This is a genomic window from Vibrio sp. 2132-1, from assembly GCF_033344315.1.
This window is the reverse complement of sequence record NZ_JAWPON010000008.1, coordinates 57,672-115,342: the sequence shown is the minus strand read 5'-3', so window position 1 is coordinate 115,342 and position 57,671 is coordinate 57,672. Positions and strand designations below refer to the sequence as shown.

Here is a 57,671-nt window from a genome sequence, read left to right as displayed (position 1 = left end):
AATGTCACCCTCTCTGGTAATGGTTTGGTTGCTTCATTTTTGCTGTAGAAGAACAGCAACACAAAGAACATGAAGTAACACAAGCTAAAGATCTGAGATAGTAGTGTGTACGTTGGTGTCGCTGGTAACGCACCTAAAATACCTAGAGCGATAAAGGCGATAGTGAACTGTACAATATTCAATAGATGAAGTTTGCTACGGTAACGGTATGAACGAACTTTACAACGATCCAACCAAGGTAGAACAAACAGCACTGCAATTGACGCACCCATTAGGATAACACCTAATAGTTTGTCTGGAACCGCACGTAGGATTGCGTAGAACGGCGTGAAGTACCATACCGGAGCAATATGCTCTGGTGTCTTCAATGGGTTTGCAGCTTCAAAGTTAGGCGGCTCAAGGAAGTACCCACCCATTTCTGGGTTAAAGAACAGCACGTAACAGAAGAAGAACAAGAAACCAGCAACACCGACCAAGTCCTTAACCGTGCCGTACGGATGGAAAGGAATCGAATCAATGATGTCATATTTCTTCGTGTAGTAATCGTGGAACTTGAATTGCGTTTTGTAATCGTCGCCCATTGAGCCTTTTGGCAGCTTAGTTTCGATACCATCCGGGTTGTTTGAGCCTACTTCGTGCAGCGCCAATACGTGCAGAACAACAAGAAGAAGCAAAACAATAGGCAAGGCAATAACGTGTAGTGCGAAGAAACGGTTTAGCGTTGCACCAGAGATGATGTAGTCACCACGAATCCAAAGTGTTAGGTCATCACCGATAACAGGAATAGCACCAAACAGGGAAATGATTACCTGCGCACCCCAGTATGACATCTGACCCCATGGAAGTAGGTAACCCATGAACGCTTCAGCCATGAGAACTAGGAAGATCAACATACCGAAGATCCACAACAGTTCACGAGGTTTTTGGTATGAACCGTAGATCAAACCACGGAACATGTGAAGATACACAACAACGAAAAACGCTGACGCGCCAGTGGAATGCATGTAACGCAGAAGCCAACCGTACTCTACATCACGCATAATGTATTCGATAGACGCAAATGCACCGTCACCTGAAGGAACATAGTTCATCGTTAGCCAAATACCCGTTAGGATTTGGTTAACAAGAACCAGCATCGCCAGAGAACCGAAAAGGTACCAAAAGTTGAAGTTCTTAGGCATTGGGTATTCAGACAAATGCTTTTTATAAGCATTCATTGCAGGAATACGCTTTTCAACCCAATCTAACATTGCTTGCATTATGCATCTCCCTCATCAACACCCACAATGAGCTTGGTATCGCTCAAATACATGTGCTTAGGAACGACAAGGTTCAACGGAGCAGGTACTCCTTGGAACACTCGACCAGCCATGTCGAACTTAGAACCATGACAAGGACAGAAGAAGCCAGATCTTACGCCCTGCACCTGCTCTGAGAAAGAGTCAGGTAGATAGGTTGGTGAACAACCTAAGTGGGTACAGAAACCAACTGCGACGAAAAACTCTTCCTTAATCGAACGAAACTCATTCTGAGCGTACTCAGGCTGCTGCTCCATTTCAGATTGTGGATCGCGAAGCTTATCACCGATCGATTTTAAGTTATCCAGAACGCTTTGAGTGCGGCGAACAATCCATACAGGTTTTCCCTGCCACTCAACACGAACCAGCTGACCTGGTTCAATTTTACTTATATCCACTTCCACCGGTGCGCCCGCCGCTTTGGCTTTAGCACTCGGATTCCATGATTTGATAAAAGGCACGGCGACGGCGACTGCCCCTAACCCACCAACAACTGCCGTTGTAGCGGTTAGAAAACGCCTGCGACCGTTATTTAAAGGCGCGTTGCTCATCCAAACATTCTCCCATTTGCTCCCTTTGGATCGTTATTATTCCGCTTATAAGAGCATGGCTAACAAATAATGAATTTAGTTCTATTTATTGGAGGGAAATGATAAAGAAAACCCTACTTTTTGACAAGATAAAGCTACCTTTTTGTAACATTTGTGAGGCAAATCGCTCGCGTCGTCACAAAAGCGGCAGAATTATAAAAAATTGATGTGATTTGTAACAAGAAAGCACCACATAGAAGCCCCGCTGAAAGCGGATAAAACCTTTTATCTTGGTAGTTTTCAGTTAATTACACAGAGAAATATTTCGTATTACGCGTTCAGCTTGCTGTGTTTATATTTTCAATTTTGTAGCACGCAGAATGCTCAAAAAGGAGCGTAAGTCATTTTAAAACATATTACAGGAAGAATAAGATACAAAGACATTCTTGCTGATGAATACATCTATGCTGCATCGCAAGAGAAAGCGTGGTGAGTCGCAATTAAATAAGGCACATATAAAACGGCACTGGCAACCTTTCGACGAAGGACGAATAAGAAGGCTTGCTCGGAGTGTGATGATAAGTGAAGGCTGTTCGTTGCTTGAAGACAAGTATGATGTCTTTAAATACAAAAAAGCCCGGCATAGAGCCGAGCTTTTGGTACACAGTTTCCAGAGTAACTCTGAAAAGCATAATTCCCGATAAGAGGAAATTAACGCTTAGAGAACTGTGGACGACGACGTGCTTTACGTAGACCAACTTTCTTACGTTCAACGCAACGAGCGTCACGAGTAACGTAGCCAGCTGCGCGTAGAGCAGGACGTAGAGACTCATCGTATTCCATAAGCGCGCGAGTGATACCGTGACGGATAGCACCAGCTTGACCAGAAATACCGCCGCCTTTAACTGTTACGTAAAGGTCTAGCTTTTCAGTTAGTTCAACTAGCTCTAGAGGTTGTTGTACAACCATACGTGCTGTTGGACGACCGAAGTATTCGTCAAGGTTACGCTTGTTTACTACAATGTTACCGCTGCCTGGTTTAATGAAAACACGTGCAGCTGAGCTTTTGCGACGGCCAGTGCCGTAGTATTGATTCTCTGCCATTTTCGAAATCCCCAATTAGATGTCTAGTACTTGTGGTTGTTGAGCAACATGGTTGTGCTCAGCGCCCGCGTAAACTTTTAGCTTACGGTACATAGCACGGCCTAGAGGACCACGTGGAAGCATGCCTTTAACTGCAAGCTCAAGAGCCATCTCAGGTTTACGATCGATCAACTTTTCAAAAGTGATAGATTTTAGACCACCTGGGAATTCAGAGTGACGGTAGTACACTTTGTTCTTAGCTTTGTTACCAGTTACAGCAACTTTCTCAGCGTTGATAACGATGATGTAATCACCAGTGTCAACGTGAGGAGTGTATTCAGCTTTATGTTTGCCACGTAGGCGAGATGCAATTTCACTTGCTAGACGGCCAAGAGTTTTACCTTCAGCGTCTACAACGTACCAGTCGCGTTTTACAGTTTCTGGTTTAGCAACGAAAGTTTTCATGCTAACAATAACCCGTTAATTAAATTTTAAACTTTAAAGGAACACCCAATAGTGCTCCCACACTGTCTAAGAGCCCAGTCATCACCCCTTCGAGTCGTTGGTACTCTCGACCTTCAATTTCGAAATAACTTCGATAATCAGGTCTGCAGTAACGGTGGGTCGCAGGATTATAGAGAAGAGCGAAGAAAAAATCACCTTTTTTTGCGCCAAATCACTAATTTTTTCTTCACTTTTTTAAGAATCCATTGGATCTAGGCCAAATGTTCACGCGCGAGATACTCATGACTTTGCATCTCAATAAGCCGAGACAAACAGCGCTTAAATTCGAACTCTAACTGCCCGTCAGTATATAAGTCGGCCATTGGCACTTCAGCAGAAATAATCAACTTAACATTGCGCTCGTAAAACTCATCGACTAGCGCGATAAAGCGTCTCGCCGCATCATCTATTTTTCGGTTCATTTGTTGAACATCTGCCAGTAATACAGTGTGGTAAATACGAGACAATTCAATGTAGTCATTTTGACTGCGAGCAGTTTGACACAACTGAGCAAACGACGCATGCAGCACCCCGTCGCTTGCTTCAATCACCGCTAGTTGACGGTGGTTAACTTCGATTTGATGAGCAACAAACTGACGCTCTCCAGTCAGCTGCTGATAATATTTGTTAAGGTTTATGCTAGCCTGCTCATCAAGCGGGTAATGGTATATTTCAGCCTGTTCTAACGTTCTTAAGCGATAATCAACGCCACTATCGACATTCAACACTTCACAACGTGCCAAAATCATATCGATCGCGGGCAAAAAGCGCGCTCTTTGCAAACCGTTACGATATAAGTTCTGCGGCTCGATGTTTGAAGTCGCGACTAGGATCATCTGCCGCTTGAACATTTCTTGAAGTAGCGTTGCAAGGATCATCGCATCAGTAATGTCGGAAACAAAAAATTCATCAAAGCAAACCACATCTGCTTCTTCTTTAAATTTATCCGCCACTTTTGATAGAGGATTTTCGACATCACCTAACAGCTTCAACTCATCATGTACTCGATACATAAATCGATGGAAGTGGACGCGCATTTTTCTTTGGGTCGGTAAAGCATCAAAAAATGCATCCATAAGGTAGGTTTTACCGCGACCTACCCCACCCCAAAAGTAAAGACCTTTTGGTGGTTCAGGCTTGTCGATTTTTTTCCCCATTAGCTTTTGCCATTTGGAAAGCTGAGGAACAGGCGCTGACTGAAATTCAACGATAGCATGGTAAAGCTTGTCTAATGCAACGACCGCTTGATACTGAGCTTCATCACGCTGAAACCCGTGTTCTGCTATGTCTTTTTTATATTGTTGTAGTGGTGTCATCGTATTAAGTCGTATAGAGGTATAGAGAAAAGGGTTACCTCGGGGTCAACTTTGAGAATAGAGAGAAGTAGTTATCAGTCCCCGAAGACATACTGCTATTTTTCTTTATCGGCTGTTCAAGCCATAGTAACATGGACGAGCACCGCGTGTAACTAAGTAGTAAAAGACTTGTTAAAACAACTATAAGGAGCAGTTATGCCTTGGATTTATGCCATTGTGGGTTTGCTGGTCGGTACAATCGTAGGCGTAGTCATTAGTAGACTAACCACCCCTGAATACAAAAAACAAAAGTCTGTGCAGAAAGAACTTGAAGCGGCCAAGTTTGAATTAGAGCAACAACGTCAAGAGCTCGTCGATCACTTTGCACAAACCGCAGAAATGTTGGACACCCTAGGTAAAGATTACACCAAGCTATACCAACATATGGCCAAGACCTCTTCTGAGCTTTTGCCAAACTTACCAGAACAAGACAACCCGTTTGATAAGAAAACGGCAATGTCGTCTGAAACCATTGCAGAAGATCAACCAGAGTTTAACGAACAACCAAAAGACTACGCTAATGGCGCCACCGGTCTTTTGAAGGATCAAGAGAAAGAAATCATTAATGCTCCCGAAGCGGTAACCGCAAAAGCATCATAATCCTCTCTTACTTCTATCTAGGGCCGATACATTTGTATCGGCCCTTTTTTGAACTTTTTCCCCTCACCTTCGCTCTAACTTGGGTGTGCACTGCCTCCCCTTTTGATTGTCCGAACTAGACCCTATATTAGTTATTAACAAAGTGAACTAACCGTTCGGATATTTCTTTTTGGCAGACATGTTTCAAGAGGAGTTATTGGATGAAAAAAACACTGCTTGCGCTCACCGTTCTATCTCTGAGTTTGGGTTCGATTATTGCCCCAGTTCAAGCCACTGCCGCATTACCTTTGAATGTGGATGGCCAACAGTTACCTAGCTTGGCACCAATGCTTGAGAAGGTGACCCCAGCTGTTGTGAGTATTGCTGTAGAAGGTAAACAAGTACAAACCAGCCGCATTCCCGAGCAATTTCAATTTTTCTTTGGCCCAGACTTTCCTATGGAACAAAGGCGAGAGCGCCCGTTCAGAGGTTTAGGGTCTGGTGTCATTATTGATGCGAAGAAAGGCCATATTGTCACTAACTACCACGTGATCAAGGGGGCAGATGAGATTCGAGTTCGCCTCTTTGACGGGCGCGAGTATGACGCTACGCTCGTTGGCGGTGATGAAATGGCCGATGTTGCGTTACTTAAATTAGAGAAAGCGAAAAACTTAACGCAGATTAAAGTCGCGGATTCCGACAAACTGCGTGTCGGTGACTTTACGGTTGCGATTGGTAACCCATTTGGACTCGGTCAAACTGTGACTTCGGGTATTGTTTCAGCCCTTGGTCGTAGTGGCTTAAACGTTGAAAACTTCGAAAACTTCATCCAAACCGATGCCGCAATTAACAGCGGTAACTCTGGTGGTGCATTGGTCAACCTTAATGGTGAGCTGATCGGTATTAATACTGCGATTTTAGGCCCTAACGGCGGTAATGTGGGTATTGGCTTTGCGATTCCATCAAACATGATGAAAAACCTCACTGATCAAATTCTAGAGTTTGGTGAAGTCAAACGCGGCATGTTGGGTGTGCAAGGTGGCGAAGTAACCTCTGAGCTAGCTGATGCATTGGGTTACGAGTCAAGTAAAGGGGCCTTTATTGGTCAAGTCGTACCGGACAGCGCAGCCGATAAAGCAGGGTTAAAAGCCGGTGACGTAATTGTATCGGTGAACGGCAAAGCGATTAATACTTTCTCAGAGCTCCGCGCAAAAGTGGCAACACTGGGCGCAGGTAAAGAAATCACATTAGGTGTGGTTCGAGATGGTAAGAATAAAACCTTTGATGTAACGCTTGGCGAATCTACGAATATGAAAGCTAAAGCGGAGACATTACATGAGGGACTCAAAGGTGCGGAGTTAAGCAATACAACACCAAGTGATGTAATCCAAGGTGTTAAAGTATCGAGCGTTGCAGATAACTCTCCAGCGGCTCAATATCAATTACAACAAGGTGACATTATTATCGGTGTGAACCGTCAACGAGTGAAAAACCTTGCCGAGCTTCGTACAATCGTAGAGAAACACAAAGGTGTACTGGCTCTTAATATTCAACGTGGTGAACGTACTATTTATCTTGTCATTCGTTAACCACTTTCAAAGTGATAGGAAATAAGGTTTTCGATGCATAGTACTGAGTGATAAGGCTCGATCACTTTTCCTTATCGCTCAATAACTAATGAAAAGGGCAGCGCGATGACGTGCTGCCCTTTTGTTATTTTTCAATGTAATGCTATTCTTCATCTTCGATGCCATTTTGGCGCTCACGCATGGAGAGGATATGCTCAGCTTTTTATTACGTTCTGTCTTTTTAGGCTTGGCTACTGCCGCAGTGGTATTACTGGCGGTTCCATCTTTGCGCAACAACGTAATTCCTGCCGCGCTTGATCCTCAACCTGTTAATATCGCATCAGTCGAGTTGACGTTTAATCAAGCGGTCCGAAGAGCAGCGCCTGCAGTGGTAAACATCTACAGCCGTAAGTATGTTGAGAATGATCGCAGTAAACTCTCGACTCAAGGCCTGGGGTCAGGTGTCATTGTTAGTGAGAAGGGCTACATCATTACTAACTATCATGTGGTTGCTCAAGCTGATCAAATTGTTGTGGCATTACAAGACGGCAGAGCCGCAGCGGCTCAGCTCGTAGGGACAGATAAACGTACTGATATAGCCGTGCTGCGTGTCGAAGGTTCGAATTTGCCCGTAATCCCTCTAAACTCTAATTACAAACCACAAGTGGGCGATGTAGTACTAGCCATCGGTAACCCATACAACCTTGGACAAACCACAACGTTCGGCATTATTTCTGCCACAGGTCGTTCATCTATTAGCGATGGTCGTCAAGCATTCATTCAAACCGATGCCGCCATCAATGAAGGTAATTCTGGTGGAGCCCTAGTGAACACACAAGGCGAGCTCGTCGGCATTAACACCGCCTCTTTTCAGCAAGCGACAGACTTAGAAACTTACGGTATTTCTTTTGCGATCCCTGCGCCGCTAGCGAGTAAGATCATGCAGAAAATCATCGCTGATGGCCGCGTGATTCGTGGTTATATTGGAATCGACGGCCAAGACATTAATGCGGTCACTGCTCGCCTACTTGGAAATGAACACATAGGTGGTATTGTCGTACTTGGTATTGATCCAAATGGCCCAGCCAATGCGGCTGGCTTTCAAAAACAAGATATCATTATCAGTATTGATGGCAATAAGGTTCAGGGGCGTCAGAGCGTTATGGATATCGTCACCGATTTACGGCCTGGCACCACCGTGGACGTCGGTATCATTCGCAAAGGAAAAGAGATGACCTTGAAAGTCACCATTGCTGAAGACAAGCAAGAAGCATAAAAAATCCCAGCCATTGGCTGGGATTTTTATTTGTGCGTTACTCGCTATCGCTCGGTGTTTCCGTCGTATCGGAATCATCTAGCTCAACTTCAATGCGAGTGACTCGCTGCAAACCTCTCGGTAATAACCCACCTCGGCGACCACGTTCGCCACGGAAGTTATCAAGGTCAGACGGTTTAAGACCCAACTTTCGCTTACCCGCGTACAGCGTTAACGATGCACCTTTTGGTAAAGACATTAAGTGAGATAGTACTTCTTCTCGCTCTTTTGCTTTAGCTGCAGGAATGTTGATGATCTTATTCCCTTTACCTTTCGCCAGTTGTGGCAAGTCTTTGATTGGGAACAGCAGCATGCGACCTTGGTTAGTGATTGCTAAGATTTCATCAGAGTCTAAATCTTCAATCTCTTTTGGCGTCATGATCTCAGAGTTGGCAGGTAAAGTGACGAGCGCTTTACCGCTGCGGTTTTTAGACAGCAAGTCCGCACCTTTACATACAAAGCCGTAACCTGCATCTGAACCCACCAGCCACAGCTGATCTTCTTCACTCATGATGACTTGGCGAATACTGCTACCAGCCGTAATATTCAAGCGACCGGTAATCGGCTCACCTTGACTACGAGCAGAAGGCAGTGAGTGCGATTCCAGAGAGTAACTTCGACCGTCACTACCTAGGAATACCGCAGGCTGATTACTCTTACCTCGAGCATGCGCTAAATACTTATCACCCGACTTATAGTTTAAGCCTTCGGCATCCACGTCATGGCCTTTCGCGTGACGAATCCAACCTTTCTCAGAAAGCACAACCGTGATTGGCTCACTTGGTACGAGGTCACGTTCAGTCAGCGCTTTTGCTTCTGCACGCTCAACCATTGGAGAGCGACGGTCATCACCGTATTTCTCTGCGTCTGCTTTGATTTCTTTTTTCAGTAGTGTGTTCAGACGACGCTCAGAACCGAGTAGCTGTTCTAGCTTCTCACGCTCTTTCTCTAGCTCGTCTTGCTCACCACGGATCTTCATCTCTTCTAGTTTTGCTAGATGACGAAGTTTGGTATCTAAAATTGCATCCGCTTGGATATCGGTAATACCAAAGCGTTCCATCAGCACCGCTTTTGGATCGTCTTCAGTACGGATGATCTCAATCACTTCATCTAGGTTGAGGTAAGCAACCAACAAACCTTCCAAGATGTGTAGACGAGCCATTACTTTGTCTAGGCGGTGTTGTAGACGACGACGCACAGTCGTACGACGGAACTCGATCCACTCAGATAGAATTTGCACCAGACCTTTAACTTGAGGACGGTTATCCAAACCAATCATGTTCAAGTTAACGCGGTAACTGCGCTCAAGATCCGTTGATGCGAACAAATGGTTCATCAACAAGTCACAATCGACGCGGTTTGACTTAGGCACCACAACAATACGCGTTGGGTTCTCGTGATCCGATTCGTCACGAAGATCGTCAACCATTGGCAGCTTCTTCGCACGCATCTGGTTAGCGATTTGCTCAAGCAGTTTGGCACCCGATACTTGGTGAGGCAAAGAAGTGATAACAATATCAGAACCTTCTTTATGCCAAACCGCGCGCATTTTGATGCTGCCACGACCGTTGCGGTAAATCTTCTCGATATCCGCTTGCGGCGAGATAATTTCTGCTTCTGTTGGGTAATCTGGACCTTTGACATACTGCATCACGTCCGGCAGTTCTGCTTTCGGGTTGTCGATCAAATGAATAGTCGCATCTGCGATTTCACGAACGTTGTGCGGTGGGATGTCTGTTGCCATACCAACGGCAATGCCGGTTACACCGTTGAGCAGGATGTGAGGCAGACGTGCTGGCAACATTTGTGGCTCTTTCATTGTGCCATCAAAGTTAGGTTGCCATTCAACCGTGCCCTGGCCAAGTTCGCCAAGCAATACTTCAGCAAACTTAGACAGTTTTGCTTCGGTATAACGCATTGCCGCAAATGATTTCGGATCATCTGGCGCACCCCAGTTACCTTGACCATCCACTAATGGATAGCGGTAAGAGAATGGCTGAGCCATCAATACCATCGCTTCGTAACACGCTGAATCACCGTGCGGATGGTATTTACCTAGCACGTCACCAACGGTACGTGCAGATTTTTTGTATTTTGCTGATGCAGAGAGACCAAGCTCTGACATCGCATAAATGATGCGTCGTTGAACCGGCTTTAAGCCATCACCAATGTATGGCAAGGCGCGGTCCATGATTACGTACATCGAGTAGTTCAGATAAGCGTCTTCAGTGAACTTGCGCATTGGCAATTGTTCGACGCCATCGTAGGTAATTTCTGTAGACATCCGTTACACCTCTGCCAAGTCGCCGTTGTTTTGTAGCCAAGAACGACGGTCATCTGCACGCTTTTTACCTAGCAGCATGTCCATCATTTCCATGGTCGCCGTAGAGTCGTCAATGGTTAACTGCACTAAGCGACGCGTGTTCGGATCCATGGTGGTTTCACGCAACTGAAGTGGGTTCATCTCACCCAGACCTTTGAATCGTTGCACGTTGATTTTGGCTTTCTTCTTCGACAAGCGCTCTAAAATGCCATCTTTTTCATCATCATCGAGGGCGTAGAACACTTCTTTCCCGCAGTCGATTCGATACAGAGGCGGCATCGCCACATAGATATGACCCGCTTCCACTAGTGCGCGGAAGTGACGAGTAAATAGAGCACAAAGCAGCGTTGCGATGTGAAGACCATCCGAGTCCGCATCGGCAAGGATACAGATCTTACCGTAACGAAGACTCTCGAGGTTGTCGCTATCTGGGTCAATACCCAAAGCAACTGAGATATCGTGTACTTCTTGAGACGCAAGAACTTGATCGGCAGAGACTTCCCACGTGTTCAAGATCTTACCACGCAGTGGCATCACAGCTTGGAATTCACGGTCACGTGCCTGTTTTGCCGAGCCACCCGCAGAGTCACCCTCCACAAAGAAGATTTCAGTGCGACTTAAGTCCTGTGCTGAACAGTCGGTCAACTTGCCTGGCAGTGCCGGACCGGACGCCACTTTCTTACGTACGACTTTTTTCGCCGCTCGCATACGACGGTGCGCGTTAGCGATACAGACTTCTGCCAATTGCTCTGCGAGCTGAGGCTTTTCGTTCAACCAAAGGCTGAACGCATCTTTGACTACGCCAGAGACAAATGCCGCGGTTTGACGAGAAGAGAGACGTTCCTTGGTCTGGCCTGCAAATTGCGGGTCTTGAATCTTAACCGACAGCACGTAAGAACAGCGGTCGAAAACGTCATCACCCGTTAGCTTCACACCACGAGGTAATAGATTACGGAACTCACAGAATTCGCGCATCGCTTCCAACAAGCCTTGGCGTAAACCATTAACGTGCGTACCACCTTGAGCGGTTGGGATCAGGTTAACGTAGCTTTCGGTGATCATCTCACCGCCTTCTGGCTGCCAAATTACCGCCCAGTTTGCCGCTTCAGTATCCGCCAAGAACTCACCAGTAAATGGTTCTTCAGGAATAACTGGATAGCCTTTTACACCTTCCGCAAGATAGTCTTTCAAACCATCTTCGTAGTACCACTTATAGTCTTTGCCATTAACTTTGTCGGTTAATGTGATTTCTAAGCCCGGACACAAAACCGCTTTTGCGCGCAGGTTGTTGACTAAGCGCGTCACAGAGAAGTTAGCCGAATCGAAGTACTTCGCATCAGGCCAGAAATGTACGCTGGTACCGCGATTGCGACGACCACATGTGCCAGTTACGGTCAGATCAGACACTTTCTCGCCGTGTTCAAATGCAATTTCATACACTTGACCATCACGACGAACTGTTACTTCAACGCGTTTTGACAACGCGTTTACTACAGATATACCTACCCCGTGCAAACCACCAGAGAATTGGTAGTTTTTGTTAGAGAACTTACCACCCGCATGTAGCTTACATAGAATTAGCTCTACGCCTGATACTTTCTCTTCTGGGTGGATATCAACAGGCATGCCTCGACCATCATCGATCACTTCGAGTGATTGGTCAGCATGTAGGATGACTTGTACTTTTGAGGCATGTCCGGCTAGCGCTTCATCGACACTGTTGTCGATAACTTCTTGGCCCAAATGGTTTGGGCGCGCTGTATCCGTATACATCCCTGGTCGGCGACGTACTGGCTCTAAGCCATTCAGTACTTCAATGGCACCAGCATTATATTGTTCAGTCATAATACGGAATTATTCTCAAAGTTTACTTGTTGCCTGAGTATCACCAATGGGCGTACCCATACTCAGGAAACGAAAAAGCCACCCTGTTCACATCACTAAGAGTTTGTAAACATGATGCATAACAAAGTAGCCAGGGTCCTCGACCCTTAAGATCTTTTGGCAAAACATAGTCGGAAAGCATACCGCCCATGTCAAGAAACGGTTGGATATATCAATAAAAACTATGAGCCTTTTCCAATCGCTTTCGAATTACAGTTCTAGAAATTCGATAATCTGTGCAGGATAACGCTCAAAGCCTACAAAACTGTGATCACCGCCTTGTTCTACTGTTTGCTTAGCGTCTGCAAACTTATCTACCGCTTGTCGATAGTCTAAAACCTCATCTTCTGTTTGTTGCAATAACCAAAAAGAATGTGGCGACGCGATGCTTTGTACATCAAGAGCTTTTAACTCGTCAATATGACAAGCTTCAAGTGTATAGGTTTCATGCGTATATGGGTTAGTTTGCTTACCCAAATAATCTACTAGCAACTCATAAGGCTTGACTGCGGGGTTGACCACTACCGCTTTAAACCCAAACTTGTCATTTAGCCACGTTGACATAAAACCACCTAATGAGCTGCCCACTAGACCAATTTTATAGTCGTCTTTATATTGCTCGATAATATCCAACAACATTTTCGCCGCTTGCTGAGGATAACAAGGTAACTGGGGAACAATCACCTTAATATCAGGCCTATGTTGCTCGCAGTAGGCTCTCATCACATTCGCTTTAATGGAGAGTGGAGAGCTATTAAAGCCATGGATATAGAGAAGAAGTGAAGGTTTACTCATAGATATCTCGCACAAAAAAGCGAGCCCGAACAGAGAGCTCGGGCGCGTTAGTAGCCGTTAGAAGAGAAGTCTGGTTGGAACTGGCCATCAGGAAGCCGACCTACTTGGGTCGTAATATCGCCACAAGCGTGTAGTTGCAGCTCCCGCCAACCAGGCGAAGTGGTATCAAGGGCAAAATCATCCGAGTTAGGCTTAAACTGAACACAAGTTGAGGGTGTTGCCATCACTCGAATGCCCTTGTGAAGCACATTCATATCTTGATGAACATGACCACAGAGAATGCCTTTCACGTTATCAAAACGCTCGACAACCTGCCAAAACGCTTCGGCATCTTTTAAAGTATGTTGATCAAGCCACGCGCTTCCGACCAGTAACGGGTGATGATGCAACAAAACAAGTGTGTGTCTTTCTGGGTGTTCGGCTAGCTTTTCTTCGAGTAGCGTTAATTGCTGATCACTCAAGCGCCCATGAGGAACGCCAACAACTTGCGAGTCTAAAAGAATTAACTGCCAATGCTCGCCAAGCAACACATGCTCTGCGGCTTTGATTTGTGGCGAAGGCAAAACACTGCCCATATTAGGCTTGTAATCATGATTACCAGGTAGCCAAAAGCAGTCTTTCTCTAGCGGTTCAATGCCGTTGGCAAAGCGCTGATAAGATTCTGCACTATGGTCTTGGGAAATATCGCCTGTCGCCAAGATGTAATCAAACGCCACGTTGCGGCGTAAAACATCAGCAACAACAGCATTGAAGCTATCGACTGTTTTTACGCTTAGCAAACTTCCCTCATCGGCAGCAAACAGATGAGTATCCGTAATTTGTAAAAGTTTGATGCTGTCACTAGATGATTGCAAAATGAAAACCTGATTCGTCCACTATATCGTTATTTGTTATTTTCCTTTAGTGACGTGACGATCAATTGAAGGCAAGTGGTGTTCTACTGATACCACTTCGTAAACAAAACGTCAGCCATTCACCGAGGAATGTGTTTAATTGATGCTTTTCATCTTTCTGCATCAGTTGGTCATTGGGATAATCATACTTAGCTTTTATGCGAGAGAACTCTCCGCTTGAGCATACTTCGGCTACTCTCGCATCATGATAAAGCCTGACAGACATCGTCGGTAAAGGAAACACTGGCGTTTCATCACTCTGACATATCTCAACAACTGTGGTGTATTTTGTGATTTCATTCACGGTCAATTGGTAAACCATGTTCGCCGCTTGGTAGCAACGTACATCCCCAACTTCAGCAGAAGCAGGCAATAAGGCATTCAATTTAGCGTAGTTGGTCTCATACGTTCTCATAAGACCAGCTAAATCAACATGATATCTCTGTTTTTCAGCCAATTGTGCCATTACTCACTCTCCACCGTTTGGGATAGTCCCCATTCTGACTTTAACTCTTGATGGTGTAATTGCAGCCATTGCAACGCAATAATCGACGCACCATTTTCAAATTTTCCGTCCTTCACCCATTGATACGCCGTTTCACGACTCATGACATGAACTCGGATATCTTCATTCTCATAGTCTAAACCATGAATGCCGTGCGCTTTAGACGCATCCACTTCACCAACAAAGACGTCTAGCTTTTCCGAGCAACCACCAGCCGAAGGATAATAGGACGTAACAGGTACAACGCGCCCCACCTGAATCCCCGCTTCTTCGACAGCCTCTCGACGAATTACAGCTTCAGCAGATTCATCGCGGTCAATCATACCGGCGACAATTTCTAGCTGCCAAGGGTGTTCATGTTCCAACGCGCCAATACGAATCTGTTCAATGATTACGACCTGGTCCGTCTTTGGATCATAAGGAAGCATCGCTGCTGCGTGACCACGCTCGAACATTTCTCGTTCGACAACTCCACTCCAACCACCAGCAAATAGCTTATGCTGAAAGCGGTATTTCACCATTTTGAAAAAACCTTCAAATAAGGTTTCTTTCGAGATGACTTTTACATCTCGCGAAGTAAAATCTTGTTGTTGTTTGTCACGCTGTTGCATTCAACACCTCTCTGAGTGAATCCTGTAGTTTACTCATTGTTATTCGCTTGCTCAAAGGACTTGGCTCAACTTTTTGTATAATAGTTACAAATTAATTTAAGTCTTTGCTAAAAATTTATTGCACAAGTGGATAATTACGTGTAAAAAAGTGCAAACTTTAGAGTAAATATCGTGCAAATTGAGTTAAACTACTGAGAATTAACCAATCTATGGACCGCGGGAATAGAAAATGAAAAAATTGCTTCCACTATTTATCAGTGCAGCGCTAGGTAGCATGAGTACGTCTGCGTTCGCAGACTCTTTGGCTGAAATCTACGACTTGGCAAAACAAAATGATCCACAATTGCTCAGTGTAGCAGCACAACGTGACCAAGCTTTCGAAGCAATCACCTCAAGCCGTAGTGCTCTATTACCACAGATCAACCTTACTGCGGGTTACAATTTAACTCGTGGTGATACTGAATACGATTCAAATTTAATTAGTGACGTATCAAACGATGGCAACGCGCTAACCGCTGGCGTTAGCTTTTCACAAGCACTTTACAACCGCGCATCTTGGATCTCTCTAGATACTGCTGAGAAAAGTGCTCGCCAAGCAGACGCAACTTACGCAGCGACGCAACAGGCACTGATTCTTCGCGTGTCACAAGCGTATTTTGAAGTTCTACGCGCACAAGATAATCTTGTTTTCGTACGTGCAGAAAAAGCCGCGGTTGGCCGTCAACTTGAGCAAACTAAACAGCGTTTTGAAGTAGGTTTGTCTGCAATCACTGACGTGCATGACGCACAAGCTCAGTACGACCAAGTGCTAGCGGACGAAGTGTTGGCAGAAAACGCGCTCACTAATAGCTACGAGTCACTGCGTGAAATTACAGGCCAAGAGCACAAAGATCTCAACATTTTGGACACTGGCCGCTTCACTGCTAGCCCATCGACCGTACCAGCTGAATCGCTCATTGATGAAGCAAAAACCAAAAACCTGACCTTGCTATCATCACGTATTCTTCAAGACATTGCGCGTGACAATATTTCACTAGCAAGCTCTGGCCACCTACCAACACTCTCTCTAGACGGTGGTTACAACTACGGTGATACTTCTCATAGCTCTCGTGACAACACGACAGACAACTTCAATATTGGTGTGAACCTTGCTGTACCGCTATACACAGGTGGTAACGTAACCTCTCAAACCAAACAAGCTGAATACGCGTACGTGGCAGCAAGCGAAGATCTTGAAGCACAGTACCGTAGCGTAGTCAAAGATGTTCGCGCACAAAACAACAACATTAACGCCTCTATCGGCGCATTACGTGCGTATGAGCAAGCGGTTATTTCTGCACGCTCTGCACTAGAAGCAACAGAAGCTGGCTTTGATGTAGGTACTCGTACTATCGTTGATGTACTGGACGCGACTCGTCGTCTATACGATGCGAACAAAAACCTATCGAACGCTCGTTACGACTACATTTTAAGTGTTCTTCAGCTACGCCAAGCAGTTGGTACGCTAAGCGAACAAGACATCTTGGACGTTGATGCAGGTTTGAAAGCGGCAAAATAACCGCTAACTGAATACTTCAGGTCTTAATAAATAAAAAACGCCAGTTGAGTTATCAGCTGGCGTTTTTTATTACTTGTAGTTCAGAGCCTAAAAGTGCCTCTGAACTAAAAGTATCAAAAAGGCCGCACTTAGCGACCTTTATGAGCAAATAGCATTTCAATGCTAACAAACAGCAGGCTTAGCCCTTACCGCCTTTGATTGCATTAATGATTTCACTGGTCGAGCAGCCATCTTCAAAGTTCAATACACGAACTTCACCACCCGCCGCAATGACTTCTTTACCACCAGCAATCTCTTCTGGTTTGTAGTCACCGCCTTTTACTAGCAAGCTTGGTAGAACTTCTGAGATCAAACGCTGCGGCGTATCTTCACTAAATGGTACAACCCAATCCACAGCGCCCAAACCTGCCAACACCGCCATGCGGCGATCGGTTGGGTTTACCGGACGACCAGGGCCTTTAAGGCGTTTTACTGACTCATCGGTATTTACCGCAACGATTAGGCGATCGCCCAGTTCAGCAGCATGGTTTAAGTAAGACACATGCCCAGCGTGCAGAATATCAAAGCAGCCATTTGTCATAACGACTTTCTCGCCACGAGCTCGTGCTTTTTTCACCGCTTCGATCAGTGCTTTTTCTGAAATCACACCGTAATCCGTGTCTTGGCTGCCATGTACCGCTTCTGCTAGTTCAATCTCAGAAAGCGTTGACGTGCCTAGTTTACCAACTACAACACCTGCCGCTGCGTTTGCTAGTGCACACGCTTCTTCAAATGATTTGCCTGCGGCAACAGACGCTGCCAATACAGAGATAACCGTGTCGCCCGCACCTGTCACGTCGTACACTTCTTTCGCTTGAGTTGGAAGGTGGAACGGTTCCTGACCACGACGAATCAAGGTCATTCCGTTTTCGCTGCGTGTCACTAAAAGCGCTTCAAATTCAAACTCTTCAACCAAAGCCAGTGCTTTCTCTACTAGCTCTTGGTCAGATTTCACTTTACCTACAACGTCTTCGAACTCTTTCATGTTTGGCGTAAGAAGTGTTGCGCCACGGTAGCGTTCAAAATCCGCACCTTTCGGGTCAATGAAAACCGGAATATTTGCTGCGCGCGCTTTTTGAATGTATGCCTGAACATGCTCTAACGAACCTTTTGCGTAATCAGACATAATCACGGCTTTAACGTTTGGCAGTGCGGCATCCATTCGAGATAACACTGGCGCAGAATCTGTGTTTTCAAACTTGTCTTCGAAGTCGAGACGAATAAGCTGTTGTCCACGGCTCATTACACGAAGCTTCGTAATCGTTGGGTAATCAGGCAGTGCAACGAAATCGCACTTCACATTGAGTGAGCTCAGCGTCTCCGTCAGCACTTTTGCAGGCTCATCTTTCCCAGTCAGACCAACAATGTGAGCATGGCCACCTAGTGATGCGATGTTCATCGCAACGTTCGCAGCACCACCAGGACGCTCTTCATTGTTTTCTACTTTTACAACAGGAACCGGCGCTTCAGGAGAAATGCGCCCGGTTGGGCCATACCAGTAACGATCTAGCATGACATCACCGATGATGAGCACACCAGCGCTGTTGTAATCAGGTAGAATTGGTTTCATTGTTGGTCTCCAAAAATTAAATCGAAGTGAGTTTATCACAGCCCTTATCGAGGCTAAATATATGGTCTTAACTGAACCACTGATTCCAAGCCTGTTTTACCCACTCCCTTTCGGCAACAAACTTATCTTCCACCACATCAGCGTCTAAATTGAGTAGATTTCGGCGGTGTATTTCGTTGCGCATTGTCGTGTAAGCACGTATCAACTGCATTGCTTGGTCTTCGTCCATAACATCTTGCGCAATGAGCGTTTCAAAGATGCGCACATTATCACACCAACGCGTCAATTTCGGCTTATCGTGACTATAGTTGAGCACTAGGTACTGAGCGAGAAATTCGATATCGGTAATCCCACCTACATCTTGCTTGAGCATAAAGCGGCCTGGCTTTTTACCCCCAAGATGACCGCGCATTTTTTCTCTCATTTCGACAACGTCTTTTTTCAGTTCAGCTTGATCGCGTGCTTTGCACAGCACATCATGCCGCGTATTGTGAAATGCAATTGCCAGTGGTTCATCACCATAAATCATGCGCGCGCGGACAAGTGCTTGATGCTCCCATGTCCACGCGTCTTGATGTTGATAGTCGTCGAACGCGTCCGTTGGACTAACCAACAAACCCGATGCACCGGACGGACGCAATCGGGTATCGACCTCGTATAAAATACCGGAAGCGGTGCGAGTGGAGAAAATATGAATGATACGCTGTGCTAAACGAAGGTAGAACTGACGACCATCAATCTCTTTTTTGCCGTCAGTGTAGACATTGACTGGGCAGTCATGCATGAAGACAATATCCAAGTCGGAGTTATAGCCGAGCTCCCACCCTCCGACTTTACCATAGCCAATTACAGCAAAGCCTTTACCTTCACGATCTTTCACATGCGTTGGCTCGCCGTACTTTTCAGACACTTGCAACCAAGCCTGACTGATCACCGCATCAACGATAGCTTCCGCTAAATAAGTTAAATGGTCACTCACTTTCATCACTGGCAATGCGCCAGCAATATCTGCCGCTGCAATACGCAAAATACAAATTTGCTTAAACTGACGCAACGCTTCCATTTGCTGTTCCATATCATCTTCAGGAATACGCGCCAAATAATCACGTAGCTCTGTACGGTAACTGTCTAATGGAATGGGATTGTACAGCTGCGCAGGGTCGATCAACTCATCAAGCAAGATAGGATAACGAGACAGCTGCTCTGAAATCATTGGGCTTGCGGTACACAAACGTACGAGCTGCACCAGAGCCGCTGGATGCTCATCCAATAATTCCAAGTAAGTCGTGCGAGTGCAGATGTTGTGTAGCAAGTGAAGTACACGAGATAAACCAAACTGTGCATCAGGATGGGCAAAGACCGCATCAAACACTTTCGGCATCAAACGATTGAGCACTTCGCGTCCACGTGGGCCTAACGTTTTTTTGGCCAGATCGGTTTTAAAGTTGATGATGGTTTTCGCGCATGAAGCAAAGTCTTCAATCTGAATATCCTGCTGCAAGATATGCTCAAGAACATCTTGTTTGTCGGCCATATCCCATAGCTCATGAAAATGACGAGCAACGGTAGTCCCCTCGTCTTCTTCATCATCACCAATTAGTGATTCAAAAACTTGGTGAACATTTGCCATATGCTGCTGGGTTTGCTCAATCAATTGATCCCAACAGCTCATTTTCATCGCGGTGGCGAGCTTTAAGCGTTCGGTTTCGCAATCAGGCAGCGTCTGGGTTTGCTTATCCGCCATTGCTTGCAACAAGTTTTCTAATTGACGCAAGTACTTGTATGCGGCTTCTAGATCGCTGACTTCTTGTGGAGTAAGCAATGCCAGTTCTTCAATGCCTTGCAGTGTTTCCAACAGCCCTCGATTACGTAAAGAAGGTTCTCGACCACCTCGAATCAATTGAAAAACTTGAGCGATAAATTCAATTTCTCGAATGCCACCCGCACCTAGCTTAATGTTGTTATTCAACCCTCGGCGGCGAACCTCGCTACTGATCATCGACTTCATTCGACGCAAAGATTGAATCGCACTGAAATCAATATAACGACGAAAAACAAAAGGGCGCAGCATTTGGCGTAGCTCTTGATACTGCGGGTACATCTCACATCCCATCACCCGAGCTTTGATCATCGCGTAACGTTCCCAATCTCGCCCCTGTTCTTGGTAATAATCTTCAAGTGCGGCATAGCTCATTACCAAGGGGCCACTTTCTCCAAATGGGCGAAGTCGCATGTCGACGCGGTAGCAAAAACCATCGAAGGTTTGTTGGTCGAGCGCTTTGATGATGCGTTGACCAAGACGAGTAAAGAACTGGGCATTGGCAATGCTTCGGCGTGCGCCTTGGGTTTCGCCATTCTCTGGGTACGTGAAAATTAGATCAATATCGGAAGAAAAGTTTAGCTCGCCACCACCCAGTTTCCCCATGCCGATAATTAACATCGGCTGCACTTCACCGTCCTCACTTGTTGGCGTGCCCCACTCCTGACAACACACTTGATATTGCCATTGATAGGTTTCAAAAATCATCGCTTCTGCCAACTCAGATAAGTGGCTTAAAGACGTCTCTAGAGACCATGCATGCGTGAAATCCTTCCACGCAATGTACACCATTTCTCGGTTGCGAAACTGACGCAACACGCGATGACCAGACATCTCATCAGGACATTGTTCCAACAGTTCAGCAAGACGTGAGCGGTAAGACTCCTGACGACTTGGCTGCGCTAACATACTTGGCAACTCACGGGCTAGGACTTCATCGCGATGAATGGCTTCGGTTATAAATTGGCTTAAGCCCGCCACATAACGAAATTGCTGCGCAACCTCATCGGGCCAAAGGGGAAAATAACCTGCGTCTTGGGCGTTTTGTACGGCAGATTCAGCGATAGAAATCAGTGGCGAAGGCAGCTGCATTTTTCTTCCTTGTTTGAAAAGCACGGTAACTCATTCTTTATACCAGACTGAAAGCAAATAAAAACGCCCACAAAAGGTTTGTGGGCGTTTTATCAAAAGTTCGGGATCGAATATTAAACTTGGAAAGATTTGATCTTCTTGTCTAGCTCACCTGCATTATTTTGCATCATTTCAGAGGTTTCTAGCAGCTCGGTAACAACAACAACTGAGGCTTCAACCAACTCACGTACATTGGTGAGGTTTTGGCTCATCTCTTCTGCAACACTGCTTTGCTGACCAGACGCCGTCGCGATCTGGAAGTTCATGTCATTGATTTGCGTCACTTGCCCAACAATACCATCGAGCTCAGATCCAGCATTAGAAACCAGCTCGTTTCCATCTGCCGCTTCCACAACGCTTTTTTCCATGAGTTCTACCGCAGATTCAGCACTGGTTTGCAGCTGTGCGATCATCTCTTGAATTTCTACCGTCGCTTGTTGTGTACATTGGGCTAGGTTACGAACTTCATCTGCAACCACAGCAAAACCCCGCCCAGCCTCGCCAGCTCGCGCCGCTTCAATCGCCGCATTCAGTGCAAGCAGGTTGGTTTGCTCAGAAATGCCTTGAATCGTCCCTACAACGCTACCAATGGCTTCAACACGTTCTTCAACTTGGTTAACCGCTTGTGCCGATGAAGCGATATCCGACGAAAGTTCACTCATTTTCGCCATTGTACTTTGCAAGAACTGCTGACCAGAAATTGCTTGTGCGGAAGCTTGCTCTGTCAGAGAAGATGCCGTCTGGGCATGTTCCGCAACCGTTTGGACCGTCGACGACATTTCACTCATCGCCGTAGCAAGTTGATCAATTTCGTTAAACTCTTCTTGCGCCGATTCCTTCGTTTCCGACATGCTCAGTGTCATGACTTCGGTGAGCGTTGATAATTCATCAGACGCATTAATTTGCATTTGAATCACATCGTGCAATTGTCGACGTGTCTTTTCTAATTCACGTGCCACGTCTCCGTATTCATCTTTACAATCCATACCAAATGGAACAGAGAGGTTCTTGCTCGCCATCAGTTTGATCGCGTCGCTCAGATACTGTGTTTGACGCAACATCACTCTAGCCGCCGCTAATAAGAGCACGACAAAAACCACTATCAATAAGGCGGTTTGCCAAGCAACTTGCTTTAAGTATGCTTCATAATGCTGTTGGGCAACTTGCGCGTTTTGTGTCGCCGCTAAAAGTGAGTCGTAAAAAGTGTTTGCGTCCCACAGTTGTTTTGCCACGATCAGGACAGTACTGAAGACCATCAACATGACCATTTTAGGCACCAGTCGAATGTCGGATATGACCCTTTCCCATGGCTTAAATGCCAGCTTTTCCATTGTCAGTTCTCCACCGAGTCTTATATAGTCTTTATCTATAATCTTTATATTACTTATAGTTATGTTCGCGCTTTGCGTGGTTACGCGATTTATTTTGAGCTTCGTATGAAAAACAATGATATCAAAGACAGCACACGACCGATGGGCCTGTTGTCACTAATATTGTCTTTTATGGCACTATTTGTGATCTCTGGCTTGTTGTTTTTCCCGATCGATCACGAAACCCGTCAAGTTCTTATCGGTCTGGATTTCATAATCTGTAGTATTTTTCTACTACAGCTCACCATTGATTTGATCCGGTCCACAGATCGCTGGTTATTCCTTAAACGTCATTGGATAGATTTCGTGGCGAGCATCCCATTGATAGAGCCCCTGCGCTTTGCTCGTATTTTTCATATTATGCGAGTGGTATTAGTACTGCGTTCGTCAAAGTTCATTTTGCATCAGCTCAAAGAAAACCGCCGCGAAACCACGGTCGCCTCTATACTGCTATTGATGGTTATCCTCATAACACTCGGTTCTAGTGCAATGCTGTTTATCGAAGCGAAAAACCCAGAAGCGAATATTCGTACTGGCGCCGATGCTTTGTGGTGGGTATTTGTAACAATCTCAACGGTTGGTTACGGCGATCATTATCCAGTGACCTCCATAGGAAAGTTTTTGGCTGTCATCATCATTGTTTGCGGGGTGGGTATCTTTGGTATGATCTCGGGTCTTATCACCTCTATCCTTACTGCCCCAACGAAACAACAGACGCACAGTTCAATCAATAAAGAACGTATGCTCGAGCAGCTCCTAAGCCAACAAGCGCAAATACTAGAACGACTCGATTTCATGGAAAAAGAGCTACAACAACGTAAAACAGAGACAAAAAAATAGGACCATGCGGTCCTATTTTTTTGTTCTTATCACCAGAACGATCATTCACGCCAATAAGGCTGAACTTCCACACTGATCGCTCGGGTTTGATCCATTGCATGCAAAATTGAGCGCTCTTGACGGTGCAACCAGCGTTCTAACTGCTCTTTTTCTGCGTCTTCCAGCATATCAACCAACGGGAGTAAGTGGTTCAGCATTAGCAGATCATCGATACCATGCACTAGATCCGCCCATGGTAAACGGAAGCTGTTACGCTCATCCGAGTTATACAAACTCGCGAAACCAATACCAGTATAGAGGTTACGCAATAAGCGATAACGCTGATCAACGTACTCTTGCGCCGTCAAATCGCGCTCTGCTGGGAAAGCTTCCATTAGCTCAGCCCAAGTGCGATCGAGCTGAGTAACTGAAAACGGCATGATGTTACTTGCCATTTTTTCACGTGCTTTTTCATCAAGAAATGGCTGCCAACCGCGCGCTAAGATCCAGCGGCTTAGATCCAGCAGTAACCCTGTGTAACGCGCGGAATTGAGCAACCCTAGCACTTCTTCACGGCTTGGCAACTCTTGTAACTGCTGAGTCAACTCAGATACTAAGAACTTACGCGCATCCAACTTGCGCAGCACATTGCCTTTGTCATCTAAAAGCTCTTCAAGGTGTGCATGCTCATCCAACCAACTCAGTTCTTCTTCCAACCATTTAAGCTCTTGGCGCAGAATCGCGCTCGCGCGACGAGGGACAATCCCGCCAAAAATAGTCAATGTTTGACGAATGAAACGAATGGCATTACTGATTTCACGCAGTGCTTCCACGCTGTCACGCTCAGCATAAATTTGCTCGTGATAATGCCAATGAGACAAAGCGTGCTCTAAAGAGTTGATCAAGCAAAATTCAACGGTATCCGTCGGACTACTGTCCACAAGTGCCAATGATTTTACTTCATCACCCGCATAACCGCTTGCAAGTCGATAACCTTTCGCCGCTTTGCTCAAGTTACCCAAACGCATACCACCTTGCTCGCAAAAGCTGCGTGCCAGCGTGAATAAAGCTTCGGTTTGGCCAGACTTAAGTTCCAGTTCAACTTCGCAAATCGGCTCTTGCTTATCTTCTTCGTCTTCACCTTTGGCTACAACTAAACCTTGGTCAAAGGCAACTTCAATCTGACTGCCATCGGGCATGCCAATCAGCCATTGTTCACGTGTGAAGTTGGTCGAGAATAATGGCATAAGCTCGGATTGCAGCGTTTCTGCATCTTTACCTGGAGGCCAAATATCTAGAGGATGAAGCGACAGATCAGGCTCGTCGCTAGTGTGCTCAGCATTGTATTCTGGTCTTTGATGTAAGCCTGCGACGACGCGTCCTGCTGTCTTTACGGTTTGGACGAATACATCATCAAAACGGCGAATTCTTAAACCAATGTCGTGCTTTCTAAGCCATTTATCGGCAGTATCAAAATAGGTGTTACCCAAGTCACGACAACTATGCTGAAGTACTTTTGTCTCAGAAATTTTTTCTTTTAAAGTTTCTGAAAATTCAGGAGAAACAAAAAACTTCAGTTCTATTTCGGTTTCCATAGCTATACCTTTCAAAGCAGATAGAAACAGGATATTGCGTAATTTCTCACACGGCAAGAGAGAAATATCGCCGGAATGATGATCTAAAACAGTTTTAATGAGCGATTTAATGCGTTACCATGCGCGCCTTTATAGCCATCGTTCAACATTTCGCCAAGCACTCAGAAATGGTGTATGTTTTTTTAAGGTTATAGTTATTAGGTTGAATGACCATGCCAGTAAATACAATTATGGGGTTATTTGCAAAGTCCCCAATTAAGCCTTTGCAACGCCACGTTGTGTGTGTCAACGAATGTTGTTCACACTTGGTGAAATTCTTTGAAGTATCTTCAAAGGGTGATTGGGAAAAAGCAGCAGAAATCCGTGCACAAATTTCTCACCTAGAGAAAGAAGCGGATGTGCTGAAACGTGAAATCCGTCTAAAACTGCCTCGCGGTTTGTTCATGCCAGTCGACCGTACTGACATGCTTGAGCTTTTGACTCAACAGGACAAACTTGCAAACCTGGCAAAAGACATTGCTGGCCGTGTATATGGTCGTCAACTTGTCATCCCTGAGGCTCTCCAACCAAACTTCCTCGCTTACGTTCAACGTTGTCTTGATGCTGCCGATCAGGCGCAAAAGGTAATCAATGAACTTGATGAATTGCTAGAAACCGGCTTCAAAGGCCGTGAAGTGACGCTCGTCGCTGAAATGATTCATCAATTAGACGTTATCGAAGATGATACCGATGCCATGCAGATTGAACTTCGCCAACAGTTGATGGTGATTGAAGCTGACATGAACCCTATCGATGTCATGTTCCTGTACAAGATTCTTGAATGGGTAGGTGGTATTGCCGACCAAGCGCAGCGCGTAGGTGCTCGTTTGGAAGTCATGCTATCTCGATCTTAAAACATAAAGTTAACGACATAACGAAGAGCATAATTAACACGTGTCATAGGGACGATGACTATTTTCATCGTCTTATGGTTTGGCGCGCGTAAAATTTTGTTCCGCTTGTTATAAAACAACTAGGTATTACGATGGATATCCTTGCGAACTACGGCACTGTCCTGATTATTGTTGCAGCGATTTTTGGTTTCATGATGGCGATTGGTATTGGCGCGAACGACGTTGCTAATGCGATGGGTACATCTGTAGGTTCAAAAGCGCTAACTGTAAAACAAGCTATCATCATTGCGATGATCTTCGAATTTGCAGGTGCTTACCTTGCAGGCGGTGAAGTAACCGACACTATCCGTAAAGGTGTAATCGAAACTTCTTTATTTGCTAGTCAACCAGATGTTCTTGTCTACGGCATGATGTCTGCGCTTTTGGCAGCAGGTACATGGCTGCTTCTTGCTTCTTACATGGGCTGGCCAGTATCAACGACTCACTCAATCATAGGTGCAATCATTGGTTTTGCATGCGTATCAGTAGGTACTGAAGCGGTTGACTGGGGCAGCGTTCAAGGCATTGTTGGTAGCTGGATTATTACGCCAGTGATTTCAGGTTTCTTTGCTTACGTTATCTTTGTCAGCGCACAACGCCTGATTTTTGATACAGAGAACCCTCTGTTTAACGCGAAACGTTTTGTACCTGTTTACATGTTCATCACAACAATGGTGATTGCACTTGTAACCATCAAAAAAGGTCTGAAACACGTTGGTCTTCACCTGACCAATGGTGAAGCCTGGATGTGGGCAGCAGCAGTTTCAGCACTTGTGATGATTGGCGGCTACGTATACATCCAGAAAAAATTCGCTAATCGCGAAGAAGACCGCAGCTTTTCTGGCGTGGAAGGTATCTTCAGCGTTCTGATGGTTATCACCGCTTGTGCGATGGCATTTGCACACGGTTCAAACGACGTTGCAAACGCCATTGGTCCACTGTCTGCTGTCGTATCGACTGTTGAACACATGGGCGAAATCAGCACGAAAAGCACCATCGCTTGGTGGATTCTACCTCTTGGCGGTATTGGTATCGTGGTCGGTCTTGCAACACTGGGTCACAAAGTAATGGCAACCGTTGGTACAGGCATCACTGAGCTAACGCCTAGCCGCGGTTTTGCAGCACAGCTAGCAACAGCATGTACGGTAGTTCTAGCGTCTGGTACAGGCCTGCCAATTTCAACCACTCAAACATTGGTTGGTGCGGTTCTCGGTGTTGGCTTTGCTCGTGGTATCGCAGCACTGAACCTAGGCGTAGTTCGTAACATCGTGGCATCATGGATCGTTACACTACCAGCGGGGGCGTTATTGGCCGTAGTATTCTTCTACGGACTTCAAGCGATGTTCGCTTAAGACACTCGTCAATAGAATGTAAGCGCTTTGTCATTATTGACTCAAACGCACAGAAAGGGAGGCTTTGCCTCCCTTCTTTGTTGCACCGAGGTTTGAAACTGCATACTATTCGTCTATTTCCGGCTCCAATCATTCGGTGCCAACGCTGTCTCCAAGAAAAATCGTTAAGGGATTTACTGTGAAAAAACTAATCATCACGGTTTTGTTTACTTTGCTAGCAGCGCCAGCGGCCCTAGCAGCAGACCGTTATATTTCTGATGACCTCTTCACTTTTATGCACTCAGGTCCAAATAACACCTACCGTATTATTGGTAGTGTTAACGCCGGTTCTAAAGTACAACTGATTAAAACCAACCGAGATACTGGCTACACGCAAGTTCGTGATGACCGTGGTCGCACTGGTTGGGTACAAAGCAAGTTTGTGACAAACCAAGAGAGCATGGCAATTCGCCTTCCTCGCATTGAGAAAGAGCTAGCCGAAGTAAAAGAGCAGCTTGCTAATGCTCGTCAAACTTCTGATGCAGAGAAAGCCGGTCTTGTTACCTCTCTCGAAACACGTAACCAACAAATTTCAGATCTAGAAAATAAATACTCTGAGATCAGCGATCAGCTTACTTCTGTTGAAACAGAAAACCGCGAGCTACGCGCAAAACTGGATACACAAAAAGATGACATGCTGCTTAAGTACTTCACTTATGGCGGCGGTGTCGCAGGTTTAGGTTTACTATTTGGTTTGATTCTTCCGCATGTCATGCCTCGTAGAAAGCGCTCTCCTGCGGGTTGGGCATAAACCTCACGCTTTTATCTTTAAAAAGAACGCAAAAGCCAGTCGATATCGACTGGCTTTTTAGTTTGCTTCGTTTGACAGAAGTGAGTATTACTCCCCCATTGAACTAGAGGCTCGACGACGATCCGTTGCGCCATAAAGCTTGCCATCTTTTAGCTCAATTGCATTCAAACCGCTTACCACTGGAATAACGTGCACTGGGTAGCCAAGCTCCATAAACTCAGGCACCAGCATTTCTGCGAACGTTTTCTTTTCCACCAGCAAGCCAGTCGGGTCATAAGGCTTAGTGCGGTCTATTTTGGTGCCGTACTGAATGTTTGGTAAGTCAATTGCCTCTTGCGCTGATAAGTTCCAATCCAGCACCCCAACCACGGTTTTGAGTACATACCCCGGGATTTGTGAACTACCTGGTGACCCAACCACCAAACGCAAATTATCATCACTGTCCATCACCATTAATGGCGTAATAGCCGAACGTGGACGCTTGCCCGCTTCAATTGAGTTTTGTGTAGGTTTGCCGTTAACCGTTGGCAGAGGTGAGAAGTTAGCCATCTGCGCATTCAAGACAACGCCATCGACCATCACACCCGAGCCCATACCCGTTCCTACCGTGCTGGTCATCGCAATTGCATTTCCATCTCTATCGACGATAGAAATATGCCCTGTATCTTTGCTCTCGAAGCCTTGATATTGCGCATACTGAGTTTGCGTTATCTGTCCTGCTTTTGGATCCTCTTTTGAAGTGCCATTATCGGGGATTAAATCACGTCTCTGATCTAGATAGGCTTTAGACAACAACTGTTCAACTGGCGCTTCCACATAATCTGGGTCTCCGGCATACGCAATACGATCAGCTTTTGCAATTCGCATCGCTTCAGTCATGAGACGCCAAGGTTCCAAATCCGTTTTCGCCATATGGGCAATGTCATAGGGTGCGAGCAGTTCAAGACTCTGAGCGACCATCACACCGCCCGAAGCTGGGTAACCAAAAGAGACGATTTTATTCCCACGGTAGTCGCTCTCAATGATGTCACGCTGCTTCACTTGGTAATGTTTAAAATCTTCTAAAGACAACTTCTCGTGTTGGTCATCAATACGACTATTAACCGTCTCTACGATGTGCTGACCAAGCTCACCACCATAAAGGTAACGATCGCCTTGTTGCGCGATCTTCCTCAGCGTCTCAGCCATCTTAGGGTTCTTCATCAAGGTTCCCGTCGGCTTAATATCGTCCCCTTGCCAATACAAGGCTTTCACTTCCGGATCTTGCTCAAGTCGGCTTTGCTCTCTTACTACGATGTCGTAGGTGTAGCTGTTCATCGCGTACCCATTGCTCGCCAATGTAATCGCCGGCTTAATCAGCTCTGCCCATGGCAACTTGCCGTATTGTTCATGAGTGGTGTAAAGCAACCGCAATGTGCCCGGAACCGCAACAGAACGAGGGCCTAATATTTCGTTGCGACTGAGTACTTCCCCATTCTCAACAAACATTTCAGGGTTCGCGCTAGAGGGCGCTTCATCTCGACCATCAAGGGCCAGAAATTTTTTCTCGTCATGTTGATAAAACAGCGCGAAAGTCCCGCCGCCAATTCCGGTCATATCTGGCTCAACGACAGACATCACCATCTGCATCGCGACCATAGCATCAACAGCGTTACCGCCTTCTTTCAATATTGAGTAACCGGTACTGCTCACGTAAGGATTCGTCGCACTGACCATGAAATCTTGCCCGCGACTATCTGGTGTAACTGGGAATGGGTCTGGCTTTGCAGCATAGCTTGTCGATGCAACAATGCTTAAAGAAAAAATCAGAATACGCATGTGTCTCTGTTTAGACTCCTATTATGTGATGGGGTCTAACGTGGACCAAGTCATTACTCCGAAGTTCGTGAAGATGGTGTCTTTTTACACAACGCTGACTGGAATCGCGCTATCAATAGATGAATGATATTGGTGCTATTTAAACGACTGAGGAAAGCTATATTTTGCTTGTTTGAGTATCTAGAAATCATCACCAGAATAGATGCAAAAGATGCTCTGAAAAATAAAAAGCCAGCGATATGATTTCGCTGGCTTGATGTGTTTCTACAAGAGTTACCCTTTCCACTCATACAACGCTGGTATACGAATTTGCTCACCTTGGAACTCAACAATCACAGCTTGCGGTTGTATTTCTCTTAGAGTGACCTGATCATCAACGACATCCCCCTGATGATACTCAACATTGTTAATTTTCACCCAACGGCGATTTTCATCACTAGCGTACATATGGGTTTGCAAATTAAGCGCAGGTAGACGCCCTTGCCACTGGTGAGCGTTGCGCTCTAAATCGTTCACGCGTGCCGTTTGTGATGACGAATTGTCATCATCTCGGGATAAGGCATTTTCGACCTTCCTAGCTAAATCAGGAGATAATGAGGATAAATCCAGATCATCCAAAGACAACCCGAGGTCCTCTTCAGCAGCAGAAGTCGTTTGGGTTGATGCTGAGTCGCGTGTTTCATCTCTGCTTGGTGTATGGCTCGTGTATTCATCGGGGGTGGTAAATGTACCAAAATCACGCGATAGCTCTGCACTTGGCCACTCTCTTGGCAATTGGGCCAACTGGGTGTTCTCTGGATAGTCTAATACTTTGAAAGGTGATACCACTTCGACCTTTTCTATCGGGGACGTTGTATCTACTTCAACACTCGGTGCAAAGAGATCTAAGTACCAAGCGACTCCGATAGCAGAAGCAGTGATTGGCAGCAAGAACAGACCTATATGTTTCACAGCTGACATTATACGTCCTCCTTCTCTATTCTCGCCAGTTGAGGCGCATCTGGTTGAACATTTTGCTGAAGTCGGTCTAGCGTTCGCTTACCTGCAATACCATCGACACCAATTCCTTGCCAACGTTGAAATAACTCGACTCGCTCTTTCATCGCACCATCAAAAATAGACGTTTCAAGCAGTGGCTCACTCACCGCTTCTGCTAATAATCGGTCTAATACTTCAATCGCAGGGCCTTCCATGTCTAACCGTAATGTTTCATTCAGCGGAGCATGCCGCAGTTCGATAATATTGCCCTGCCACAACGGCTTTAGCCACGAAACTGGCAGACGCAGACGCTGCTTGCCATTGAGCACTTCAGCTTGGTCATTACCGACGGCATATAGAATGACATACCCAACATCACCTTGATAATTCAACTCCAAGATCACAGGGCGATTTTGTTGCATCAACAGCGGCCAAGTCGCCATTTTACGCTCACAACGCATAGTCGACTGCGGTTCTGACAAACAAAGATTATCGCGAACCGATGCTTGATACCCCCACAAACGATACAAATCATTTACAGCGAGGTTCGACTGTTTTTGTGCTAACAATAAATCACGCTGCTCATCCGTTAACTGTTGGCTTACGACGGTTGGTGTTGGCTCTACTCTTGGCTCCGTCACTTGTGTCAACACTGACGTCGCTTGAGCTGGCATATAATTCACGACCGCCCACCCCGTACTTAATGCAGCAATAAGGCCTACCGTGACAGAGCCCCAAGCAGGCCAACGGAAAGTCCGGCGCTCTTTTTTATCTTGCTGATAAATATCTGCCTGAAACTGCATCACCTCTTCACAGGCCTGCTGAACGGTTTGCTTATCCACCACCACATTACCCTGGTGATAACTAATGTTGAGGGATTTGTCACAGATAAGGTTGATGAGCCGCGGTATACCGTGACTGTATTTGGCTATAAGTTTACAAGAAGCACGATTAAACAGTTGCTGGTCGCCACCTGCTGTATGTAGTCGAAATGCGATGTAATCTTCTGTCTCTTTTTCATCCAACGGCAACAGGTGATAACGCCCGGTAATACGCTGGGCAAGTTGGCGTAGTTGTGTTGTTTGTAATAACCGCTGCAATTCAGGCTGCCCGACCAACAACACTTTGAGCAATTTTCTGGTATCGGTTTCCAAGTTGGTCAACAAGCGCAACTGCTCTAGAACGTCGGCAGCAAGGTGTTGAGCCTCATCAATGACCAGCAATGTCTGCCAGCCTGAACGATAATTACGCAGCAAATATTGATGGATAACCTGGTTTAGCTGTTTGAGGTTTGCATCTGGCGGATAGGTGATTTTGAACTCATCGCAAATGGCTTCGAGCAAGTCTCTACTCGAAAACGTGGGATTGAGAATAAGACCCGCTTTGGTGTTATCCCCCAAATTCGCCAGCATCGCTTTTGCGACGGTCGTTTTGCCTGTACCTACTTCGCCAGTAAGCATAGCAAAGCCACCGCCATCGCCTAGCCCAGCTTGGAGATATGTGATTGCCTCTTTGTGACGTTGGCTTAAATACAAATAACGTGAGTTTGGAACAATCGAAAATGGTTGTTCGACAAACCCAAAAAAGTCCTTATACATTAGGCTCTCCAGCTAAAAAACCACCTGGGAATAGTCAGACATGGTATAAACGCTCTTCTTCTATTCTTAGGAGTAAAGAAAAGTACCATTGCTTGCTACAATGTCCAACGGCATATCCATAAATTAAGAGGTAATTCGTGCAAGTTTATTTAGTAGGTGGCGCAGTTCGAGATAAATTGCTCGGAATTGATAGTTATGACAACGACTGGGTGGTCGTAGGCGCGACGCCCGAGATGATGCTGTCCCAAGGATACACCGCCGTTGGTAAAGACTTTCCTGTATTTCTGCATCCCAAAAGTAAAGAAGAATATGCCCTTGCACGAACAGAGAGAAAGTCAGGTTCTGGTTACACTGGTTTTGAATGTTTCTTCGATCAAAACGTCACCTTAGAAGAAGATTTGATACGTCGTGATTTAACCATTAACGCGATGGCAATGGAGAGTGATGGCACGATCCATGACCCATATGGTGGCCAGCAAGATCTCAACGATAAACTGCTACGCCATGTATCAGACGCCTTTATTGAAGACCCTCTACGCGTTTTACGTGTCGCTCGCTTCGCAGCGAAGCTTGCTGATCTAAACTTTACGGTTGCCGACGAAACCATGCGGTTAATGCGTCACATGGCAGAGTCCGGAGAGCTGAGCACACTGACTCCCGAGCGTGTTTGGCAAGAATGGCATAAATCTCTCTCTACTCCTCGCCCTGATATTTTCTTATCGGTTCTACGAGACTGTGGTGCATTAACCGTGGTGTTACCTGAAATTGATGCACTATTTGGCGTACCTCAACCTGAGAAGTGGCATCCAGAAATCGATACTGGCATCCATACTTTGATGGTGGCAGAGCAAGCCGCAAAATTGAGTAACTCACTCCCCGTCAGGTTTGCCGCCCAAGTGCATGACTTGGGTAAGGGCGTGACGCCAGAGAGCGAATGGCCAAGCCACAAAATGCATTGCCATACAGGATTAAAACTGATCAAAAAGCTGTGCGAACGTGTCCGGGTACCAAATGAGTTTCGTGATTTAGCCTTGATGGTGTGCGAACAGCACTCCAATATTCATCGCGCGGCTGAACTTAAACCACAAACCATAATTAAAATACTCAATAAGCTTGATGGGTGGCGTAAGTCCGAACGTCTGCAAGATATCTTGCTTTGCTGCCAAGCGGATCACGCTGGTCGTAAAGGACTGGAAACGCAACCATATCCACAGGCGGATATTTTTAGGCAAGCCTACCAAGCAGCAGCGGCAGTTGACGTTCAAACCATAATCAAAGAGGGCTTTAAAGGCCCTGCGATTCGTGACGAGCAAGAAAAACGACGTATTGAAGCAGTGAAAGCAGTACTTAAGAAGTAACGAACAAACAAAAACGCCCGCGGATTTCGCGGGCGTTTTTCGTTAGCATCAATTATGCACTTAATAGAAAAGCGAACAAACCGACGCCCAAAATGAGACGGTAAATCACAAACGGTGTCATGCCCATGCGTGAAATCATCTTCAAGAAGAAGTGGATACAGATGTACGCACTGATAAACGATGTGATAATGCCAGTAAGTAAGAAACCAACATGGACAGGTTCACCACTGGTCACTAACTTCATGCCTAAGTAGCTACCAGCTAATGTAATGATTGGGATCGACATTAAAAACGAAAATCGGGCAGCCGCTTCTCGAGTAAAGCCAAGGTAAAGCGCTGCTGTGATGGTCGCCCCTGAACGTGAAGTTCCAGGAATCATCGCTAAGGCTTGAGCAATACCGATAAATACAGCTTTCTTCCAACCCGTTTGGTATTCATCGGCAACGAGTTTAGCGTTTTTGTCTACCCACCATAGCAACAAGCCAAATACGATCGTGGTAGTCGCGATGACGTAAGCGCTACGTAGATACACTTCAATGATGTCTTTCATCAATAGACCGAACACACAAGCTGGAATCGTCGCAATCACGATCATCCAAGCCAATTTAGCCTCTTTACTGCGATCTCCTTTAAAGATCGAAGCAAATAACGCTTGAAACAAAGTGATTACTTCATGACGAAAATAGATCACGACAGCCATTAATGTACCGACGTGAACAGCAACATCAAAGGCCAGACCTTGGTCTTCCCATCCTAAAATAGCGGAAGGCAGGATCAAATGGGCAGAGCTTGAGATAGGCAAAAACTCTGTCAGCCCCTGAATCAGAGCCAAAATAAAGGCTTCAAAATAACTCATGTAAACAACTCAAATTAAAAATGAAAGGAAACGGGTTTGAGCGAATCGACTGGCTGCATAGCATGCCAAATGTCTGCGACTGTGCGTCCATCGCCTGGGATCACTAATTGCGGTTCGAGATCATACAACGGCTTTGTGACAAAAGGATATTTGTAGATATCACTGCGAGGTAGCTCAGGTTTTTTCTTGGAGACGCGCTCACCGAACAACACTATATCGAGATCCAGTGTTCGATCCTGATACTTTTGCGCGTTTTCTTCGCGTCCCCATTTAAATTCAATCTCGCGTAGTTGATGGCTCAACTCTTCTAATGACAACTCGGTACGCATTGCAACGACAAAGTTGTAGAAATTCTTACTGCTAAAACCAATAGGTTCGCATTCATATATCGGTGATACGAGGAGATTTTCTCCAAGCCGTTGCAGCTCCTGATACGCAGCAAGCACATGTTGCTCTCTTTCTACGTTCGTCCCAACACCGATATAGGTGGTGATCATGCTCGGCCTCGCTCAATCACCACACCAACAGCACGTGCTTGCGGCACGGCGCCAGGCTTCGCTAGGCGGATTTTCACCCAAGGCACAGAGAAACGCTGCATGATAAGCTCTGCTACTTCTTCAGCCACGCGCTCGACCAGTAAGAAACGACCATTTTCAATGTGGTTAAGTACCGCCTCACTCACCTGCGAATAATCCAGTGCATCTTGCACATCATCACTTTTGCCCGCAGGTTTATTATCGTGTGCCATTTCAATATCTAGAACCAACTTTTGTTTGATTTGTTGTTCCCAGTCGTACACGCCAATGGTGGTGATTACTTCTAACTGTTCAATAAAAACTTTATCCAGAGCCATCTTATGTCCTTCTATTACAGAGGTCGGATACCCGTGAGGGGTAATTTGATCGTAGTATTCTATACCTAAGTAACATTTACTTTGGTCATCACAATGTTACTTAGGTATAAACTGCGAAAGCATCTTTATATACAAGAAATCACATAATGCAAGCTCTATCACAGTGAGGATTTCTGCATTATGTAAATTCGGGGTATGATAGCAACTACGCGGGAACCGAGCATTAAATTCCAATCCATCAAGGACTTCTATGGACGCACTGGCACTGATAATGACAATGGCCGCCTATTTATTAGGTTCGGTTTCCAGTGCGGTTTTGATCTGTCGACTCTTAAAACTGCCAGACCCACGCAGTGTGGGATCTAACAATCCTGGAGCAACGAACGTATTGCGTATTGGCGGACGAGGAGCCGCTGTTTCAGTCTTGTTGTGCGATATGCTCAAAGGCACTATCCCCGTGTGGGGCGGATACTTTCTTGGTATCGACCCTATCATTCTTGGCGTCATCGCCATTGCTGCCTGTCTTGGCCACATGTACCCCATCTTTTTCCACTTTAAAGGCGGAAAAGGTGTCGCAACCGCGCTTGGCGCTATCGCTCCGATTGGTTTGGACTTAACTGGATTGGTAATGTTAACTTGGCTGTCAGTAGCCGCGCTATTCCGCTATTCATCCTTAGCGGCTCTCGTCACGGTTTTGGTCACTCCGTTTTATACTTGGATGTTTAAACCGCAATACACGTTACCTGTTGCTATGCTGTGCTGCTTAATCGTATTTAAGCATCATCAAAATATTCGTCGACTTTTGTCTGGCGACGAGCCAAAAATCGGCGAGAAAAAACTGACACAAAAAAACTCGGCTTAATGCCGAGTTTTTCGTTTAAAGAAGGATGTATTGGTTACGCATGAACTCGATTCAGGAAGTTCAACAACATCTGGTTGACGAACTCAGGTTGCTCTAAACAACTGATGTGTCCCGCTTGGGGAATCTCCACCAACTCACTGCCTGTGATACAGTCTTTCATTAAATAAGATTCAAAAACTGGACGTGGTTTATCTTCACAGCCCACTGCAATTAACGTCGGCAGAGCAAATTTTTCCGAATCCTCAATCACATCCCGGCGACCAAACACCATGCGCCCCATGCGAGCTACTTCCACCGCACGCTCACCGTTCAGCTCTTCTAAACTGCGTTTGAATGAAGCGACAAGTTTAGGGTTATCCTGATTGACGTTGTTGGCAAAGAACAGCGGCACAACGGCTTCAATAATTGGCGCAGGCACTGCTTGGACTTGGCTGATGGTATCAAGCATTGCAAAATACTTTTTATACGTAACTTCTGGCTCCCAGCCAATGAAGGTATCCATCAATACCAGTGACTTAACACGTTGCGGCGCTTGAGCCGTTAGCTCAGCTCCCCACATGCCGCCAACAGATAAGCCCACTATCGAGAATTCTTCGATATCTAAATGATCCATCAATGCCAACATATGTTGTGCATAGTCGGCCAATGACTGTGTCGATGCAGGTGCAGCGTCCGATTCACCATGTGCCCAAAGATCTGGCACAATACAACGGAATGACTGGCTTAAAACCTCAACTTGTGGCGCCCACATTTGGCTATCCCAAAGGTAACTATGACCAAATAGAAGCACAGGGCCCTCACCTTTATCTAGATAAGCAAGTTGCTGACCTTCAATTTCAAACTTATTCATTGTTATATCCATTTCTTATTCTTCCACGTCATCCTAGCACTGAAACAATCGCGAACTGATCGCATCAGTCAGAATGTAAAACGAGGCGGTTCATTGAATAATTAAAAATAAAGGCCTCTGAGGAGCAGAGACCTTTATTACAAAGAACCGGTTTCAAACCTACCGCATAAATTTGACTAAGCGACAGGTGTTAGTTGATCAATTGGCCAACGTGGACGAGCCTCTACTGACATATCAGCCACTTCGCCATTCTTCAAGCGCTGCATGCCTGCGTAAGCGATCATCGCACCGTTATCTGTACAGAACTCAGTACGTGGGTAGTAAACTTCGCCGCCAACTTTCTTCGCTAACTTCTCTAACTCAGCTCGCAAACGACGGTTAGCACTCACACCACCAGCAATAACAATGCGTTTCATGCCTGTTTGCTCAAGCGCGCGCTTACATTTAATAGCCAACGTAGCACACACAGCCTCTTCAAATGCCAATGCGATGTCCGCGCGGGTTTGCTCGTCATCACCGTTTGCAGCAATCGTGTTAGCCGTAAAGGTTTTTAGACCAGAGAAACTCATGTCCAAACCTGGCACATTCGTCATTGGGCGCGGGAACTTAAAGCGGCCCGGTGTACCTTTTTCCGCCAGTTTAGATAATAGTGGACCGCCTGGGTAATCCAAACCCATTAGCTTCGCTGTTTTATCAAACGCTTCGCCCGCCGCATCATCAATCGACTCACCTAGAATTTTGTACTCACCGATGCCTCTCACTTCCACCATCATAGAGTGACCGCCCGATACTAATACCGCCACAAACGGGAACGGTGGAGGGTTATCTTCCAACATTGGGGCCAATAGGTGACCTTCCATATGATGAACAGGTACCGCTGGCACTCCCCAAGCATAAGCAATACTGCGACCGATAGTCGCACCCACTAATAGCGCCCCAACAAGACCAGGCCCCGCGGTATACGCGACACCATCGATGTCTTTTGAAGTTAAGTTCGCTTCTTTTAGTGCCTCTTTAATAAGAGGAATGGTTTTCTTTACGTGGTCACGTGAAGCCAACTCAGGCACCACACCGCCGTAATCTGCGTGCAGTTTTACTTGGCTGTATAGCTTGTGTGACAAGAGACCGTTTTCATCGTCATAAATTGCGATGCCAGTCTCGTCACAAGAGGTTTCAATACCAATAATGCGCATGGTTTTCTCAGTATGCTTTCTGTATAGAGGAAATTTGGGCGTCATATTACCTCGCCTTGGTGCTGCAAACAAATTTTGTACAGACAATAATCGACAAAAGGCTTTACAAAGTAGTTGTGATCGGATTAAAATTCCGCACCATTTTTGATCAAGCTGGTAAGAGACCTAACAATTGTGATTTGGTCTGTTGAATACCAGCGTTAACGAATAACCCCTGAGGTGAAAGGCATATGCCAGTAGTTAAAGTACGTGAAAACGAACCGTTCGACGTTGCTCTACGTCGTTTTAAGCGCTCTTGCGAAAAAGCAGGTATCCTTTCTGAAGTGCGTCGTCGTGAGCACTACGAAAAACCAACTACAGTTCGCAAACGCGCTAAAGCAGCAGCTCAAAAGCGTCACGCTAAGAAGCTAGCTCGCGAAAACGCTCGTCGCGTTCGCCTGTACTAATAACTGAGCTCCAAAAGGAATTTAGTTATGGCTCTGATTGATCAACTCAAAGAAGAGCAAAAATTAGCGATGAAAGCCAAGGACAAATTGCGCCTTGGTACTATTCGTTTAGCCCTATCAGCAATCAAGCAACGTGAAGTTGACGAACAGATTACTCTGAACGATGACGACATTCTTGCAGTATTGACCAAGATGGTTAAACAACGTCGCGATTCTGTAGCGCAGTTTGAAGCAGCGGGTCGTCAAGATCTTGCTGATGCGGAACAAGCAGAAATTACCGTTCTTGAGGACTTTATGCCTCAACCACTGACAGACGAAGAAGTAGCGGCTCTCATCGAGAACGCGATTGCTGAATCTGGCGCAGCTGGCATGCAAGACATGGGCAAAGTAATGGGCGTTCTGAAACCGCAAATTCAAGGGCGTGCAGATATGGGTAAAGTAAGCGGTTTAGTTCGCGCTAAATTGGCTTAAGGTACCCCACCCAATTGCAGCAAGCCGTGCTATCCTTTGGAGCGCACGGCTTGTTTGTATCTGGATGGATGGAATGAAATCAATGGGCAATACGCTCATTCTTTTAAGGCATTCACTCCACTCATCATCTTCTTTTTTTGTTAGGTTTTATGGCTGGACACATCCCTCGCAGTTTTATCGATGACCTTCTAGCTCGACTTGATATTGTCGATATCATCGACGCACGTGTGAAACTTAAGAAAAAAGGCAAAAACTACGGCGCATGCTGCCCGTTCCACAACGAAAAGACACCCTCATTCAGTGTCAGTCAAGAAAAGCAGTTCTACCATTGTTTTGGTTGTGGCGCGCATGGAAATGCCATCGATTTTTTGATGGAATTCGACCGACTAGAATTCGTCGAAGCCATTGAAGAACTCGCTTCATACTTGGGTTTAGATGTTCCTCGCGAACAACGTAGCGGCGGTAATGGTTCGTTTCAATCAGGCCCACAAGCAAGCAGCAGTGAAAAACGTAACCTATACGACTTAATGGGCAGCATTGCTCAATTTTATCGTAACCAACTCAAACAGCCAGCAAGTAAGGTGGCGATTGAGTATCTAAAAGATCGCGGCCTGTCTGGTGAAATCGTCCAGAAGTTTGGCATCGGCTATGTGGCTGATGAATGGGATTTAGTTCGTAAGAACTTTGGCCAGAATAAAGAAAACCAAGACATGCTCGTCACTGGCGGCATGTTGATTGAAAACGATAAAGGCAACCGCTACGACCGATTCCGTGGTCGAGTGATGTTTCCTATTCGAGACAGACGCGGTCGAGTAATAGGCTTTGGTGGTCGAGTATTAGGTGATGGGACACCAAAATATCTCAACTCACCCGAAACCCCGATATTTCATAAAGGTAAAGAGTTGTATGGCCTTTATGAAGTACTACAAGCGTACCGTGAGCCACCACAAATTTTAGTGGTTGAAGGCTATATGGATGTTGTCGCGCTTGCTCAATATGGCGTAGATTATTCCGTTGCCTCATTGGGAACCTCGACAACGGGCGATCACTTGCAAGTGTTATTCAGGCAAACAAGCACCGTCGTGTGTTGTTATGACGGTGACCGCGCAGGCCGTGAAGCCGCGTGGCGTGCCATGGAAAATGCATTGCCTTACCTAACGGATGGTCGCCAGTTAAAATTCATGTTTTTGCCGGATGGAGAAGATCCCGACTCTTATATCCGACAAAACGGAAAACAAGCATTTGAGCAGCAAGTGTCTAATGCGATGCCCTTGTCTGAATTCATGTTCAGCTCATTGACTCAGCAGGTCGATATGAGCACGAAAGAAGGCATGGCAAAACTGAGTACTCTTGCGGTTCCTCTCATTGATAAAGTCCCTGGCGGCACTTTAAGACTATACTTGAGAGAATTGCTTGGCCGCCGTTTGGGTTTGGTTGATGAACGCCAACTACAGCAGCTAATTTCAAAACAAGGTAAAGAGGATAAAAGGCCTCAACCTCATAAAGAAATCAAGCGAACGCCGATGCGAGAAGTGATCGCGTTACTGATTCAAAACCCACAATACGTAAGTATGGTGCCAGATCTAACTAGCGTTAGAGATTTGCCCATTCCTGGTCTAAGTTTATTTGTTGATGTACTTGATAAATGCCAAGCGCATCCCCATATCAACACAGGCCAATTATTAGAGCATTGGCGAAACAGCCAAAATGAGACCCTTCTGTCTCGTCTCGCGAGTTGGGACATTCCACTCGATGAGGACAACCAAGAAGAAATCTTTTTAGACTCACTGGATAAAATTATTGCCCAGTGCGTAGAAAAACAAATTGAAAACCTGCAGGCCAAAGCAAGAAGTGTCGGTTTATCAGCCGAAGAGAAAAGGGAGCTGCTAGCACTTATGCTAGATTTAAAAGCGTAACCCTGTTTAATTAGTCAGCAACGATTTAATTTGTTATAGTAAGTGGTTTGCATTTCGCATACTGATTCCTTCACCAGATTACGAAGTTGGATACCGTCTATGGATCACAATCCGCAGTCACAGCTAAAGTCACTTGTTATTAAAGGCAAGGAACAAGGCTATCTGACCTACGCCGAAGTAAATGACCACCTACCTGCTGAAATCGTAGATTCAGAACAGGTAGAAGACATCATTCAGATGATCAACGACATGGGCATTAAGGTAGTAGAAACTGCTCCTGATGCTGATGATTTAGCACTGAACGATGACACAAATATTACCGATGAAGATGCAGCCGAAGCTGCAGCCGCTGCACTTTCTAGCGTAGAGAGTGAGATTGGTCGTACAACAGACCCAGTACGTATGTACATGCGTGAGATGGGTACTGTCGAACTTCTAACTCGCGAAGGCGAAATCGACATCGCAAAACGTATTGAAGAAGGTATTAACCAAGTTCAATCGTCTGTTGCTGAATACCCAGGCACAATTCCGTACATTCTTGAGCAATTTGACAAAGTTCAAGCTGAAGAACTACGTCTTACAGACCTAATTTCAGGTTTTGTAGATCCAGATGCTGACGACACCGCTGCACCAACGGCAACACACATCGGTTCTGAACTGACTGAATCTCAGTTAGAAGAAGAAGACGATGAAGACGTTGATGACGACGAAGATAGCGATGACGATTCAGATGATTCTGAAGAAGATGTAGGTATCGATCCTGAATTAGCGCTAGAGAAATTCAACCAACTACGCAGCACCTATCAAAATCTTCAATTAGCAATCAACGAGTACGGCTATAACAGCCCGAAAGCAACCGTTGCTAATGAAATGATGCTAGACGTATTCCGCGAGTTTCGTCTAACACCTAAACAGTTTGATCACCTAGTGAATGAACTGCGTACTGCTATGGATCGCGTTCGTACTCAAGAGCGTCTGATCATGAAGTCAGTGGTTGAATACGGCAAAATGCCGAAGAAATCATTCATCGCGCTGTTCACTGGTAATGAATCAAGTGAAGCTTGGCTGGATGAAGTTCTTGCTTCAGACAAGCCATACGCTGAAAAGATCAAACGTAACGAAGAAGAAATCCGTCGTTCAATCGCTAAGCTAAAAATGATTGAAGAAGAGACTTCTCTAAACGTACAGAACATTAAAGACATCAGCCGTCGTATGTCTATCGGTGAAGCAAAAGCTCGCCGTGCGAAGAAAGAGATGGTTGAAGCGAACTTGCGTCTTGTAATTTCTATCGCGAAGAAATACACCAACCGTGGCCTACAGTTCTTGGATCTGATCCAGGAAGGTAACATCGGTCTGATGAAAGCGGTAGATAAGTTCGAATATCGTCGTGGTTACAAGTTCTCGACTTACGCAACGTGGTGGATCCGTCAGGCAATCACTCGTTCAATCGCGGACCAAGCACGTACGATTCGTATCCCGGTACACATGATCGAAACGATCAACAAGCTAAACCGTATTTCTCGTCAAATGTTGCAAGAGATGGGTCGCGAGCCACTACCGGAAGAACTGGCAGAGCGCATGCAAATGCCAGAAGACAAGATTCGTAAAGTTCTAAAAATCGCTAAAGAGCCTATCTCAATGGAGACACCAATCGGTGACGACGAAGATTCGCATCTAGGTGATTTTATCGAAGATACAACGCTAGAACTTCCGCTAGATTCTGCAACAGCAACTAGCCTTAAAGTGGCAACAAAAGACGTGCTTGCAGGTCTAACGCCACGTGAAGCGAAAGTACTTCGTATGCGCTTTGGTATCGACATGAACACTGACCATACTCTAGAAGAAGTTGGTAAGCAGTTCGACGTTACTCGTGAGCGTATCCGTCAGATCGAAGCAAAAGCACTACGTAAACTTCGTCACCCAAGCCGCTCAGAGACTCTGCGCAGCTTCCTAGACGAATAATCGCAGCGCATACAAGCTTTTAGAAATCAAAAAAGGTGACTTTAGGTCACCTTTTTTATTATCTACTGTTCTAAGTGGATAAAAACTAAGCGCAATTGCCCTAGTTGGTATCTAGACACCTTGCAACGCTTCCCCTATAATCGTTGTCCTATTAAGGCCCCTTAGCTCAGTGGTTAGAGCAGTCGACTCATAATCGATTGGTCCGCAGTTCAAGTCTGCGAGGGGCCACCATATTTCGAAAGGCGTAGCAGGTTAATACCTACTACGCCTTTTTTGTATCTTATATCTTTGGGTACAGTTGCGGTAACTCGTCACTAACCTCGTAATAGCTTTTCCTCTTCCCCTCTTCTTTAACTATTATCTGGCTTTCTATACGAGCAATAGAAACAAAATGTCTGCTCGTGATTTAAACCATTGACCCTCAGACAACTTCTGATAGGATGGACATATAAACGTATGGACGTCTAAAGCAAAAATGGAGCTACAATGAAAAGTATTGGTCACTTAAAGAAACTAGCTTTGATTCTCACGGCAGTAGTCGGCTTAAGCGCTTGTGGAGAAAAAGATGACTCTGTCATTAAAGTGGGCGCGACAGTTGGACCACATGCACAAGTAGTCGAGGCGGTAGCGAAGGAGGCTGCGAAGCAAGGTTTGAATGTCGAAGTCATTGAGTTTTCTGACTACGTGACACCTAATGCCGCTCTTAGCGATGGTAGCATCGATATTAATAGCTATCAGCACCAGCCATTTTTAGACAACTTCAACAGTAGCCATAACGCCCAATTAGTATCAATTGGTCAGTCCATTCTTATGCGTATGGGGCTTTATTCCAATAAGTATCGCTCACTGCAAGAGCTTCCAAACAATGCACGTATAGCGCTTCCAAATGACCCTACCAACGGTGGTCGTGGTCTGTTGCTACTCGCCGATGCAGGTTTAATTGAGCTGAAACAGGGTGTTGGCCATAAAGCCGCCCTAACTGATATCACAAAAAACGCAAAATCATTTGAATTTGTCGAGGTAGATGCCGCTCAGCTACCAAGAACATTAGATGATGTGGACGCGGCTGCGATTACAATGAACTACGTAATGTCTTCTGGTTTAGATCCGAAGAAACAAAGTATCTATCTTGAAGCAAAAGACGCCCCATTAGCAGTCATGGTCATCGCCACTCGTGACGCAGACAAAAATAATGAAGCGTATAAAAAGTTCGTTTCTATTTATCAATCTCAAGCGATTCGTGATTACCTCGATCGCACTTTCAAAGGCACAATCGAAGCAGCTTTTTAATCAATAAAGCAGCGAATATTTTGCCCCACGAATCAGATAGAAAAGAGGCTAATGTTTTCTCATCGCCTCTTCTTTTCATTACTCACTAAATCGACTCATTGTCGACTTTCAGCCTCTAACTTCATTGCCAAATAAGCTTGGTCAGCAGAAACCAATTCAGGACGGTTAATCAACTTCCAGAGGAAGTATGGTGGGATTAAAAATACGATGAAGTAGAGAGATTCATGGAAGAAAACATCGGCTATCGTTTGCTGATGCTCCCAAAGTGCCGTCAGTGCGAAGAGCTCTAACATCACGCCTAATACGCCAAAGACGACAGAGACAACAATCGCTAAACCCAGTAGTTCTCTAACAAAGTGCTTGTATGCCATGATACTAATTCCTTCTAGCAATAAGTCATACTAACTTACGCTCATAAGAAACAAGTGAGCTTGATTATTATCAAACTCACCTCATCACTGTTAAGAACTTAGTTTTATAAAAAAGTACTTGTATATAGCGTCATCGAAGACTGATTTCCCTATCACAGAGCATAGATACCTCTACAAATAGAAGGTGATGGAACGACCAACTATTGACTATATGAGCGCAACTTTAATCAGATAAGTAATATTGAACCGTCGATACCACTCGTACTTTCTTAATGTAAGGCGTGTTGCTGTCTCGGTCATAAATCGAGAACTGCCCTTGAGTTGCACGTTTGATCTTACCCAGTGAACTCTGTGAGTCTTTCGCAAATTTCTCAGCCACTTCACGCGCATTCTTAGTCGCTTCTTCGATCATGTCTGGCTTCACATCATTCAGCTTAGTAAAGCTGTACTCAACACGATTTGCATAAGGATCTTGGTTAAGCAAAACGCCTTGTTTTCCTAGCTCACCTATTTCATTGATTGCCGCTCGAACAACATCAACACTCTGGCTGTAAACCGTAACGGTTCGCGAGGCCAAATAACGATACTCAATGTCTTGCTCGCTCCCATATTGCTGTGCTTTTCTGTCAATGACCGCTGGGGAAGAAAGGGAAACGCTGGTTTCAGGAAGCCCTTTGGCACTTAGAAAGTCCAAAATCAAACGGGTTTGCTGGTCAATTTCATCAAACATGGCTCCCATATCATTACTCGCTAGAGTAAATTGAATCGGCCAAATCACCGTATCAGCAGGATACTCACGCTCCGACAAACCTTTTACTGTCACGACTCTTTCATAGGCTCGGTATTTCACCGCCGTCTGCTGCATAAAATAGCCAAGGATGCCAAGACCAAGTATCAAACTTAGCCCAATCCAAAGTGCTGCTTTATTGGAAACTCGTTCCATTATTTCCCCCTGATAAATATCAACTTAGCTTAATCTTTGTTCTAGATAAGATAGCCTATCTATTGTTTTAAGAGGGAGACATAACGCGAGTTTTGATTCATAGCACAGTGATATACCGTTTTCTTTAGTCAATAAAGCTTCATTGGTTTGTCACCAAAGGCTCATGCTTTTGCCTCTTAACTGTCATCTGTAATTTCTACTATCCAATCAGCAACTTGTACGCTGAGGTAAATATGGATAGTTCAACCCCTTTTCGTCTCCCTCGTAAAACGCCGTTTGGCATTGGTGAAAACGTTGCTGAATGGGCAACCGGTTTAAACCAGCTTGATAAGTTCTACGCTCAACGCCCCGTTAATGCCGATACCAAAACTTTTCTCCGCTTCACGTTGGATATTTTAGGTATCGATTATCGCATTGCTCATGGTTCACTCGACTCAGTGCCTAAACAAGGTGCTACCGTCATTGTGGCGAACCACCCGCTTGGTTGTGTGGAAGGCGTCATCTTGGCCGAACTCTTGTTGATGGTACGAGACGATATCCAAATTCTAGCCAATCAATACCTGAAAACCGTACCAGAGTTAGATCAGCTCTTCATTGGTGTCGATGTGTTTGAAGGCAAAGACGCCGTCAAATCAAATATGAAGGCCCTCAGAGCGGCTAATAAACACCTCGCAAGTGGCGGCTTATTGCTTGTCTTTCCTGCCGGTGAAGTGTCCCAGTTAGTCGATGCCAAACAACAACGCTTGGAAGACAAAGCGTGGAGTCGAAGCGTAAGTAGCCTAATTCGCAAAAACAAAGCCACGACAGTTCCAGTATTCATCAGTGGCCAGAACTCGAAACGCTTCTATATGGCAGGGAAAATCCATCCACTTTTGCGCACCCTACTGCTTGGGCGAGAACTGCTGAACAAACAGGCGCAAACCATCAACTTATCCTTTGGCCAAGCGATAAAATTTAAAGAGATCAACACGCTTAACGATGATCAAGTAGTGAACTATTTGCGGCTCAACACTTATTTGCTCAATCGTGAAACCCATTCAGTGAAGCCTTCTTCTTCATCAGAAATGCTCTCTCCAATAGCGGCAGGGTTACCCGTAGGCGAATTGCTTGAAGAGCTGAACAACTTACCAAAAGAGTCCAAGCTGCTAACAAGTGGTGAGTTCGATGTTTACTGCACGGAGTCGCAGAGTATCCCTTCCCTACTGCATGAAATTGGTCGCCTACGTGAGCTCAATTTCCGACAAGTTGGCGAAGGGACGGGACTAGCAATAGACATTGACCATTTCGATCATGATTACCTGCATCTGTTTGTGTGGGACAGAGAGGACCAATGCTTGGTGGGCGCGTATCGTTTAGGTCTGGTTGATCAACTGATTGAAAAGCGCGGCGTAGCAGGTCTGTATTCACGAACGTTGTTTAACTATGACCAACGCTTTATCGACCAAATGGGTAAATCCATTGAGATGGGGCGCTCAGTGATTGCGCAGCAATATCAAAAGAGCATGAGCGCGCTGCTGCTGCTGTGGAAAGGCATCGCAACGTTCGTTCATCAAAACCCAGATTACACGCACCTATTTGGTCCGGTAAGCATTAGCAACGACTATAGTGATACTGCACGCCAACTGCTTGCCCAATCAATGACACTGCACCACTACGACAACAACTGCGCAGAGTACGTCACGCCTTCTAACCCACTTCCTGAGCACCATCGTGACTGGAACACCAGCATGCTTACTGCTCTGGGAGATTTACAGTTACTATCACGCGTAATTGCCAGAATCGATGAAGGAAAAGGTGTCCCTGTTTTACTGCGTCAGTACTTAAGCCTCAATGGCAAGCTGGTATGCTTCAACGTCGACCCTGCATTCAATAACGCTCTAGATGGATTGATTATGGTGGATTTGCGCGATGTTCAAGAAAAGACATTGGCAAGGTATATGGGACGCGAGCAAGCTCATGACTACCTCGTCTATCATACTAAATAGCAACGATGATTAAGAACAGTGATTAAATAGAGAGTTGGGAATCACAAGAAGAACCGTGTGGCGACTCTCTTTATTTACCCTTTCATTAACTAATTAGGCGTGCTCCGTGAAGTGCGCCGAAAAGACTCTTATAGATACAATCTATCGAAAGATCTAGATAGCATTTATCTCACCAATTCCGTCACAAACTTTCACAAAAAACAAAAACAGATCCAAGTCACACTTTAAATTCACCACAACTCAACACAAAACGTGACATTGATCATCACAAGTATTTAATTCGAATTTCAAAAAAAATTAAAAGTGATCAAAGTCACAAGGTATTTTAATTTTAAATTTGTCAGAAGATCGGATTGATCACTAAGATTTTTATTGACAGACTTGAAAGTGGCTTTTTGTTATTAAGTTACAAGTTAATAAGTTGAACTTGGTCACTTAAAAACCGTTTCTCAGCCTAAGAAATTCGGGCGTAGATCACAAAAAACCCGTTGTCAGTTCCAATTGGAAAATGTGTGGTAAATTGATTGGGTACTAAGCAATCAAACAAACGGTTTTGGCGAACCGTTTACTACAACAAGATTCATCAGAACATCGAACGGGGAATTGTTATGATATCACCAGATGCCAAGATCAAGATACAAAATTTTGGTCGTTTTCTGTCAAACATGGTAATGCCAAACATCGGCGCGTTTATCGCGTGGGGCTTTATCACTGCTCTATTTATCCCAACGGGATGGCTACCAAACGAAACATTAGCCTCTATGGTTGGCCCAATGATTACCTACTTGCTGCCACTACTTATCGGTTACACCGGTGGTAAATTAGTTGGTGGCGATCGTGGTGCGGTAGTCGGTGCAATCACAACAATGGGTGTGATTGTCGGCACAGACATCCCAATGTTTATGGGGGCAATGATGGTCGGCCCAATGGGCGGCTGGGCTATCAAGAAATTCGATAACTACATCGATGGTAAAGTAAAAAGTGGCTTCGAGATGTTGGTTAACAACTTCTCTGCGGGCATCATCGGCATGCTATGTGCGATCCTTGCCTTCATCTTTATCGGTCCATTCGTAAAAATTCTTTCTGGTGGCTTGGCGGCTGGCGTTAACTTCCTAGTTTCTGCTCACCTACTACCACTGACTTCAATCTTCGTTGAACCTGCGAAGATCCTGTTCCTAAACAATGCGATCAACCACGGTATTTTCTCTCCACTGGGTATCCAACAAGCGTCTGAAACAGGTCAATCGATCTTCTTCCTAATCGAAGCAAACCCAGGTCCTGGTCTAGGTATCCTGCTAGCTTACATGGTGTTTGGTAAAGGTACGGCTCGTCAAACGGCAGGTGGTGCATCAATCATCCACTTCTTCGGCGGTATCCACGAGATTTACTTCCCATACATCCTAATGAACCCTCGCCTAATCCTTGCGGCTATCGCAGGTGGTATGACTGGCGTATTCGTTCTAACTATCTTTAACGCAGGTATCGTTTCTCCAGCATCACCAGGTTCAATCTTTGCAATCTTGTTGATGACTCAGAAAGGCTCAATCGTTGGTGTTCTAGCGTCTATCGCAGCAGCAACAGGCGTGTCATTCGCCGTAGCAGCACTGCTAATGAAGACTCAAACGTCAACAGAAGAAGACGGTGATGAAGCAGCACTAGAGAAAGCAACATCACAAATGAAAGACATGAAATCTGCATCTAAAAACGATGCGGTGGTAAACAGCCAAAGCAAAGGTGACGTAGACCTAGCGACAGTACAAAGCATCATTGTCGCTTGTGATGCGGGCATGGGCTCGAGTGCAATGGGCGCGAGCATGCTACGCAAAAAGGTTCAAGACGCAGGTCTGAACATCCACGTAACCAACCTTGCCATTAACAGCTTACCAGAGAGTGCAGATATCGTGATTACTCATAAAGACTTAACGGATCGTGCACGTAAGCATGCTCCAAACGCACACCACATTTCATTGACTAACTTCCTAGACAGCGAAATGTACAACCAGCTAGTCACCAAACTACTAGCCGCACAAAACCAATCCGCAGCCAATGACGACCAAATGGTAAAAGTGTCGCTCGTGGCAGCAAACGACGACAACTTCGAGCCACAGCAAACGTCGGTGTTCCAAATCCAGCGTGAGAACATTCACCTAGGTTTGAAAGCTGCCAACAAAGAAGAAGCGATTCGCTTCGCGGGCAACAAGTTGGTCGAACTTGGCTACGCAGAACCAGAATACGTAGACGCGATGTTTGAGCGTGAAGCATTGGTTCCAACTTACCTAGGCGAATCTATCGCAGTGCCTCACGGCACGGTAGAAGCGAAAGACCGCGTGAAGAAAACCGGCATTGTAATCTGCCAATACCCATCGGGTATCCAATTTACTGAAGACGACGATGATGTAGCGAAACTGGTTATCGGCATTGCCGCTAAGAACGATGAGCACATCCAGGTGATTACCACCATTACGAACGCGCTCGATGAGCCGGAGGCAATTGAGAAGCTAACCAGCACCAACGATGTGGAAGAGATTCTGAACATCCTTGGCGGTCAACAAGCGGCTTAATTACCCCTTTAATTTGCTCCTGAGGCAAATGAGGTCAGCTGTCACCCCCTATGCGGTTGGCCTCCCCCTAGTTTCGTAAGTCAACATTTTAGACATTGGTAGGTAAGAATTATGAAAAACGCAGTTCATTTTGGCGCAGGTAACATTGGTCGTGGCTTCATCGGAAAACTCTTAGCAGATGCAGAAGTCGAGGTCACATTTGCAGACGTTGACGCTCCACTCGTCGACCAACTGAGTCACAAGCAAGAATACAAAGTAAAAGTGGTCGGTACTGAGTGCCAAATCGACACAGTAACTCACGTCACCGCGGTAAACTCAGCCAGTGAAGATGTCATCGACCGCATTGTAAAAACCGACTTGGTAACAACAGCGGTTGGCCCTAACGTACTGGACATCATTGCAAAAACCATCGCTACCGGCATTGCTAAACGCTTTGCAGCAGGTAACGATAAACCATTGAACATCATCGCGTGCGAAAACATGGTTCGTGGCACGACTCACCTAAAAGGTGAAGTGTACAAACATTTGGATGAATCATTACACGCGAAAGCAGACGAGCTAGTTGGCTTCGTCGACTCCGCAGTGGACCGCATCGTACCACCAGCAGAAGCGGCGAACGATGACCCACTAGAAGTCACTGTAGAGAGTTTTAGCGAATGGATTGTGGATGAGCAGCAATTCAAGGGCGAAATCCCTGACATAGCTGGCATGGAAAGAACCAACAACCTAATGGCATTCGTAGAACGCAAGCTATTCACTCTCAATACAGGCCACTGCATTACCGCTTACCTAGGTTGCTTGAAAGGCCATCGCACCATTCGTGAAGCAATTGAAGACCCAAGCATTCACGCTGAAGTAAAACAGGCGATGCAAGAGAGTGGTGAAGTGCTGATCAAACGTTACGGCTTCGACCGTGACATGCACAACGCCTACATCGAGAAGATTTTAGGACGCTTTGCCAACCCTTATTTAGTTGATGAAGTTGATCGTGTTGGTCGCCAACCAATTCGTAAATTAGGTGCAAACGATAGATTAGTGAAGCCTTTACTCGGTACAATTGAGTATGGCACTGAAAATCAAACACTTTTGAAAGGCATTGCCGCTGCGTTGAAGTACACTAACGACACTGACCCACAAGCCGTAGAGCTACAAAACTCATTAAAAGAAGTGGGTGTGAAGAAGACGCTAGCGACATACACAGGTCTTGCAGAAGACAGTGCTGAAGTGGCTCAAATCGAGACACTTTACAACCAACTTTGATTTACCTAGGGGAGCTCGGCTCCCCTTCTATGTCCTTCTCTGCTTGAAGAGTTGGGATAGCTAATAATTAGAAATGTATTCAGTATATGGCAGATAACATCAACGAAACCGAGATCATTGAGCGATTAAACAGCGCACCATCGGTACGAGGCTTTTTCATTGCAGCAGTCGACGTTTTTAACGATTCGATCGACGGGTTGGTGCAAAGAATCTTTCGTAAAGATAACTTCGCTGTTCAATCAGTTGTCGGTCCGCTGCTACAAGACTCTGGACCGCTGGGCGATCTGTCTGTTCGTTTGAAGTTATTGTTTGGCTTGGGAGTGCTCCCCGATGACATTTACCACGACATCGAAGACATCATCAAACTCAAAAACCAACTCAATAGTGACGCTTCAGATTACGAATTCACTGACCCGAATATTCTAGAACCAATTAAGAAACTGCACTTGGTGAAGAAAATGGGCATGGTACAACTGGAAGTCAGCGAACCAGATGACGACATCGACCTTGAGTTTTATCAGCTACAACTGCAACGTCAACAACAAATCATTAAGTCAGGGCTCTCACTTGCCATTGTCGAGATTTGCAATGAGCTCGGCAAAGACAGCCCTTTTTAATCGAAAAACTGGCACGGAAGCCTCCTCAACTCGCCCCCCTTTTTGCACATTCTTCTATACAACGTGCGTGAAAGCCATCACAGTCCATATTCCGATGTCTCTGTAACATCAGACCAATCTATCGCTAGTATTGAAACGGTATCGCATGCTTTCAATCGAAGACACTAAAACTAAGTGGGAGTTTTTCCAGAAACACCACTGGGTATCTCCAGAATTTTCCCGCACTCCCGTCCTCGAGTCGTGGGAGCGTTGCATAAAGCAATGCAGCCCTTACACCTGGTCAAAACCACATATTGCTTCTGGATTTACCTTCTCATCTCTAATGAAGCGCAACGAATATCTCATCGAATGCGCCACGACCGTGCTTGAAGATACGTACGATATGCTTGGTGACGAAGACCTGGTATTGATGGTGACTGACGGCAACGGCTGCGTTCTATCTGTTGTGGGACATAACTCAATGCAACAAGAGATGCAGGCGCTCGGTATTAAACAAGGCTGTTTTCTCTCCGAAGGAAAGATAGGCACAAATGCAGTCAATCTCTGTATCAACACTCATATCCCGTGTGAAGTTTTTGCTGCCGAACATTTCAATCGCCACTTGCACTCTTATGCCTCTGTAGCGGCGCCTGTTTTTGACCAATTTGGCAAATTACGCGGTACAACATGCCTTTTCAGAAAAGCGGAAAGCTATAAGAAAGAAGACTTAGTCATCATCGCGTCGAGCGCGAAAGAAGTCAGCTTGCAAATCCACATTCAGTCGGAACAAGAAAACATGAACCGCCTCACTTGTGCGCATAACGCAACGTTAGAGTGCATGGATGACGGCCTTCTGGCCTGGGATGAAGAGAGCCGTATAACCATGGTAAATCACCAGTCCGAGCGCTTGTTAAACATTAAAGCCAGTCAGGTCTTGGATAAAGAAGTCTTTTCTGTTTTGCGCTTCCCACCGAATGTCCTTACTAGTATTGAGTCAGGTGCGAGCATAAACCGTAAACTCACAACGGTAGAGGTTCGTGGCGAGTTTGTTGAAGCGATCATCACCTTGCGTCCACTCAACGACGGCACACACTTATTGTTCTTGCACCCTATCGATAAAATTCGCGAACTTGCTCAACAACAAATAGGTGGCAGTGCGCGCTATACGTTCAGCACTTTGCCTGTCATTTCACGAAAAATGAAGCATGTCATTACCGTTGCAAAACGGGCCATAAAGTCCAAATCACCGATTCTAATTACGGGTGAAGAAGGTGTAGGAAAAGCCACTCTCGCCATGGCGATCCATAACGAAAGCACTTACAAAGAAGGGCCGTTCATTACGCTCAACTGCCGCTCCATCAATACAGAGCAACTGGTCAAAGAAACTCTGGGGTATGACGAAGGGCAAGGCATGCCTTCAAAGTTTGAGCTCGCCCATGGCGGTACGCTCTTTTTAGAAAAGGTGGAATATCTGTCGCCCGATTTACAAGCCGTGCTACTTAAGTTGTTAAAAACTGGGCTCGTCAGCCGCAGCGACAGTTTGCGATTGATCCCCGTAGATTTTCAACTTATTACCAGCACCGCTTCAGAGATCAGCGAGTATGTCACTCAGCGCTCATTTGGTCGGCAACTTTATTATGAAATCTCCTCGAACGAGCTGCATATTCCGCCACTACGAAAGCGTAAAGAAGACATTGAATTTCTCGTCCAGCAACTTATCAGCCATTATGAACGCCGCCACAATGTGACGATCTCGATAGAGCCAGTCGCACTGGAAGCGTTGATGAATTTTCGTTGGTCAGGCAACAACTCTGAATTAAGAAATCGAACTGAGCGAATTTTGCTTAACCGCAGTTCCAACTTAATCAAGCTGAACGATATTCCTGAAGACATTAAACTGAATTCTCGCCATACCGCAGAAAATACGCCAGTAATCACGTTAGAAGAAGCCGAGAGAAGAGCGATTGTTCAGGCTTGGAATCAGTGTGATGGCAAAATGCATGATATGGCGAAAGCATTGCAAATTGGCCGCACGACCTTATGGAGAAAAATTAATAAGTTTGGGCTGCAGGAGCAAATGAAGCTGTATTAAGTCGTGAATTGGCGTTCCTATAACAAAAGTAAAACCGGCGTAAGCACGCCGGTACAGGTGTACTAACGATAAGATATCGATTAAACATCGACAGACAACTGACGAATCTGCGCTTTTAGTCCCGGTAGCATGCTCGAACTGGCGCTGAATTTTCGCAACCCCACGCGAAGCAATGTTTCTGTGGCATTTGGATCGCCAGCCATCTCACCACACATACTAACCGGTATGCCCGCGCGATCGCCTGCTGCACACGTGAGCTCAATGGCTTTTAGTACCGATGGTTCAAAGTAGTTCACCAATTCAGCAACAGCAGCGTTACCTCGATCGGCGGCCATAACATATTGAGTCAAATCATTGGTGCCAATAGAGAAAAAGTCGACTTCTTGGGCTAACGCATCAGCATTTAATACCGCGGCTGGCACCTCAATCATAATACCAACGGGCAAATGAGTCGCATCCAAGCCGAGTTGGTTTGCTTGATGCGCCAACAGCGCTTTTACTTTTCTCACTTCTTCAACCTGAGCCACCATCGGTATCATCAATTGAATATTCGGTTGCTCGTGAAAGGCTCTCAGAATGGCTCGAAGTTGAGCGGTAAACAATGACTCATGTTGAAGGCACAACCGCACCCCTCTCAAACCTAAAAATGGATTATCTTCCGCTGGCATAGGATAAGCGGCTAAAGGCTTATCACCGCCAACATCTAGACTACGAATCGTAAGTGGCTTATCACCAAGTGCGGCGGCAATATCACGATACACTTGGTATTGCGCTTCCTCAGTTGGCAACTCATCACTGTTTTGAAATAGAAACTCAGTCCGAAATAGACCAACGCCCTCAGCTCCTGATGTTAGTGCATCATCAATATCTTTCGGTCCACCAATATTGGCGAATACTGGAATATGGACACCATCACAGGTGACTGCGGCTTGCTGAGCACTCGCTAATGCACGTTGTCGGATGCTTTGCCACTCAATTTGCTGAGCTTCTAATTCCTGCTGTACGGCATCTGAAGGAGAGAACCATAAATGCCCTCGGAAGCCATCAATAGTCACCACTTGACCAGCACGCACAGCATCAAGGCAGCCCTGAGCTTTAACGATGGCAGGAATCCCCATCGCACGAGCAAGAATCGCACTGTGAGAGGTTTTCCCTCCCTCACTCAAACAGATACCAAGCACTTTCGATTTATCAAGCCCGGCCACATCAGAAGGCATCAGGTCGCGGGCCAACAAAATACTCGGTTCCTGAATGTCGATGGCATTAGGCGTTACGCCTGTCATTTCGACCATAACTTGGCGTGCTATATCATGCACATCTGCTTCGCGTTCCCGCATGTACTGACTTTCTGCCTGGCGAAACTCTTTGGCCAACGTTTGCAGTGATTCTACCCAAGCTTGCTCGGCTATCATGCCCGTTTGAATTCGCGACTCGACCGATGCCCATAATTCTGGGTCACTGAGCATCATGCTATGAGCGGAAAATATTTCCCCTTTCGGCTGCTTCGCTTGCTCCTGCAAATGTTGAACAACCACGCCTATCGCACGCTTAACCCGTTCAATTTCATCTTGTTCACTTTGGAAATCACGTTCAGGCACTGCTGGCATTTCATGAGTAAAAAGGACAGCAGGAGCAGTAGCGATACCGTCATTGACTCTAATACCAACAACAGCACCTTCAATCTGATTTGAGGTCATGCCATCGAGCAGAGTATCCGAGCTTTCTTCAGGTTCGATAATGCCTTGCTCAACCGCCTCTTTTTCTCCGAAGTGCTCACTAGCTAAGGCTTCAAATGCCTTGATTGCTTCACTGGATTGAGGTCCAAGTGCGCATAAGGTGATCGTCTCTTGACTACGAACGCCAAGTTTCGCAATGCTGTTCAAGCTTTTCGCGTTCACACGGCGCTCGCCTTTTTTCAACCATAATTGGCAGTCGAAAGGCGCGAGTGCACCAACAATGGCCGCAGCGGGACGAGCATGTAATCCATGCGGATTTTGCACTACCCAATCAAATGTCCGTTCTTGCTCAAAGTTCTCTGATACTGGCGCTATCTCAGCGGATGTTAGTGGCTGATCACCAAGATGCTCTCGTTTTACGCTTAACGCATTCTGTGCCTCTTCGACTACCGTCGATAAAGGTAGCCCGGCAGCAGCAGCCACCGACGCCGCCATGGTCCCTTCAACAATAGGTGCCGAGATAAGGGTGACATTTTCCCTCACATGATCATCAACCAGATCCAGAGCCATTTCCGTGCTAAGCAACGCGCTGCCAAGATCCATCAACACAACAACCCCTTGTTGATCTTGTACCTGCTCAATCGCTTCCATCACGGCAATGGCATCGGTTCCGATCGGGTTCTCTGGATCATCAATCCCAGCAGCAATCGCAAGCTTGGCTTTGCCTTGCGTCATTTGGGTGGCAAGTTCTGCCACCCCTTCTGCAAGTCGACGACTATGAGATACAACTACAATTCCCACCATCTTAATTACCTGCTATTGCCTGCTGTAGTGCTTTAATCATTAACAGAGAAGAGGTTGCACCGGGGTCTTGATGGCCAATACTACGTTCACCTAAATAGCTTGCTCGCCCTTTTTTCGCCAACATTTCAATCGTGGCAACCGCGCTCGTTTCTGCTAGCTCAACCATTTCATTCAGTAAGTGATCGGCGCTCATGCCATTTTCTAACGACGCCTTCACGCTAACTAAAACGGGTAACCAAACATCACACATGGTTTTATCACCCAGTTCCGCTTTACCACGAGACACTACGCCATCCACACCGCTTTTTAGTGCATCCACTAACTCTTCAAATGTTAATTGCTCTCGAGTTCCGACAGCGGCAGCCGTGCGAATAAACAGCGTGCCATACAGCGGACCACTTGCCCCACCAACACTAGAAAGTAAGGTCATGCCCGTATTCTTGAGAATGCTGCCGATATTTTGGTCCGCAAATTGCGGCAGTTTTTCAGCAACTTTTTTAAAGCCACGGTTCATATTGAGACCATGGTCTGCGTCACCAATATCACGATCAAGGTCGGTCAGAAAATCTTGATTCTCTTGATACGTTTTTGCACATAACTCTAGCCAGTGAACGATATGTTGTTTTTCAATTTGCATGTTTGCTCCCCCCTCTTACCACTTGATCGCGGCCGTATCGACAGGAGCATCAAACAGCTCCAACATCTCTTTGTCTG

General features: G+C 45.7%; 48 protein-coding genes and 1 tRNA gene (2 of these 49 cut by a window edge). 21 read left to right on the top strand and 28 right to left on the bottom strand.

Going from position 1 to position 57,671, the window contains the following annotated elements:
* From R8N47_RS10950 to zapE, 5 genes are all read right to left on the bottom strand, one after another.
* A protein-coding gene (locus R8N47_RS10950; RefSeq protein ID WP_005372880.1) for a cytochrome b crosses the window boundary here: on the bottom strand, positions 1-1,259 show its 5' portion. It extends 7 nt beyond the left edge of the window; only the first 1,259 of its 1,266 coding nucleotides appear in the window; the start codon lies at positions 1,257-1,259; its stop codon lies off the left edge, out of view.
* Positions 1,259-1,849: a ubiquinol-cytochrome c reductase iron-sulfur subunit gene (gene petA, locus R8N47_RS10945; protein WP_005372877.1), complete on the bottom strand. Its 591-nt coding sequence runs from the start codon at positions 1,847-1,849 to the stop codon at positions 1,259-1,261. The genes R8N47_RS10950 and petA overlap by 1 nt, the downstream gene beginning before the upstream one ends.
* A gap of 690 nt (positions 1,850-2,539) precedes the next feature.
* Positions 2,540-2,932: a 30S ribosomal protein S9 gene (rpsI, locus tag R8N47_RS10940; protein ID WP_005372876.1), complete on the bottom strand. Its 393-nt coding sequence runs from the start codon at positions 2,930-2,932 to the stop codon at positions 2,540-2,542.
* Between the two features lie 15 nt (positions 2,933-2,947).
* On the bottom strand, positions 2,948-3,376 hold the full coding sequence (rplM, locus tag R8N47_RS10935; RefSeq protein ID WP_005372872.1) for a 50S ribosomal protein L13: 429 nt from the start codon (positions 3,374-3,376) through the stop codon (positions 2,948-2,950).
* Positions 3,377-3,627: 251 nt separating this feature from the next.
* On the bottom strand, positions 3,628-4,731 hold the full coding sequence (gene zapE / locus R8N47_RS10930; protein ID WP_064353619.1) for a cell division protein ZapE: 1,104 nt from the start codon (positions 4,729-4,731) through the stop codon (positions 3,628-3,630).
* Positions 4,732-4,926: 195 nt separating this feature from the next.
* Between zapE and zapG the strand changes: the two genes are divergently transcribed.
* The 3 genes from zapG to degS all read left to right on the top strand — a co-directional run bounded on the left by zapG (position 4,927) and on the right by degS (position 8,193).
* Positions 4,927-5,370: a Z-ring associated protein ZapG gene (zapG, locus tag R8N47_RS10925; RefSeq protein WP_005379861.1), complete on the top strand. Its 444-nt coding sequence runs from the start codon at positions 4,927-4,929 to the stop codon at positions 5,368-5,370.
* A gap of 200 nt (positions 5,371-5,570) precedes the next feature.
* The gene (locus R8N47_RS10920) at positions 5,571-6,938 is read left to right on the top strand and encodes a Do family serine endopeptidase (protein WP_064353618.1); all 1,368 of its coding nucleotides are present in this window, start codon (positions 5,571-5,573) and stop codon (positions 6,936-6,938) included.
* Positions 6,939-7,128: 190 nt separating this feature from the next.
* On the top strand, positions 7,129-8,193 hold the full coding sequence (gene degS, locus R8N47_RS10915) for an outer membrane-stress sensor serine endopeptidase DegS (protein ID WP_017633606.1): 1,065 nt from the start codon (positions 7,129-7,131) through the stop codon (positions 8,191-8,193).
* 37 nt (positions 8,194-8,230) lie between these two features.
* On the opposite strand, the gene parC is transcribed toward degS, so the two are convergent.
* From parC to nudF, 6 genes are all read right to left on the bottom strand, one after another.
* On the bottom strand, positions 8,231-10,516 hold the full coding sequence (gene parC / locus R8N47_RS10910) for a DNA topoisomerase IV subunit A (RefSeq protein WP_017633605.1): 2,286 nt from the start codon (positions 10,514-10,516) through the stop codon (positions 8,231-8,233).
* A 3-nt stretch (positions 10,517-10,519) separates the two neighbouring features.
* Complete coding sequence (gene parE, locus R8N47_RS10905) at positions 10,520-12,400, bottom strand: DNA topoisomerase IV subunit B (protein WP_005387417.1); 1,881 nt, start codon at positions 12,398-12,400, stop codon at positions 10,520-10,522.
* Positions 12,401-12,649: 249 nt separating this feature from the next.
* Complete coding sequence (gene yqiA, locus R8N47_RS10900) at positions 12,650-13,234, bottom strand: esterase YqiA (RefSeq protein ID WP_064353617.1); 585 nt, start codon at positions 13,232-13,234, stop codon at positions 12,650-12,652.
* Between the two features lie 47 nt (positions 13,235-13,281).
* Entirely contained in the window at positions 13,282-14,088 is an 807-nt protein-coding gene (cpdA, locus tag R8N47_RS10895; protein WP_005387419.1) for a 3',5'-cyclic-AMP phosphodiesterase, read from the bottom strand.
* A gap of 61 nt (positions 14,089-14,149) precedes the next feature.
* Complete coding sequence (locus tag R8N47_RS10890; protein ID WP_005379879.1) at positions 14,150-14,593, bottom strand: DUF1249 family protein; 444 nt, start codon at positions 14,591-14,593, stop codon at positions 14,150-14,152.
* Positions 14,593-15,243 (bottom strand): ADP-ribose diphosphatase, encoded by a 651-nt coding sequence (gene nudF / locus R8N47_RS10885; RefSeq protein WP_005387421.1) that lies wholly within the window; start codon positions 15,241-15,243, stop codon positions 14,593-14,595. The genes R8N47_RS10890 and nudF overlap by 1 nt, the downstream gene beginning before the upstream one ends.
* Positions 15,244-15,472: 229 nt before the next feature.
* Between nudF and tolC the strand changes: the two genes are divergently transcribed.
* Entirely contained in the window at positions 15,473-16,801 is a 1,329-nt protein-coding gene (gene tolC, locus R8N47_RS10880; RefSeq protein WP_005379884.1) for an outer membrane channel protein TolC, read from the top strand.
* Positions 16,802-16,979: 178 nt separating this feature from the next.
* Here the strand turns inward: tolC and hldE are convergent, their stop codons facing one another.
* From hldE to R8N47_RS10865, 3 genes are all read right to left on the bottom strand, one after another.
* Positions 16,980-18,410 carry a bifunctional D-glycero-beta-D-manno-heptose-7-phosphate kinase/D-glycero-beta-D-manno-heptose 1-phosphate adenylyltransferase HldE gene (gene hldE, locus R8N47_RS10875; RefSeq protein ID WP_064353616.1) on the bottom strand — a complete coding sequence of 477 codons (1,431 nt, stop codon included), beginning with the start codon at positions 18,408-18,410 and terminating at the stop codon, positions 16,980-16,982.
* A gap of 67 nt (positions 18,411-18,477) precedes the next feature.
* On the bottom strand, positions 18,478-21,321 hold the full coding sequence (gene glnE, locus R8N47_RS10870) for a bifunctional [glutamate--ammonia ligase]-adenylyl-L-tyrosine phosphorylase/[glutamate--ammonia-ligase] adenylyltransferase (protein ID WP_064353615.1): 2,844 nt from the start codon (positions 21,319-21,321) through the stop codon (positions 18,478-18,480).
* Positions 21,322-21,434: 113 nt separating this feature from the next.
* Positions 21,435-22,691 (bottom strand): methyl-accepting chemotaxis protein, encoded by a 1,257-nt coding sequence (locus R8N47_RS10865; RefSeq protein WP_064353614.1) that lies wholly within the window; start codon positions 22,689-22,691, stop codon positions 21,435-21,437.
* A 105-nt stretch (positions 22,692-22,796) separates the two neighbouring features.
* On the opposite strand from R8N47_RS10865, the gene R8N47_RS10860 reads away from it, so the two are divergent.
* On the top strand, positions 22,797-23,570 hold the full coding sequence (locus R8N47_RS10860; RefSeq protein ID WP_005387432.1) for a potassium channel family protein: 774 nt from the start codon (positions 22,797-22,799) through the stop codon (positions 23,568-23,570).
* A gap of 41 nt (positions 23,571-23,611) precedes the next feature.
* On the opposite strand, the gene R8N47_RS10855 is transcribed toward R8N47_RS10860, so the two are convergent.
* Positions 23,612-25,144, bottom strand: a complete 1,533-nt coding sequence (locus R8N47_RS10855; protein WP_064353613.1) for an inorganic triphosphatase — start codon at positions 25,142-25,144, stop codon at positions 23,612-23,614.
* Positions 25,145-25,356: 212 nt separating this feature from the next.
* Here R8N47_RS10855 and R8N47_RS10850 point away from each other — a divergent pair, with 212 nt between their 5' ends.
* The 3 genes from R8N47_RS10850 to R8N47_RS10840 all read left to right on the top strand — a co-directional run bounded on the left by R8N47_RS10850 (position 25,357) and on the right by R8N47_RS10840 (position 28,218).
* The gene (locus R8N47_RS10850; protein ID WP_005379896.1) at positions 25,357-26,037 is read left to right on the top strand and encodes a TIGR00153 family protein; all 681 of its coding nucleotides are present in this window, start codon (positions 25,357-25,359) and stop codon (positions 26,035-26,037) included.
* Between the two features lie 131 nt (positions 26,038-26,168).
* Positions 26,169-27,428, top strand: coding sequence for an inorganic phosphate transporter (locus tag R8N47_RS10845; protein WP_005379898.1), 1,260 nt, complete (start codon positions 26,169-26,171; stop codon positions 27,426-27,428).
* A 178-nt stretch (positions 27,429-27,606) separates the two neighbouring features.
* Positions 27,607-28,218: a TIGR04211 family SH3 domain-containing protein gene (locus R8N47_RS10840; protein WP_005379900.1), complete on the top strand. Its 612-nt coding sequence runs from the start codon at positions 27,607-27,609 to the stop codon at positions 28,216-28,218.
* Positions 28,219-28,305: 87 nt separating this feature from the next.
* On the opposite strand, the gene ggt is transcribed toward R8N47_RS10840, so the two are convergent.
* The 3 genes from ggt to R8N47_RS10825 all read right to left on the bottom strand — a co-directional run bounded on the left by ggt (position 28,306) and on the right by R8N47_RS10825 (position 32,612).
* Positions 28,306-30,036 carry a gamma-glutamyltransferase gene (gene ggt, locus R8N47_RS10835; protein ID WP_064353612.1) on the bottom strand — a complete coding sequence of 577 codons (1,731 nt, stop codon included), beginning with the start codon at positions 30,034-30,036 and terminating at the stop codon, positions 28,306-28,308.
* 273 nt (positions 30,037-30,309) lie between these two features.
* The gene (locus R8N47_RS10830) at positions 30,310-30,996 is read right to left on the bottom strand and encodes a general secretion pathway protein GspB (protein WP_005379904.1); all 687 of its coding nucleotides are present in this window, start codon (positions 30,994-30,996) and stop codon (positions 30,310-30,312) included.
* The gene (locus R8N47_RS10825) at positions 30,996-32,612 is read right to left on the bottom strand and encodes an ExeA family protein (protein ID WP_064353611.1); all 1,617 of its coding nucleotides are present in this window, start codon (positions 32,610-32,612) and stop codon (positions 30,996-30,998) included. Before R8N47_RS10825 ends, R8N47_RS10830 begins: the two co-directional genes overlap by 1 nt.
* A gap of 137 nt (positions 32,613-32,749) precedes the next feature.
* Here R8N47_RS10825 and R8N47_RS10820 point away from each other — a divergent pair, with 137 nt between their 5' ends.
* Positions 32,750-33,970 carry a multifunctional CCA addition/repair protein gene (locus tag R8N47_RS10820; protein WP_064353610.1) on the top strand — a complete coding sequence of 407 codons (1,221 nt, stop codon included), beginning with the start codon at positions 32,750-32,752 and terminating at the stop codon, positions 33,968-33,970.
* Positions 33,971-34,022: 52 nt separating this feature from the next.
* On the opposite strand, the gene R8N47_RS10815 is transcribed toward R8N47_RS10820, so the two are convergent.
* The 3 genes from R8N47_RS10815 to folB are packed head-to-tail and all read right to left on the bottom strand — an operon-like array spanning position 34,023 to position 35,679.
* Positions 34,023-34,826: an undecaprenyl-diphosphate phosphatase gene (locus R8N47_RS10815; RefSeq protein ID WP_017636143.1), complete on the bottom strand. Its 804-nt coding sequence runs from the start codon at positions 34,824-34,826 to the stop codon at positions 34,023-34,025.
* A 14-nt stretch (positions 34,827-34,840) separates the two neighbouring features.
* Positions 34,841-35,323: a 2-amino-4-hydroxy-6-hydroxymethyldihydropteridine diphosphokinase gene (gene folK / locus R8N47_RS10810; RefSeq protein WP_005387457.1), complete on the bottom strand. Its 483-nt coding sequence runs from the start codon at positions 35,321-35,323 to the stop codon at positions 34,841-34,843.
* Entirely contained in the window at positions 35,320-35,679 is a 360-nt protein-coding gene (gene folB / locus R8N47_RS10805; RefSeq protein ID WP_005387458.1) for a bifunctional dihydroneopterin aldolase/7,8-dihydroneopterin epimerase, read from the bottom strand. The genes folK and folB overlap by 4 nt, the downstream gene beginning before the upstream one ends.
* 250 nt (positions 35,680-35,929) lie before the next feature.
* On the opposite strand from folB, the gene plsY reads away from it, so the two are divergent.
* Positions 35,930-36,541, top strand: a complete 612-nt coding sequence (gene plsY, locus R8N47_RS10800; RefSeq protein WP_005379857.1) for a glycerol-3-phosphate 1-O-acyltransferase PlsY — start codon at positions 35,930-35,932, stop codon at positions 36,539-36,541.
* A 34-nt stretch (positions 36,542-36,575) separates the two neighbouring features.
* Here the strand turns inward: plsY and R8N47_RS10795 are convergent, their stop codons facing one another.
* Together R8N47_RS10795 and tsaD are read right to left on the bottom strand one after the other, a co-directional pair.
* The gene (locus R8N47_RS10795) at positions 36,576-37,391 is read right to left on the bottom strand and encodes an alpha/beta fold hydrolase (protein ID WP_005379855.1); all 816 of its coding nucleotides are present in this window, start codon (positions 37,389-37,391) and stop codon (positions 36,576-36,578) included.
* 176 nt (positions 37,392-37,567) lie between these two features.
* On the bottom strand, positions 37,568-38,584 hold the full coding sequence (gene tsaD / locus R8N47_RS10790; RefSeq protein ID WP_005379854.1) for a tRNA (adenosine(37)-N6)-threonylcarbamoyltransferase complex transferase subunit TsaD: 1,017 nt from the start codon (positions 38,582-38,584) through the stop codon (positions 37,568-37,570).
* A 230-nt stretch (positions 38,585-38,814) separates the two neighbouring features.
* On the opposite strand from tsaD, the gene rpsU reads away from it, so the two are divergent.
* The 6 genes from rpsU (at position 38,815) to R8N47_RS10760 (ending at position 44,669) form a co-directional block, all read left to right on the top strand.
* Entirely contained in the window at positions 38,815-39,030 is a 216-nt protein-coding gene (rpsU, locus tag R8N47_RS10785) for a 30S ribosomal protein S21 (protein ID WP_001145625.1), read from the top strand.
* 27 nt (positions 39,031-39,057) lie between these two features.
* Positions 39,058-39,501 (top strand): GatB/YqeY domain-containing protein, encoded by a 444-nt coding sequence (locus R8N47_RS10780; RefSeq protein ID WP_005379720.1) that lies wholly within the window; start codon positions 39,058-39,060, stop codon positions 39,499-39,501.
* Positions 39,502-39,650: 149 nt separating this feature from the next.
* Positions 39,651-41,417: a DNA primase gene (gene dnaG, locus R8N47_RS10775; protein WP_005379719.1), complete on the top strand. Its 1,767-nt coding sequence runs from the start codon at positions 39,651-39,653 to the stop codon at positions 41,415-41,417.
* A 99-nt stretch (positions 41,418-41,516) separates the two neighbouring features.
* Positions 41,517-43,379: an RNA polymerase sigma factor RpoD gene (gene rpoD / locus R8N47_RS10770; protein ID WP_005395986.1), complete on the top strand. Its 1,863-nt coding sequence runs from the start codon at positions 41,517-41,519 to the stop codon at positions 43,377-43,379.
* 155 nt (positions 43,380-43,534) lie between these two features.
* Positions 43,535-43,610, top strand: a tRNA-Ile gene (locus R8N47_RS10765).
* 255 nt (positions 43,611-43,865) lie between these two features.
* Entirely contained in the window at positions 43,866-44,669 is an 804-nt protein-coding gene (locus R8N47_RS10760) for a MetQ/NlpA family ABC transporter substrate-binding protein (RefSeq protein ID WP_017633488.1), read from the top strand.
* Between the two features lie 95 nt (positions 44,670-44,764).
* Here R8N47_RS10760 and R8N47_RS10755 read toward each other — a convergent pair whose 3' ends face one another.
* Both R8N47_RS10755 and R8N47_RS10750 read right to left on the bottom strand, forming a co-directional pair.
* A complete protein-coding gene (locus R8N47_RS10755; RefSeq protein ID WP_005379716.1) occupies positions 44,765-45,040 on the bottom strand; it encodes a hypothetical protein in 276 nt (91 codons plus the stop codon).
* 223 nt (positions 45,041-45,263) lie between these two features.
* Entirely contained in the window at positions 45,264-45,983 is a 720-nt protein-coding gene (locus tag R8N47_RS10750; protein WP_005379714.1) for an SIMPL domain-containing protein, read from the bottom strand.
* 233 nt (positions 45,984-46,216) lie between these two features.
* Between R8N47_RS10750 and R8N47_RS10745 the strand changes: the two genes are divergently transcribed.
* The 5 genes from R8N47_RS10745 to dhaR all read left to right on the top strand — a co-directional run bounded on the left by R8N47_RS10745 (position 46,217) and on the right by dhaR (position 54,477).
* Entirely contained in the window at positions 46,217-47,968 is a 1,752-nt protein-coding gene (locus R8N47_RS10745) for a lysophospholipid acyltransferase family protein (protein WP_064353604.1), read from the top strand.
* A gap of 608 nt (positions 47,969-48,576) precedes the next feature.
* A complete protein-coding gene (locus R8N47_RS10740; RefSeq protein ID WP_005379710.1) occupies positions 48,577-50,529 on the top strand; it encodes a PTS mannitol transporter subunit IICBA in 1,953 nt (650 codons plus the stop codon).
* 111 nt (positions 50,530-50,640) lie between these two features.
* Positions 50,641-51,789: a mannitol-1-phosphate 5-dehydrogenase gene (locus R8N47_RS10735; RefSeq protein WP_062730758.1), complete on the top strand. Its 1,149-nt coding sequence runs from the start codon at positions 50,641-50,643 to the stop codon at positions 51,787-51,789.
* Between the two features lie 86 nt (positions 51,790-51,875).
* Complete coding sequence (locus tag R8N47_RS10730) at positions 51,876-52,406, top strand: MltR family transcriptional regulator (RefSeq protein ID WP_005379708.1); 531 nt, start codon at positions 51,876-51,878, stop codon at positions 52,404-52,406.
* Positions 52,407-52,551: 145 nt separating this feature from the next.
* Positions 52,552-54,477 (top strand): dihydroxyacetone kinase operon transcriptional regulator DhaR, encoded by a 1,926-nt coding sequence (dhaR, locus tag R8N47_RS10725; protein WP_064353603.1) that lies wholly within the window; start codon positions 52,552-52,554, stop codon positions 54,475-54,477.
* 80 nt (positions 54,478-54,557) lie between these two features.
* Here dhaR and ptsP read toward each other — a convergent pair whose 3' ends face one another.
* The 3 genes in view from ptsP to dhaK are tightly spaced (at most 15 nt apart) and all read right to left on the bottom strand, a layout consistent with a single transcriptional unit that may run on beyond the window.
* Positions 54,558-56,957, bottom strand: a complete 2,400-nt coding sequence (gene ptsP, locus R8N47_RS10720) for a phosphoenolpyruvate--protein phosphotransferase (RefSeq protein ID WP_213913672.1) — start codon at positions 56,955-56,957, stop codon at positions 54,558-54,560.
* A gap of 1 nt (position 56,958) precedes the next feature.
* Positions 56,959-57,594: a dihydroxyacetone kinase subunit DhaL gene (gene dhaL, locus R8N47_RS10715; protein ID WP_053304323.1), complete on the bottom strand. Its 636-nt coding sequence runs from the start codon at positions 57,592-57,594 to the stop codon at positions 56,959-56,961.
* Between the two features lie 15 nt (positions 57,595-57,609).
* Positions 57,610-57,671, bottom strand: partial view of a dihydroxyacetone kinase subunit DhaK gene (gene dhaK / locus R8N47_RS10710; protein WP_047101950.1) — the 3' portion only. Its footprint extends 997 nt past the window's final position; only the last 62 of its 1,059 coding nucleotides appear in the window; its start codon lies off the right edge, out of view; it ends in the stop codon at positions 57,610-57,612.

Bases quoted from the DNA above. Each gene is read 5' to 3' on its own strand.
- petA (WP_005372877.1), bottom strand. From the start codon at position 1,849: ATGAGCAACGCGCCTTTAAATAACGGTCGCAGGCGTTTTCTAACCGCT.
- rpsI (WP_005372876.1), bottom strand. From the start codon at position 2,932: ATGGCAGAGAATCAATACTACGGCACTGGCCGTCGCAAAAGCTCAGCT.
- rplM (WP_005372872.1), bottom strand. From the start codon at position 3,376: ATGAAAACTTTCGTTGCTAAACCAGAAACTGTAAAACGCGACTGGTAC.
- zapE (WP_064353619.1), bottom strand. From the start codon at position 4,731: ATGACACCACTACAACAATATAAAAAAGACATAGCAGAACACGGGTTT.
- zapG (WP_005379861.1), top strand. From the start codon at position 4,927: ATGCCTTGGATTTATGCCATTGTGGGTTTGCTGGTCGGTACAATCGTA.
- R8N47_RS10920 (WP_064353618.1), top strand. From the start codon at position 5,571: ATGAAAAAAACACTGCTTGCGCTCACCGTTCTATCTCTGAGTTTGGGT.
- degS (WP_017633606.1), top strand. From the start codon at position 7,129: ATGCTCAGCTTTTTATTACGTTCTGTCTTTTTAGGCTTGGCTACTGCC.
- parC (WP_017633605.1), bottom strand. From the start codon at position 10,516: ATGTCTACAGAAATTACCTACGATGGCGTCGAACAATTGCCAATGCGC.
- parE (WP_005387417.1), bottom strand. From the start codon at position 12,400: ATGACTGAACAATATAATGCTGGTGCCATTGAAGTACTGAATGGCTTA.
- yqiA (WP_064353617.1), bottom strand. From the start codon at position 13,234: ATGAGTAAACCTTCACTTCTTCTCTATATCCATGGCTTTAATAGCTCT.
- R8N47_RS10890 (WP_005379879.1), bottom strand. From the start codon at position 14,593: ATGGCACAATTGGCTGAAAAACAGAGATATCATGTTGATTTAGCTGGT.
- nudF (WP_005387421.1), bottom strand. From the start codon at position 15,243: ATGCAACAGCGTGACAAACAACAACAAGATTTTACTTCGCGAGATGTA.
- tolC (WP_005379884.1), top strand. From the start codon at position 15,473: ATGAAAAAATTGCTTCCACTATTTATCAGTGCAGCGCTAGGTAGCATG.
- hldE (WP_064353616.1), bottom strand. From the start codon at position 18,410: ATGAAACCAATTCTACCTGATTACAACAGCGCTGGTGTGCTCATCATC.
- glnE (WP_064353615.1), bottom strand. From the start codon at position 21,321: ATGCAGCTGCCTTCGCCACTGATTTCTATCGCTGAATCTGCCGTACAA.
- R8N47_RS10865 (WP_064353614.1), bottom strand. From the start codon at position 22,691: ATGGAAAAGCTGGCATTTAAGCCATGGGAAAGGGTCATATCCGACATT.
- R8N47_RS10860 (WP_005387432.1), top strand. From the start codon at position 22,797: ATGAAAAACAATGATATCAAAGACAGCACACGACCGATGGGCCTGTTG.
- R8N47_RS10855 (WP_064353613.1), bottom strand. From the start codon at position 25,144: ATGGAAACCGAAATAGAACTGAAGTTTTTTGTTTCTCCTGAATTTTCA.
- R8N47_RS10850 (WP_005379896.1), top strand. From the start codon at position 25,357: ATGCCAGTAAATACAATTATGGGGTTATTTGCAAAGTCCCCAATTAAG.
- R8N47_RS10845 (WP_005379898.1), top strand. From the start codon at position 26,169: ATGGATATCCTTGCGAACTACGGCACTGTCCTGATTATTGTTGCAGCG.
- ggt (WP_064353612.1), bottom strand. From the start codon at position 30,036: ATGCGTATTCTGATTTTTTCTTTAAGCATTGTTGCATCGACAAGCTAT.
- R8N47_RS10830 (WP_005379904.1), bottom strand. From the start codon at position 30,996: ATGTCAGCTGTGAAACATATAGGTCTGTTCTTGCTGCCAATCACTGCT.
- R8N47_RS10825 (WP_064353611.1), bottom strand. From the start codon at position 32,612: ATGTATAAGGACTTTTTTGGGTTTGTCGAACAACCATTTTCGATTGTT.
- R8N47_RS10815 (WP_017636143.1), bottom strand. From the start codon at position 34,826: ATGAGTTATTTTGAAGCCTTTATTTTGGCTCTGATTCAGGGGCTGACA.
- folK (WP_005387457.1), bottom strand. From the start codon at position 35,323: ATGATCACCACCTATATCGGTGTTGGGACGAACGTAGAAAGAGAGCAA.
- folB (WP_005387458.1), bottom strand. From the start codon at position 35,679: ATGGCTCTGGATAAAGTTTTTATTGAACAGTTAGAAGTAATCACCACC.
- plsY (WP_005379857.1), top strand. From the start codon at position 35,930: ATGGACGCACTGGCACTGATAATGACAATGGCCGCCTATTTATTAGGT.
- R8N47_RS10795 (WP_005379855.1), bottom strand. From the start codon at position 37,391: ATGAATAAGTTTGAAATTGAAGGTCAGCAACTTGCTTATCTAGATAAA.
- tsaD (WP_005379854.1), bottom strand. From the start codon at position 38,584: ATGCGCATTATTGGTATTGAAACCTCTTGTGACGAGACTGGCATCGCA.
- rpsU (WP_001145625.1), top strand. From the start codon at position 38,815: ATGCCAGTAGTTAAAGTACGTGAAAACGAACCGTTCGACGTTGCTCTA.
- R8N47_RS10780 (WP_005379720.1), top strand. From the start codon at position 39,058: ATGGCTCTGATTGATCAACTCAAAGAAGAGCAAAAATTAGCGATGAAA.
- dnaG (WP_005379719.1), top strand. From the start codon at position 39,651: ATGGCTGGACACATCCCTCGCAGTTTTATCGATGACCTTCTAGCTCGA.
- rpoD (WP_005395986.1), top strand. From the start codon at position 41,517: ATGGATCACAATCCGCAGTCACAGCTAAAGTCACTTGTTATTAAAGGC.
- R8N47_RS10760 (WP_017633488.1), top strand. From the start codon at position 43,866: ATGAAAAGTATTGGTCACTTAAAGAAACTAGCTTTGATTCTCACGGCA.
- R8N47_RS10755 (WP_005379716.1), bottom strand. From the start codon at position 45,040: ATGGCATACAAGCACTTTGTTAGAGAACTACTGGGTTTAGCGATTGTT.
- R8N47_RS10750 (WP_005379714.1), bottom strand. From the start codon at position 45,983: ATGGAACGAGTTTCCAATAAAGCAGCACTTTGGATTGGGCTAAGTTTG.
- R8N47_RS10745 (WP_064353604.1), top strand. From the start codon at position 46,217: ATGGATAGTTCAACCCCTTTTCGTCTCCCTCGTAAAACGCCGTTTGGC.
- R8N47_RS10740 (WP_005379710.1), top strand. From the start codon at position 48,577: ATGATATCACCAGATGCCAAGATCAAGATACAAAATTTTGGTCGTTTT.
- R8N47_RS10735 (WP_062730758.1), top strand. From the start codon at position 50,641: ATGAAAAACGCAGTTCATTTTGGCGCAGGTAACATTGGTCGTGGCTTC.
- R8N47_RS10730 (WP_005379708.1), top strand. From the start codon at position 51,876: ATGGCAGATAACATCAACGAAACCGAGATCATTGAGCGATTAAACAGC.
- dhaR (WP_064353603.1), top strand. From the start codon at position 52,552: ATGCTTTCAATCGAAGACACTAAAACTAAGTGGGAGTTTTTCCAGAAA.
- ptsP (WP_213913672.1), bottom strand. From the start codon at position 56,957: ATGGTGGGAATTGTAGTTGTATCTCATAGTCGTCGACTTGCAGAAGGG.
- dhaL (WP_053304323.1), bottom strand. From the start codon at position 57,594: ATGCAAATTGAAAAACAACATATCGTTCACTGGCTAGAGTTATGTGCA.